We start from the raw sequence: 56,992 nt of genomic DNA on the forward strand, positions 1-56,992 counted from the left end.
GCGGGCCGCCCTGATGATCCGCGACCGGTCCCTGCGCGACCTCGTCTGACCGCAGCGACCCCGGCCGCTCCCGGCCCCCGCTCGCCTCCCTGCTCACCCGGTCCCCCTCGCAGGAGCCCACAGTGACCACCGCACCCAGCTCACCCCGTCCTCAGTCCGCCGCCTGGCGCCATGCCGCCCGCCGCCTGCTGGCGAAGATGCTCGCCGAGTTCGCGTACGAGGAGGTGATCACTCCCGAGCTCGACCAGCCGGACCAGCCGGACCAGCCGGACCAGTTCGAGCGGTCGGAGACCGGGCCGAGGGCGTACCGGCTGCCCCTCGCCCGTGGTGTCACCTACCGGTTCCGCGCGCGCCGGGGCGGTTACGGAAGCTGGTACGTGGACGCGGACAGCATCACGCCCACGGGTGACCCGTTCCACTTCCTGCTGCACGGCCACGAGACCGTGCTCGGCCTGAACGGCGACACCACGGGACACCTCATCCGCGAACTGCTCGCCACCCTCCGCGCGGACGTGCGGCTGGACGCGGACGCGCTGTCGGCGGCCGAACTGGCCGACCTGGACTACGCCGACCTCGAAGGCCACCAGAGCGGCCACCCCTGGCTGGTCGCCAACAAGGGGCGGATCGGCTTCTCCGCCGCCGACGCTGCCCGCTGGGCCCCGGAAGCCCGCAAGCGGCACCGCCTGCCGTGGATCGCCGTCCACCGCGACCTCGCCCGCTACCGCGGCACCGCCAACCTCAGCACCCCCGATCTCCTCTACGCCGAGGAACTCACCCCCGGCACCCTCGACACCTTCCACGACACCGTCGCCGACCACGACCGGGACCCCGCCGACTACCTGCTACTGCCCGTCCACCCCTGGCAGTGGGACCAGGTGATCGCCCCGCTCTTCGCCGCCGAGATCGCCGACACAACCATCATCGCGCTCACCACTGACAACGACCTGCGGCTGCCCCAGCAGTCCATCCGCACCTTCCTCAACACCAGCCGCCCGCACCGCCGCACCGTCAAACTCCCGCTGTCGGTCCTCAACACCCTGGTGTGGCGCGGACTCCCCACCGAACGCACCCTCGCCGCCCCCGCGGTCACCACCTGGGTACACGGACTGCGCGACGCCGACCCCTTCCTGCGCGACGAGACCCGGGTGATCCTGCTGGGCGAGGTCGCCTCGGTCACCGTCGAGCACCCGCAGTACGACCAACTGCCCACGGTGCCGTACCAGTACCGGGAACTGCTCGGCTGCATCTGGCGCGAACCGCTGGGCGGCTACCTCGACCCCGGCGAGCACGCCCGCACGCTCGCCGCGCTGCTGCACACCGACCCCGGCGGGCGTTCCTTCACCGCGGAGCTGGTGGAGCGGTCGGGCCTGGCCCCGCGGGTCTGGCTGCGCCACCTCTTCGCCGCCCTGCTGCCGCCGCTGCTGCACTTCCTCTACCGGTACGGCACCGTCTTCTCGCCGCACGGCGAGAACGCGATCGTGGTCTTCGACGAGCACGACATCCCGGTCCGGCTCGCCGTCAAGGACTTCGTCGACGACATCAATGTCTCCGCCGAGGCACTCCCCGAACACGCCACCATGCCCCCCGAGGTCCGGGCGGTACTCCTCACCGAGCGGCCCGAGTTCCTCACCCAGTTCATCCATTCGGGGCTCTTCATCGGTGTGCTGCGCTACCTCGCGCCCTTGTGCGACGCGCAACTGGACGTCCCGGAAGCCGAGTTCTGGGCGCTGGTGCGCGAGGAGATCATCCGGCACCAGGAGCGCTTCCCCGAGCTCAAGGAACGATTCACCACCTTCGACCTGCTCACGCCCCGTATCGAGCGGCTCTGCCTCAACCGCAACCGGCTGCACCTGGACGGCTACCGGGACCGGCCCGACCGCCCGCACGCCGCCGTCCACGGCACCGTGCCGAACCCCCTGTACGGCCCCTGAGCCCACCCCTGAGCCCACCCTGGGGCGTCCTTCCGGCGCTGCCGGGAGCCGATACGATCGGTGCACGGGACGTGCCGCGCGGTGACGCGGGATCGGTGGGGCGTCGACGCGGGAGGGGAGTGCGGATGCGCGAGGAAACGGGTGCCGCCGCTAACTGCCCGCACTGCGGAGCCGACCGGCGGCCCGGGCAACTGCTCTGCCACGGCTGCTACGTGCCCTTCTCGCTGCCGGCTCCGCTGGCCGCCGCCGCTCGTGCGGAACCGTCGGGCTCCGCCAGTCATGAGTCGGTCTCGGCCCACGCCGCACGTCCGCCGGCGCCGCGGGCCGCGGGGGAGCCCGCCGATTCCCGACCGCGGACCAGCGGCCACCCCGACCACACCCGCGTCATCAACGTCATTCCCGGCGCCCTGCACGGCCCCGCCGAGACCCGCAGGGACGCGCCCCCCAGGGCGCTGCGGCTGCGCTTCCCCAACGGCGAGATCGTGCCGGTCGAACCAGGGGTGCGGATCCGCCTCGGCCGCGACGCGCAGATGTGCCCCGCGGTGAAGTCACTCGCCGGCTACGACAACCTCTCGCGGCTGCACGCCGTCGTCGGCGTCGAGACCGACGGCTCGGCGTGGATCACCGACGAGGGCTCCACCAACGGCACCTTTGTGCACGGTTACCGGCTGGCCCCCGAGGAGCGCGCGACCCTGCGCCCCGGCGACACCGTACGGCTGGCCTCCGACGTGACAGTCAACGTACTGCTCTGACACCCGTGTAGGCGGCCACGCAGCGCGCCAGCGGGTGCTCCGCACCCAGGGCCGCGATCGTGTCGGCCGAGAGGTCGTCCAGGCGGCGGAGCACGGCCGAGGTGCCGTTCAGCCCCTCCAGAGCGCGGGCCCGGCCGAAAAGCGCCGCGAAGTACGCCGGTTCGTTTTCCGCGCCCTGGTGCGCGATGTGCTGCAGCGCCTGCCAGTACCGCTGGTCAGCGTCGCTGAACCTGCCCGCCGCGAGCAGGCCCTCGCCCTCCTCCAGCAGCGACCACAGCACCTGGCGCGCGTTCCGGTCCAGCACGGTCGGGGTGCGCCGTACCCCTGCCGGGCGCGCGGGGGCGGGCCGCATCAGCGCCCCCAGCCGCTCCGCCACCTCGCCCGCGTCCGCGGGCCGCTCCCGCGGGTCCTTCGCCAGCATCTGGTGCAGCAGACGCGCCAGCGGCGCGGGCACCTCGGGACGCCGCCGCTCGATCGGCTCAGGCGGCTCGTGCACATGCCGGTAGGCATAGCCGACATAGCTGTCGGCGGAGAACGGCGGACCCTCGGCGAGCAGCGCATAAAGGACGCAGCCCAGGGAGTACAGGTCGGACCGCTCGGTCACCTCCGCGCCCCGCGCCTGCTCGGGCGAGAAGTACGGCGGGGAACCCATCACGGCGTGCGGCTCGGTGTAGCGCGTGGCGTCGGCGTCGCGGTGGGCCACCAGGCCGAAGTCGCAGATCTTGACGACGCCCTCCGGCAGCAGCATCAGATTCTCCGGCTTGATGTCCCGGTGCACCAGACCGCGCTCATGGGCGTGCCGCAGCCCCGCGCTGATCTGCGCACCGTAGGAGAGGACCTCGGCCACCGGCAGGCCGCCGCGGTCGAGCAGCACCTGGCGGAAGTCCGAGCCCCGCAGCAGCTCCATGACAATGAACGGTCTGCCCTCGTGGTCGCCCGCGTCATGGACGGTGGCCACATTGGGGTGGCTCAGGGCGGCGGCGGCCACCGCCTCCCGGCGGAACCTGCCCAGCCGCTCGCTGCGCTCGACCTGCGCCCATTCCGCGCGCAGCGTCAGCACCTTCACCGCGACACGGCGGGACAGCGCCTGGTCGAGCGCCGCGTAGACATGCCCGTACCCTCCGCCGCCCAGCGACTCCTCCAGGCGGTAGCGGCCGCTGAGGACCGTACCGACCCCGATCTCCCCGGACACGCGGACCTCGCTCACTCCTGTTCCCGCGGCAGCTCCCGCGGCACCGCCATCATCGTCGGTCCCGCCGCGCTCCCGCTCGCCTGCGGTCCGACCGTACCGTCCGTCGGGTCCTCCTCGAAGACGAATTGGCGGCCGCTGGGAAGCAGTTCCAGCCGATCGTGCAGCACCACGGAGTCGCCCTGGCGCAGGTGCCACAGATTGCCGTGGTGCAGCGGGATGAGGGTGTCGCCGTCGGGGCGGCTGCGGCGGATCCTGGTGCCGTTCGCGCTGCGCTCGTCCAGGACGCTCAGTCCGTTGCCGTCGTAACTCAGCACCACATGGGTGCGGCTCACGGAGGTGACCGCCGTGTCGTCGATCCACGCGCCGAGCGTCACCCCGCCGTCGGCCGGAGCGCGGCCGACCGCCAGCGGTTCCCCGGCCGTCACCATGAAGCGGCCGCGGACCGTGCCGTCCATGACCACCTTGACCTGCGCGCGGCGCGGCCGCGGCCCGGTGTCGGTGAGCGGCACCCCGTGCGTGGGGCACAGCACCTCGGCCCTGCGGCGCCGGGGGAGCGCCGTACTGGGCCGGTCACCGGCGCCGAACTGCGGGCAGTCCGCCTCCGGGCAGCGCCAGTCGCGGCTGAGCACCGCCCCGTGCGCCGAGCGGTCCCAGCGCCGGATCACCCCGGCCTCCAGCAGCAGCCCCTCCTCCTCCTTGCGGGACACCTGCCACTCCGGCGGCACCGGCATGATCCGCGGCCGTACGCCGACGGCGCCGTCGGGCTGCAGGAAGGGGCGCAGGAAACGGTCGCGGCTGCCGGGGATCCAGGGATGCGCGCGGTGGAAGTCCAGGAAGTTGTCAGAACTGACCACCCTCAGTTGAAGCGCGTCCGCCAGCTCCAGGAGCCGGTCGTCCGCCCGGGGCAGCACCTCCAGCAGCCCGTCGCGGTACCAGCGCTCCAGGGTGTGCCGCTCCGGTGCCGTCAGCCGACCGTCGCTCAGCAGGGAGCGGTCGGTGATCGCGTACACCTGTACGGCGGGATCGCGGGCGAAATCGGCCAGCGCGTCCAGCAGACCCGCCAGCCGGGCGAGATCCGCCGCCCGTTCCCCGCCGAGCGCCGGTTCACGCACGACATTCGCGACATCGACCACGTACTCCGCGGCAGAGGCGTCCAGTGTCAAGTGGCTCTCCAACGGCATGTGACCAGAAGCTAGCACCGTCCGACCGGACCGGTCCGCCCCATGACCGGCGGTGTCCGGTCCTGTGCGGCCCGGACGGCGTTGTCAGTGCGGGCATCTAGGCTTGCCTCCCTATGACTGCCACGCCCCCACCCGCGCTCACCGACCTGCTGCACGCCGCCGTCACCGCCGTCGGCGGTGTGGAGCGGCCCGGTCAGGTCACCATGGCCCAAGCCGTCGAGGCCGCCGTGGACGACCAGTCCCATCTGCTCGTCCAGGCGGGCACCGGCACCGGCAAATCGCTCGGCTATCTGGTGCCGGCGCTCGCCCACGGTGAGCGGGTGGTGGTGGCCACCGCCACCCTCGCGCTGCAGCGCCAGCTCGTCGAGCGCGACCTGCCGCGTACGGTGGAGGCGCTCAAGGGGCTGCTGCGCCGCGAGCCGCAGTACGCGATGCTCAAGGGGCGTTCCAACTACCTGTGCCTGCACCGGCTGCACGAAGGCGTCCCGCAGGACGAGGAGGACGGCCTCTTCGACCCGTTCGAGGCCGCGGCGCCCACCAGCAAGCTCGGCCAGGACCTGCTGCGGCTGCGCGACTGGGCGGACGAGACCGAGACCGGTGACCGCGACGGCCTCACCCCCGGCGTGTCGGACCGGGCGTGGAGCCAGGTCTCCGTCACCTCGCGCGAGTGCCTGGGCGCCACCAAGTGCGCGTACGGCGCCGAGTGCTTCGCCGAGGCCGCGCGCGAACGCGCCAAGCTCGCCGACGTGGTGGTCACCAACCACGCGCTGCTCGCCATCGACGCGATCGAGGGCGCGCCGGTCCTACCCAGCCACGAAGTGCTGATCATCGACGAGGCACATGAACTCGTCTCGCGCGTCACCGGAGTCGCCACCGGCGAACTCACCCCCGGCAGTGTCAACCGCGCGGTCAAGCGCGCCTCCCGGCTGGTCAACGAGAAGGCGGCGGACGCGCTGCTCAGCGCGGCCGAGGGCTTCGAGCGCATCATGGAACTCGCCCTCCCGGGCCGTCTGGAGGAGATCCCCGAGGACCTGGGCTATGTCCTCGCGGCGCTCCGTGACGCCTGCCGCCAGGTGATCACCGCGATCGGCGACACCCGCGACAAGTCGGTCCAGGACGAGGACGCCGTACGCAAGCAGGCACTCGCGGCGGTGGAGAGCGTCCACGAGGTCAGTGAACGCCTCGTCCAGGGCTCGGAGTACGACGTGGTGTGGTGCGAGCGCCACGACCGCTTCGGAGCCTCTCTGCGGGTCGCTCCGCTGAGCGTGTCGGGGCTGCTGCGCGAGAAGCTCTTCACCGAGCGCTCGGTGGTGCTCACCTCGGCCACCCTCCAGCTCGGCGGCGACTTCAACGGGGTGGCCGCCTCGCTCGGCCTGGCCCCGGAGGGCACCGAGGGCGAGGACATCCCGCCGTGGAAGGGCGTCGACGTCGGCTCGCCCTTCGACTACCGCAAGCAGGGCATCCTGTACGTCGCCAGGCACCTCGCGCAGCCGGGCAGGGACAGCAACCGCGAGGACATGCTCGACGAACTGGCCGAGCTGATCGAGGCGGCGGGCGGCCGTACGCTGGGGCTGTTCTCGTCCATGCGCGGTGCCCAGGCGGCGGCCGAGGCGATGCGCGGGCGCCTGGAGAACCCGGTGCTGCTGCAGGGCGAGGAGACGCTCGGCGAGCTGATCCGCACCTTCTCGGAGGACGCCGCCACCTGCCTGTTCGGCACCCTCTCGCTGTGGCAGGGGGTGGATGTGCCGGGTGCGAACTGCCAGTTGGTGGTGATGGACCGCATTCCGTTCCCCCGCCCCGACGATCCGCTGATGAGCGCCCGGCAGAAGTCGGTCGAGGAGCACGGCGGCAACGGCTTCATGGCGGTCGCCGCCACTCACGCGGCGCTGCTGATGGCCCAGGGCGCCGGCCGGCTGATCCGGGCGATGGACGACCGCGGGGTGGTGGCCGTGCTCGACCCGCGGCTGGCCAACGCCCGTTACGGCGGCTTCCTGCGCTCCTCGATGCCCGACCTCTGGTACACCACCGACCGCAACCAGGTGCGGCGTTCGCTGGCCGCCATCGACGCCGCGGCGAAGGCGGCGCAGGGGTAGCGGGCAGCGCGCTCGGCGCGCGGACACAGCGGGACCCCGGGACCGGCGCAGAGGTCCCGGGGCCCGGTCGTGGGGCGTCGGTCGGTCAGATCCGGCGCAGCACGGCGACGACCTTGCCCAGGATGGTGGCCTCGTCACCGGGGATCGGCTGGTACGCCGCGTTGTGCGGGAGCAGCCACACATGGCCGTTGTCCCGCTTGAAGCGCTTGACGGTGGCTTCCCCGTCGAGCATGGCGGCGACGATGTCGCCGTTCTCCGCGACGGGCTGGCGGCGCACCGTGACCCAGTCGCCGTCGCAGATCGCGGCCTCGATCATCGAGTCACCGACCACCTTGAGCACGAACAGCTCGCCGTCGCCCACCAGTTGGCGGGGGAGCGGGAAGACGTCCTCGACCGACTCCTCGGCGAGGATCGGGCCGCCGGCCGCGATCCGGCCGACGAGCGGCACATAGGAGGCCGACGGCTTGCCCGCGGTGTCGGTGGGCTGCGACTGGCCACCGTCGGAACCGCGGACCTCGTACGCCCGCGGCCGGTGCGGGTCGCGGCGCAGGAATCCCTTGCGCTCAAGTGCCATCAACTGGTGGGCGACCGAGGACGTGCTGGAGAGTCCGACGGCCTGGCCGATCTCGCGCATGGACGGCGGGTAACCCCGGCGCTGGACGGAGTCCCTGATCACCTCGATGACCCGGCGCTGCCGCTCGGTAAGACCCGAACTGTCCGCGCGGATACCGGGGGGCCGCCCGGGGAGGGAGCGCGCGGGCTTGGGGGAGTTGTCTTCGCTCAGGGCGTCCAACGGGCCGATCCGATCCTGGGAGCGGTCATGGGTTGTCAATGCGGCGCTGTCGGCGGTGGTGGTCACGGCGGCCCCTTTCGAGATGTTTTCCACCGCATGGACTGCGGTTGGCCCGTTTCATGGCCACGGGCAGTTAGTACAACGGTAGTGGGTTTCGAAAGGTTGCGCCAAACACACGTTCGAGTGAATCTGTATAAATCTGCTGACGTGATCAAGGTATCGGGTGTATGGATCGAATGGAAGTTCGATCATCTCGCGCCCTGTGACGGCTCCGGTGCGCTCTGCCGCCAAGTGTGCCACCCACGCCCCGGCGCGGGGCGGTGATGGCGCTTCCCCTAGGCTCTGGGTCCGGCGGGGAGCGCGACACGCGGAATGGTGACGTTTCGCGACCGCCACCAGATCTAGTGGTTGTATATGCCCCAGCCACCACCAGTAGTGGTCTCACGGGGGCCCGGCGGCTCCAAAGTCCGTGGGATCGCCTATGATTGGGACTGCTTCGAGGGGCCCGCACGGCCCCGGGGAAGCTACTTTGTCGTGCGCTCACCTCGGGGTGAGGGAGGGAGTGGGAACCGTGCACTGCCCCTTCTGCAAGCACCCCGACAGCCGCGTCGTCGACAGCCGCACCACCGATGACGGCACCTCGATCCGCCGTCGTCGGCAGTGCCCGGACTGCGGCCGCCGCTTCACGACGGTGGAGACCGCGTCACTGATGGTCATCAAGCGCAGCGGGGTCACCGAGCCCTTCAGCCGGAGCAAGGTGATCGCCGGCGTGCGCAAGGCGTGCCAGGGTCGCCCCGTCACCGAGGACGCGCTCGCCCAGCTCGGGCAGCGCGTGGAGGAGGCGGTCAGGGCCACCGGCAGCGCCGAGCTGTCGACCCACGACGTGGGACTGGCCATACTCGGTCCGCTCCAGGACCTCGATCTGGTCGCGTATCTGCGGTTCGCCTCGGTCTACCGGGCGTTCGACTCGCTCGAGGACTTCGAGACGGCCATCACGGAACTGCGCGAGCAGTTGCCACCCAACACTCCCGGCGGGCTCGACGAGGACCTCGGTGTCCCCGCGCCCGCAGCCGCCGCCGACTGATCGGCGCGCACCACACAGACTTGCCGGAGCGCCAGGGCGCCGAGGCGGCAGACAACACCGTGCTGCGGGAAGATCCGCGCACATTAGGGCGTTTTCGCCCGTATAGGGAGGCGGAATGACAGAGACGACGAGCGGCCCGGCACGTGGTTCCCGTACCAAGGGTTCCAAGGCGAGCAAGGGTCTGCGCATCGAGCGCATCCACACCACCCCCGGCGTGCATCCGTACGACGAAGTGGTCTGGGAGCACCGTGACGTCGTCATGACCAACTGGCGCGACGGCTCGATCAACTTCGAGCAGCGCGGCGTGGAGTTCCCCGACTCATGGTCGGTGAACGCGGTCAACATCGTCACCAGCAAGTACTTCCGCGGAGCTGTCGGCAGCCCCCAGCGGGAGAAGAGCCTCAAGCAGCTCATCGACCGGGTCGTGCTCACCTACCGCAGGGCGGGCGAGGAGCACGGCTACTTCGCCTCCCCCGCGGACGCCGAGATCTTCGAGCACGAGCTCACCTACGCACTGCTGCACCAGGTGTTCAGCTTCAACTCGCCGGTGTGGTTCAACGTGGGCACCGCGCAGCCGCAGCAGGTCTCCGCCTGCTTCATCCTGTCCGTGGACGACTCCATGGAGTCGATTCTCGACTGGTACAAGGAAGAGGGGATGATCTTCAAGGGCGGCTCCGGCGCCGGCCTGAACCTCTCCCGGATCCGCTCCTCCAAGGAACTGCTGTCCTCCGGCGGCAACGCCTCGGGACCGGTGTCCTTCATGCGCGGCGCGGACGCCTCCGCGGGCACCATCAAGTCGGGCGGCGCCACCCGCCGCGCCGCCAAGATGGTCGTCCTGGACGTCGACCACCCCGACGTCGAGGCCTTCATCGAGACCAAGGTGAAGGAGGAGGAGAAGATCCGCGCCCTGCGTGACGCGGGCTTCGACATGGACCTGGGCGGCGACGACATCACGTCCGTCCAGTACCAGAACGCCAACAACTCCGTTCGTGTGAACGACGAGTTCATGAAGGCGTACGAGTCCGGCTCCCAGTTCGGGCTGCGCGCCCGGATGACCGGTGAGGTCATCGAGGAGGTCGACGCCAGGTCGCTCTTCCGCAAGCTCGCCGAGGCCGCCTGGGCCTGCGCCGACCCGGGTATCCAGTACGACGACACGATCAACCTCTGGCACACCTCGCCGGAGACGGGCCGTATCACCGCCTCGAACCCGTGCAGCGAGTACATGCACCTGGACAACTCCAGCTGCAACCTCGCCTCCCTGAACCTGATGAAGTTCCTCAACGACGACGGCGAGGGCAACCAGTCGTTCGCCGCCGAGCGCTTCGCCAAGGTCGTCGAGCTGGTCATCACCGCGATGGACATCTCCATCTGCTTCGCGGACTTCCCGACCCAGAAGATCGGCGAGACCACCCGCGCCTTCCGCCAGCTCGGCATCGGCTACGCCAACCTGGGCGCGCTCCTCATGGCGACCGGCCACGCGTACGACTCCGACGGCGGACGCGGGCTCGCGGGCGCCATCACCTCCTTGATGACGGGCACCTCCTACCGGCGCTCGGCCGAACTGGCCGCGGTCGTCGGCGCGTACGACGGCTACGCCCGCAACGCCGACGCCCACAAGCGCGTCATGAAGCAGCACGCCGACGCCAATGGCGCCGCCACCCGCGTCGACGACCTGGACACCCCGGTCTGGGCCGCGGCCACCGAGGCTTGGCAGGACGTCGTCCGGCTCGGCGAGAAGAACGGTTTCCGTAACGCGCAGGCCTCCGTGCTCGCGCCGACCGGCACCATCGGCCTGATGATGGACTGCGACACCACGGGCGTCGAACCCGACCTGGCACTGGTCAAGTTCAAGAAGCTCGTCGGTGGCGGCTCCATGCAGATCGTGAACAACACGGTCCCCGCGGCGCTGAAGCGGCTCGGCTACCAGGGCGAGCAGATCGAGGCGATCGTCGCCCACATCGCCGAGCACGGGAACGTCATCGACGCCCCCGGCCTCAAGCCGGAGCACTACTCGGTCTTCGACTGCGCCATGGGCGAGCGCGCGATCTCCGCCATGGGCCACGTGCGCATGATGGCCGCCGCGCAGCCGTTCCTGTCCGGTGCCATCTCCAAGACGGTCAACCTGCCGGAGTCGGCGACGGTCGAAGAGGTGGAGGAGGTCTACTTCGAGGGCTGGAAGCTCGGCCTGAAGGCGCTGGCCATCTACCGCGACAACTGCAAGGTCGGCCAGCCGCTCTCCGCCAAGAAGAAGGAGAGCGCGAAGGCCGAGGAGGCCGTCGAGGCGCCCGCGGCGGTCGAGAAGGTCGTCGAGTACCGCCCGGTCCGCAAGCGCCTGCCCAAGGGCCGTCCCGGCATCACCACGTCCTTCACGGTCGGTGGCGCCGAGGGCTACATGACCGCCAACTCCTACCCGGACGACGGTCTCGGCGAGGTCTTCCTCAAGATGTCCAAGCAGGGCTCCACCCTCGCGGGCATGATGGACGCCTTCTCGATCGCGGTCTCGGTCGGCATGCAGTACGGCGTCCCGCTGGAGACCTACGTCTCGAAGTTCACCAACATGCGCTTCGAGCCCGCCGGTCTCACCGACGACCCGGACGTGCGGATGGCCCAGTCGATCGTCGACTACATCTTCCGCCGCCTGGCGCTGGACTTCCTGCCCTTCGAGACGCGCTCCGCCCTGGGGATCCACTCCGCCCCCGAGCGTCAGCGTCACCTGGACACGGGTTCCTACGAGTCCGCCGACGAGGAGGTCGACGTCGAGGGCCTGGCCCAGTCGGCGCCGCGCGAGGTGGAGGCCCGCAAGCCGCTCACCGTGGCCAAGCCCCCGGCCGCCGTTCCCGCTCCCAAGGAGGCGCACAACTCCACGGAGCTGCTGGAGATCCAGCTCGGCCTGAACGCCGACGCCCCGCTGTGCTTCTCCTGCGGCACCAAGATGCGCCGCGCCGGAAGCTGCTACCTCTGCGAGGGCTGCGGCTCGACCAGCGGTTGCAGCTGATCACTGAAGCGTCACCCAGGTGGGGAGCCGGCCGCTGGCCGGCTCCCCACCGGCGTGTCCGGGACTCTCGCCTGTCGCGTATCGGCCGTGGCCCGTCGCCCCTCGGCGGTCGGCCGGGAATAGCCCCGGGCGCCCGGCGCTTGACGCGAGGGAAAGATCGTTTCGCGCACCTGGTGAGGTGCGCGCCGGAGCCAGAAGGCAGCACAAGGGGGCACGGGTCATGGCAGGTCTCGGCATACGGTACGTGGGCGGTCCTACGGCGTTGATCGAGCTGGGCGGCGTGCGGCTGCTCACCGATCCGACCTTCGACGAGCCCGGCGAATACCCGATCGGCTCCCGGGTGCTGGCCAAGACCGCGGGTCCCGCGGTGCCGGCGGACGCGGTGGGACCGGTGGACGCCGTACTGCTGTCGCACGACCAGCACCCCGACAACCTGGACACGGCGGGGCGCGCCCTCCTGGAAACCGCCCCCTTGGTGCTGTCCACACGTGCCGCGCGGGGGCGGATCCGCGGGGCCGTACGGGCCCTGCCGAACTGGGAGCACACCGAGCTGCCCCGGCCCGACGGCGGGACGCTGCGGATCACCGGCGTGCCCGCGCAGCACGGTCCGGACGGCAGCGAGCCGATCGTCGGTGAGGTGACCGGATTCGTGCTCTCGGGTGACGGGCTTCCCACGGTGTACGTGAGCGGCGACAACGCCTCGCTCGACGTCGTCCGGGCCATCGCCGACCGGTTCGGGCCCTTCGACGTGGCCGTGCTCTTCGCGGGCGCCGCACGGACCCCATTGGTGCCGGACGCGCCGCTCACCCTCACCAGCGAGCAGACGGCGCAGGCAGCGGAGATCCTCGGCGCGGAACAGGTCGTACCCCTGCATTTCGAACACTGGGGACATTTCACCGAGGACGGCGACAGTCTGGAGGCGGCATTTGCCGCGGCCGGTCTCGGCGAGCGGCTGCACCGGCTGAAGCCGGGCGGGTCCGTCGAATTGTGACTTTCGCGTGGGGACGATCTTAGGCGTCAACGCCACTACGATGGCGCGGTGTTGGTGAAGTGGATGCGCTGCGGGGTCGTCGATCAGGCCGGGTTCGACCGAGGTCAGCGCAGGTGGGCGGCGCTGCGCGAACAGCCCGGCTTCCGCGGTCAGGGGGGCGGCTGGAGCCGCGCCCAACCCGGGGTGGCCCATCTGTTCGCCTTCTGGGACGGGCGGCGCTCCTACGACGCCTTCATGGCGGGGGCGCACGACGGGATGGCGGCCGCTCAGCAGGGCAGCTACGAGATGCTCTCGGTGTCGCTCTTCGAACACCGTCTGGACGTGAAGGTCGGCTTCCTGCCGACCTTCACCGACGTGGACGTGCTGCGGATCGCCCTGTGCAAAGTTCGGCCGGATCGTGTCGAGCACTTCACATCGATGCAGCAGCGGGTGTGGAATCCCGCCATGGCCGGTTCACCGGGCATGCTGCGCGGAGTCTTCGGACAGGGCCCGGGAAACGACTTCCTGGTGCTGTCGCTGTGGAATTCGGCGACCGAGCGCGGAAAGTACCGCGAGGGTGCGGTCGCGCGGCTGTCGGAACGTGCCGAACTCGACGCCGATGTGCTGTCCGTGGCGGGTGACGTGGTGGATGTGGTGCAGGCGTGGACGGTCTGAGAGAGCAGGACATAGGTGCCGCGGGGACCGAGAGTCCCCGCGCTGTCAGGTGCGGTGCCGCCGGAGCGGACGGCGCCGCGGCGCTCCTCGCGGGAGCGGCGGAAGTGTCGGCCGCGCACAAGGTGCGGCTTTTCGGTGCCGCCTACCGGATGCTCGGCTCGGCCTGTGACGCCGACGAACTCGTCGCGGCCGCGCTCGGGCGGACGGCGCAGACCGCGTACGGCCCCGCATCCGTCGCCGACCGGGACGCGGCGCTGGTGTCGGATGTCGTCGGCGCGGCCATCGCCGCCCTGGAGGCGTCACGCCAGCGCCGGGACGCGCACGCCGGGTCCTGGCTGCCGGAGCCGGTACTGACCGAGACCGGGGTGCTCGGGCCGCTGGAGACCGCCGAGGCCCGCGAATCCGTCTCCCTGGCGCGGCTTGTCGTACTGGAGCGGCTGACACCCGTGGAGCGGGCCGCCTTCGTCCTGCGGGAGATGTTCGGTTACGGGACCGCCGAGAGCGCCGCCGTACTCGGCGTGCCCGAGGTACGGGGCCGGGCGATGCAGCGGCGGGCGCGCCGCCGGGTGCGCGAGTCCGCGGGTCCGCGCGGCGAGGAGATGAGCGTCCAGGAGCGGCGGACGCTGGCCGAGGAGCTGCTGCGGGCCACCACGGACGCCGACGAGGCGGCGCTCGCCGAACTGCTCCACGAGGACGTGGTGTCCTGGTCCGACGGGGGCGGCCAGGAGGGCATGACCCGCCGCCCCGTCCTCGGCGCCGCGAAGGTGGGGCGCTTCCTGGCCGGTCTGCTGGCCAAGGCCCCGGAGGGGACGCACGGCACTGTCGCCGAGATCAACGGCGACGCGGCGGTGGTCGCCCTGGCGGCAGGGGACGTCGTCGGCGTACTGGCGCCGGAATTCGGTCCCCAGGGACTGCTCGGCCTCCGCACGGTGGCCGACCCGCAGCGTCTGGTCTACCTCAATCGGCAGTGGGCCGAGCGGCCCCGGGACTGACGGGCGCCTGCGGCCGCCCGCTGGGCGGGGCATCGCCATGCCCGGCGGCTCCCACGCCCGGAACCGCTCCTGCGCCGGGCCCCTCGTCCGCGTGCAGCAGCGTGGCCACCGCGTCCGTGATCTGGCCCGCGAGATCGGCGTCCACCGGGCCGTGATAGCTGATCAGCCGATACCACATGGTCCCGAAGGCGAAGTCGACCACCAGGTCGAGTGAGACGTCGGCGTCGCTCAGCTCACCGCGCTCCACGCCGCGGGCCAGCAGGGTCCGCAGCGCGTGCCTGCGGGGCCCGATCACCGTGGACTGCAGGCGGTGCGACAGGTCCGGGTCGTGCTGCGCCTCGGCCATCAGCCCGATCAGGGCCTTGCCCGTCACCTGCTGCGTCAGCGCGAAGGTGGCGGTCAGCAGCGACCGTACGTCGCGCAATGTGTGACCGGTGTCGGGGTCCAGATGCTCAGCCTTGCGCAGACCGAGATCGCGCAGGGCGTCGATGAGCACGTCCTGCTTGGCGGGCCACCACCGGTACACCGTCTGTCGGCCGACTCCCGCGGTCTCGGCGATGCCCTTGATCGTCAGGGCCTGGTAGCCGCCGCTCTGGCAGAGCCGGAGCGCCGCGTCGAGTACGGCGCGCCGGGCGGTCTCACTGCGCGGTCTGCCCCGTGCGGGTGTCTCGTCCATGAACCCACTTTACAAGACATCGTGCCTCGGATATCTTTTACGAGTCAGCATGTCTCGTAAATGGAGTGGGCAATGAACGCACGCGTCGTCGTCATCGGTGGCACTTCGGGCATCGGCCTCGCGACTGCCGAGCGGCAGAAGCGCGAGGGCCGCGAGGTGATCGTCACCGGACGGGACAAGAGCAAGCTGGAGGCCGCGCTGGAGCGGCTGGGCGAGGGCGCCACGGGCGCCTGCGTGGACGCGATGGACGAGGCGGCGACGCAGGCGTTCTTCGCGGACCTCGGCGAGGTCGACCACGTCGTGGTGGCCGTGACCGGGAACACCGCGGCGGGTCCGTTCCGCACCCTGCCGATACAGGACCTGCGCGCGGCCGCCGAGGGCAAGCTGGTCGCGCAGACCGTCGCCGCGCAGGCCGCCCTGCGGGTGCTGCGCCCCGGCGGGTCGCTCACCTTCGTCACCGCCGGATCGTCCGGCGCCGCGATCCCCGGCACCGCGGGTCTCGCCGCGGTCAACGCGGCGGTGGAGGCCATGGTCCCGGTCCTCGCCGTCGAGCTGGCGCCGATACGGGTCAACGCGGTCTCGCCCGGCATCATCGACACCCCCTGGTGGGACTGGATGGACGCCGATGCCCGCCGCCAGACCTTCGAGGCGTACGCGGGCAACGCCCCCGCGGGCCGGGTCGGGCAGCCCGAGGACATCGCCGGCGCGATCGCCTATCTGATCGACGGCACCTTCACCACCGGTGTGGTCCTCTCGGTCGACGGCGGGTCCCGGCTGCGTCCCGCGGCGCTGTGACGCAGCCCGCGGGGGGACCGGCGCGACGCCGGAGCGGGCGCACCATAGGCTGATCGTCATGGGACGCCCTCGCCGCATCGTGCTCATCCGGCACGGCGAGTCCCAGGGCAATGTGGACGACAGCATCTACCAACGGGTGCCGGACCACGCCCTGGAACTCACCGACGCCGGGCTCCGGCAGGCGAGGGAAGCGGGGGTGCGGCTGCGTGATCTGTTCGGCGACGAGCGGGTCCAGGCATTCGTCTCCCCGTACCGGCGCACGTGGGAGACCTACCGGGCCCTCGGTCTCGACCCCCGTCTGACGCGGGCCAAGGAGGAGCCGCGACTGCGGGAGCAGGACTGGGGGAACTGGCAGGACCTCGAGGACATCCACCGGCAGCGCAAGGCGCGCGACGCCTACGGCCACTTCTTCTACCGCTTCGCGATGGGGGAGAGCGGCGCGGACGTCTACGACCGGGTGGGCGCCTTCCTGGAGACCCTCTACCGGGCCTTCGACAACGAGGACTTCCCGCCCAACGTCCTCCTCGTCACCCACGGGCTCACCATGCGGCTGTTCTGCATGCGGTGGTTCCACTGGACGGTGGAGGAGTTCGAAGCGCTGTCCAATCCGGACAACGCGGAGACCCGGACCCTGCTGCTCGGCCCCTCGGGCCGGTACACCCTGGACCGCCCCTTCGAACGCTGGCGCACCCCGGGCCCGCCCGGCGGCGGGGCGTGGTGAGTTTGCGCACACGGAGATTGACCCGGATCAGGTGCGATGTCAGAGTTTCGACGCCATGACCGCTGACATCCATGAATCCGACCGCGCCACGCGCGCCGCGGCAAGCCTGCGAGGGCTCGCCGTAGGGGACGCTCTCGGCTCCCAGTTCTTCGTCCCCGCCAACTACGCCTCCCTGCAGAACGGCCAACTGCCGCCCGGCCCGTGGCAGTGGACCGACGACACGGAGATGGCCTGCTCCGTCCTCGCCGTGCTGCGCGGGCACGGGCGTGTCGACCAGGACGCCCTGGCTCTCTCCTTCGCCGAGCACCACGACTTCGACCGCGGCTACGGCCCGGCCGTCAACAGGATGCTGCGGCTGATCCGCCAGGAGGGGGCCGACTGGCGGGAGCTCGCGGCGGGCCTGTTCAACGGGCAGGGCTCCTGGGGCAACGGCGCGGCGATGCGGGTGGCGCCGCTGGGTGCCTGGTACGCGGGCGACCCCGAGCAGGCCACCCACCAGGCGGAGATCTCGGCGTACACCACCCACCAGCACCGGGAGGCGGTCGTCGGCGCGATGGCGGTCGCCGCCGCTGCCGCACTGGCCGCCGACCCCGACGGACCGGACGACCCGTCGGAGCTGCTCGCCGCCGTGCTCGATCTCGTGCCGCGCAGCGCCGTGCACGCTGGGATCCGGCGGGCCCGGGACATGCTCGACTACGCGGACGTCGCCACCGTGGCCGCTGTCCTCGGCTGCGGGCGGCGGACCAGCGCCCACGACACGGTGCCGTTCGCGCTGTGGTCCGCCGCGCGTCATCTCGGCGACTACGAAAGGGCGTTCTGGACCACCGCGAGGGCCGGCGGCGATGTCGACACCACCTGCGCCATCGTGGGCGGCATCATCGCCTCCCGGCCCGGCGGCGAGCCGCCGGCCACTTGGTCGGACCGGACCGAAGCGCTGCCCGAATGGGCCGTATCGGCCTGATCGACCCCCTCCGTCCGGCGTGGGCCGGGAGAGTAGGCTGGTGCGCGCCATGGCGTACGAACCACCCACCCACCGCGTCGAACGCTCCCTCCGTGCAACCCTCGGAGCGCGGACCGTGGCGGGCGTCGACGAGGTCGGCCGCGGCGCCTGGGCCGGACCCGTCACCGTGTGCGCGGCGATCACCGGTCTGCGCCGTCCCCCGGAGGGGCTGACCGACTCCAAGCTGATCACCCCCAAGCGCCGTGAGCGCCTCGCCGCCGTACTCGCCGGCTGGGTCACCGCGTCCGCCCTCGGGCACGCCTCCCCGGAGGAGATCGACGACCTCGGGATGACCGAGGCCCTGCGGCTGGCGGCCGAACGCGCGCTGGGAGGACTGCCGGAGCGGCCCGACGCGGTCATCCTCGACGGCAAGCACAACTACCTCGGCGGTTCGTGGCAGGTCCGCACCGTGATCAAGGGAGACCAGTCGTGTGTCGCGGTGGCCGCCGCCTCCGTCATCGCCAAAGTGCAGCGCGATACGGCGATGGCCGAACTGGGCACGGGTTACGCCCCGTTCGCTTTCGCCGACAACGCCGGATATCCGTCTCCGGTGCATCGGGCGGCCCTGGAGGAACTCGGGCCCACCGAGCTGCACCGCATGTCGTGGTCCTATCTGGACTCGCTGCCGCGCTGGCAGCACCTCAAGAAGGTCCGCCGCCAGGTCGAGCCGACCGAGTCAGGGGAACAACTCGGTTTCGATTTCTGATCCAGTCCCCACCCGCCGCTGCGCATTCGTGGCGCATTTGATAGACATCAACTCATGCCTCTCATCCCCGAGGAGCCTCAGATTCACGAGAGCGTCCCGGGTCCCCGCACAGCTCCGGCCACCGGCCGCAGCGCGTCGACCCCCCGTCCTGTCCCCGGCCCGCCGCGGCCTGCCGCGCCGCGCCCCGCGCCGCCGAGGGAATCCGCCGCCGGTGTCGGTCCTGGCCGTCAAGGCCCTGCCCGACCCGCCGCACCCACGGGATCCGCCGCACCCTCCGGCCCGGTGACCCCGGCCGCCGCGGCGACCCCGCCCACCGTCCCGCAGCAGCGAGCGGGCGCCGCGTCCGCCGGTGCCGCCCAGATCCAGCTCATCCCCGCTCCGGCGGACGGCGCGCTGGACGCCGCGGAAGAGACCGTCGACCTGCTGCTGGACACCGGTCGTGCCCCCGGCGAGATCCTGGTGCTCACCACGGGCGACCCGCACCCGTGGGCCGTCCATGAGCTCAGCTTCGGCGAGGCGTCCTACTGGGCGCAGCACGACGCGGCCGACGACGTCTTCTACGCCGCCATCTCCGCCGAACGCGCCGCAGGTCGGCCAGTCGTGGTCGTCGCGCTCAACGGCGGCGACGACGAGACGCTGCCGCGTGCGCTGGCGGGTGCGCTGTCGCGCGCGGGCGTGCTGCTGATCGTCTGCGGCGACCCGACCCGGATCAACGCCCTGCTGGGCGCCAGCGCCTGACCGTCACCGCGCGGCCGCGCGGCGCAGCGCCTGGGTACTCCCTCCGGGGATCTCGGGTTGCGCGTCGCTCGGCCGCCGGGACCAGGACGTCGCGTTGGGCGTCCGTCCGGCGCGGTTCTCGCCGATCACGTTCCAGCCGTCGTCGGTGAGCGTCACGTACGAGCCGGAGCGCAGGCCGTGCAGGGTGCACGCGTCACGCAGCCCCCACATCCAGGCCCCGTCCTCCTCCGTCCACCCCGGCGCACCGCCACGGCAGACGAGCAGCACGGCGGTGCGTACCGGTTCGCGCAGCCGCAGGTCGTGCGGGAAGACGCGCCGCAGATGGGAGAGCAGCGCATTGCGCCGTTCCCAGCCGTCCACGACGCCACTGCGGCCGGTGAACGATGCGCTCGCCCGGATCCGCCCGTCCGGGTCGTACACGGCGATCACCGCCGTGGACGGAGAGGGCAGATGACGGGCGTGCAGGTCCTTCACCACATCACGCGGATTGGCCAGGAGCGGGACACCGAGGTCCGCCCACTCGGCCGGCTCCACGGTGCGTGACGACACTGAAGGGCTGGCGGGGGACGCGTCCGGTACGAAGCCGATGGTCACGGTCCTCCCTTCGCGGATGCACCCGTAGACCGGGCGCGGGCGCACGCCGGTCAGGTGGCTCGAAGAGCCGGTCAGGGATCCGGCTCCAATTCTTCCTCCCGTATTGCGATGCGGCAACGGGCAATTGGAGTCACCGACCGGTATGGACCTGTCCGCCGCATTGATCCTGCCCAGCCACCGCCCCGGCGAAGCGCATTCAGCCCTGAACGGCCAGGACCAGCGGGAACACCGCTGAAGCACCCGCCCGCCGCAGCAGTCGCGCCGCCACGGCAAGAGTCCAACCGGTGTCCGCGAAGTCGTCCACAAGAAGTACGGGTCCGGGCGTCGCGCGCAACGCGGTGGCCAGTTCCGGCGGGACGGTGAACGCGTCGTGCAGCGCTCGCACCCGCTGTGCGCTGTTGCTGCGGGGCACACCGCCGGGGTCCGCGTGCTCCGCGTACGCCACCGTGCCGAGCAGCGGCATCCGCCCCACCTCGGCGATCCGGGCGCTCATGGACTCCACCAGCACCCCGTGGCCGCGCGACGCGACCGCGACCACACCGACCGGTCTCTGCGGCGCGTCCGGGGCGCCGCTGGCCCAACCGCCCGGTCCCTTCGCCCAGTCGGCGAGCACCCGCACCAGCGCGTCCACCGCCTCCGGCGGGACGGGCTGGTCGGCCGCCCCCTCCGCGAACAGCGGCCGGAGCCGGTTGCCCCAGCCGATGTCCGACAACCGGCCCAGCGCCCGGCCGGTCGTGGCCTGCTCCGTGGCCGGGATGCGCCCCTTGAGCGCCACACCGATGGCCTCAAGTCCCGTCGGCCACATCTTGCGCGGCTCCAACTCGACCCCGGGCCGACCGAGCGCCGCGCGCGCGGAGTCCAGGGCGGCGGCCGACACCTCCACCGGGAACCGCGCGCCCGCGCAGTTGTCGCACCTCCCGCACGGCGCCGCCTGCTCGTCGTCCAACTGCAGCCGCAGGAACTCCATCCGGCACGCGGTCGTGTCCGCGTAGTCCCGCATCGCCTGCTGCTCCGTCTCGCGCTGGCGCGCCACCCACGCGTACCGCTCGGTGTCGTAGGTCCACGGCTCCCCGGTGGCGGTCCAGCCGCCGCGCACCCGGTGGACCGCCCCGTCGACGTCGAGCACCTTGAGCATGATCTCCAGCCGCGAGCGGCGCAGGTCGACCCGCGTCTCCAGCGCGGGGATCGACACCGGCCGCCCGGCGTCGGCGAGCACCTCCAGGGTGCGGCGCACCTGCTCCTCCGGCGGGAAGGCGAGCGAGGTGAAGTAACGCCAGATAGCCTCGTCCTCACGTCCCGGCAGCAGCAGCACCTCCGCGTGGTCGACACCGCGGCCGGCTCGGCCGACCTGCTGGTAGTAGGCGATGGGGGAGGACGGCGACCCGACGTGCACCACGAACCCGAGGTCGGGCTTGTCGAAGCCCATGCCGAGGGCCGATGTCGCGACGAGGGCCTTGACGCGGTTGGCCAGCAGGTCCGCTTCCGCGGCCTGCCGGTCGGCGTTCTCCGTCTTTCCCGAGTAGGACGCCACGGGGTAGCCGCGCTGCCGTAGGAAGGCGGTGATCTCGTCGGCAGCGGCGACGGTGAGGGTGTAGATGATGCCTGAGCCCGGCAGCGTGTCGAGGTGGTCGGCGAGCCAGGCGAGCCGGTGCGCGGCGTCCGGCAGCCGCAGCACGCCCAGCGACAGGCTCTCCCGGTCCAGCGGCCCGCGCAGGACCAGCGCCCCCTTCTCGTCGGCGCCCGTGGCTCCCGTACCGAGCTGCTCCGCGACGTCTGCGGTCACCCGGGCGTTCGCCGTGGCGGTGGTCGCCAGTACGGGAACGCCGGGCGGCAGGTCCGCCAGCATCGTGCGCAGCCGGCGGTAGTCGGGACGGAAGTCATGGCCCCAGTCCGAGATGCAGTGCGCCTCGTCGACCACGAGCAGACCGGTGGTGGCGGCGAGTTTGGGCAGTACCTGATCCCGGAAATCGGGGTTGTTGAGCCGCTCGGGACTGACCAGCAGCACATCCACCTCACCGGAGGCCACCTCGGCCTCGATGCCGCCCCACTCCTCGGTGTTCGACGAGTTGATGGTGCGGGCCCTGATCCCCGCGCGCGCCGCGGCCTCCACCTGATTGCGCATCAGCGCGAGCAGCGGCGAGACGATCACCGTCGGCCCGCTGCCGCGTGCCCGCAGCAGCGCCGTGGCCACGAAGTAGACCGCCGACTTCCCCCAGCCGGTGCGCTGGACCACCAGCGTTCTGCGCCCGTGCGCCACGAGTGCCTCGACGGCGAGCCACTGGTCCTCGCGCAGCCGCGCGGTGCCCGGCTCGGCGCCGACGAGGCGGGTCAGTACGGTGTCGGCCGCGGATCGCAGCTCGGTGGTCGATTCGGTCATGCCCCCATGCAACCTGACGGCACCGACATCGCGCCAACCCCCTCCGCGAGCTGTGGATAACTCTGCGCGAAAGTTATCCACAGGTTTTAGGGGGGTCTGGCGTGAATCGGGGTGTCTGGGGCATCGTCGAGTCATGACACAGAGCAACGAAGTTCGACACGGAGAGTCACTGGACGCGGGATCCGATCTCAGGATCACCCTGCGCGGACCCGCGGAACTCGCGGACGCGCTGCCGTACTTGATGGGGTTCCATCCCACGAACTCGGTGGTGATGGTCGCGCTGCACGGCGAGCACGGCCGGTTCGGCGGACGGCTGCGCCTCGGCCTGCCCGATGATCCCCGCGAGTGGCCCGAGGTCGCCGACCAGCTCGCGGAGTGCCTGGTGAAGAACAGCATGCGACGCACCGGCCGACCGGACGCCATCGTGCTCTTCCTCTGCCAGGACCCGCGCGAGGGAGAGCGGCCGCCGGCGGTGCGGGAGCGGCTCCAGCCACTCGCGCAGCGGCTGCGGATCGCCTGCGGGGCTCTGGAGGTGCCCGTCGTCGAGGCGCTGTGCGTCTCCGCGGGCCGCTGGTGGTCCTATTGCCGTCCCGACGCCACCGCCTCCCCGGAAGAAGGCATGCCGGTGGCCCCTCCCGGGCACTCCGTCATGGCCGCGGCCACCGCCTACGCCGGGCTTCCGGCCCCCGGATCGCTGCACGACATCGAGGCCCGGCTCAAGCCGGTGCAGCCGAGGAACCGGGACCACGAGATCGCCCTCGACGCCGCGTGCGCGGCGCTGGTGCCGGGCATGCTGGAGACCGGCGACAGCGCCTCCGTCCAGCAGCGCACCCTCGCGGTGGCGCGCACACTCCTGGAGAAGTTCAAGGCGGCGCCGCGGACGGACGATCCGGCGCGCGCCGACCGGCGCGACGACAAGCTCCTCGGCGACGACGACGCGGCGGCGGTCATCCTGGGGCTGCAGGACCCGGTCGCGCGCGACCGGGCCGCCGAGTGGATGGAGCCCGCGCACGCCGACGCGGCGCTGCGGCTGTGGCGCGCGCTCGCCCGGCGCTGCGCCGGACCGTACGGGGACCACGCGGCCGCGCCGCTCGCCCTCGCGGGCTGGGTCGCCTGGTCGTCCGGTGACGAGGTCGAGGCCCGCGTCGCGCTGGGCATGGCCCTCGACCTCGACCCGCACTACACCTTCGCGCGACTGCTCCACCAGTCGGTCAACGAGGGCCTCGACCCGGAACTCCTGCGGGTCTGCCTGCGCCAGGAGCGCCGCAAGCGGGTCATCGCCGCCACTACAGCTCGCCGCGGGCCAGCCGGACCAGCCGGTCGAGGACCCGGCCGCCGCTCACCCGGAGACCGTCGTGTTCGTACTCGTCGGTGACCCAGGTCCGCAGCCCCCGCACCGCGCCGGCGGTGGCCAGAGAGTGCGCGGTGTCGACGTACATGTCGTCGTGGTAGATCGCCGCGGCCACCGGCACCTCGTTCACGGCGAGCTGGGCCGCGTCGTAGAGATCAGGCCACTGCTCGCGGCGCGCCAGCAGATCCGCCGTCTCGCGCAGTGGTGCAAGCGCCGGATCGGTCTCGAACATCCAGGGGTGGATCGTCTCGCCGGTGAAGAGCACGGGACCGTCGCCGGCGAGCGCCGTGGCGGCGTCGAACTCGGGGAAGTCCGCCCGGACGGCGTCGGCGGCCCAGCCGGTGCCGTGCGGCGAGACCGACCGCTGCCCGTAGATCGCCTCGTGCAGCACGGCGTAGAGGGGATTGCCCGCGAAGGACAGGTGGTGCTGAGCCTCGGTGAGGAAGGAGTCGGAGAGCACCGGACCATGGGGAGAGGCCACGAAGGCGTCCTCCAGCAGATAGTGCAGCGTGTGCGAGCCCGTCGCCGAGCCGAGCATCAGGCCCAGCGCCTGGAACGCCTCGGGGGTGAGCCTGCCGCCGTGGGGCAGTGTCACCACCTCGTCGCGCAGCAGCCGTGTGACGGCGCGGGCGGTCGCGACGTCCCCGGGGTAGCGGGCGTAGTGGGCGGCGTTCTTCCGTGCGACCCGCGGATAGGCGGCGCGGTAGACATCCGCGGCCGACGAGCGCAGCCCCGGCAGCCCGCCGGTGATGAAGACCTCCTTCAACCCCTGCGGGGCGAACGACAGATAGGTGACGGCGCAGAAGCCTCCGAAGCTCTGGCCCAGCACGCTCCAGCGCTCGTCCGGGCCGAGCAGCTGGCTCCGGACGAGCTCGCAGTCCCGGACGATCGAGTCGGCCCGGAAGCAGGACAGATACCGGGCCTGCGCCGCCGCGTCGCCGCGCGTGGGAAGGGTCTGCCGTGTGGCGGGAGTGGAACGCCCGGTCCCGCGCTGGTCGAGCAGCAGCACCCGGTAGTCGTCCAGCGCCCGGGTCAGCCAGCCGTCCCTGCCCAGCGGACGCGGGGAGCGACCCCCGGGGCCGCCCTGGAGATACAGCAGCCACGGCAGGGTGTCGTGCTCCCGGCCCGCCGCCACGACCTCCCGTGCGTAGATCTCGATCCGCTCTCCGTCGGGGGCCGCGTGATCGAGGGGTACGGAGAAGGTGTGGTCGGTGATGACGGTGCCGGGCTGGCGGTGGACGGCCATGGTGTCTCTCTCCGGAGGTGCGGGGTGCGTGGTGCGGGGGACTGGACGGACGAAGGGCGAGGTGGGGCAGGGTGGTGGCACGGGAGCCGGGGCTCCCGACCTGGAACGGTAGACGGCCCGGTGGTGGTCGCGGAGAGGGTGGGTACCGGGAAATCGGCTTGATCCGATAGCGACCGGGCTGCCGATCCGGCTGATTATCGTCAGGCAGACGACTATGATCACGCCATGTCGCCCTACGACCCGTCGGCCTTCCCGCCCTTCGCCGTCACTGTCGACCTGGTCGTGCTCACAGTGCGACATCACGCGCTGTGTGCGCTCAGCGTGCGGCGTGGCGAACCGCCGTTCCAGGGCCGTTGGGCGCTGCCCGGTGGATTCGTCCGCGCGGACGAGGATCTCTCCCAGGCGGCGGCCCGTGAGCTGGCGGAAGAGACCGGACTGCGTGCGCAGAACGGCGCCCACCTGGAACAACTGGCCACCTACGGTGACCCGCAGCGCGACCCGCGGATGCGGGTGGTGAGCGTCGCCCATCTGGTGCTGGCGCCGGACCTGCCGGCGCCGCGGGCCGGTGGCGACGCACGGAGCGCGCGCTGGGCCCCGGTCGGGACGCTGCTCGCCGAGGGCGGACAGGAGCACGCGGGGGAGGCGGCGCCGCTGGCGTTCGACCATGCCCAGATCCTGGCCGACGGTGTGGAGCGCGCCCGGTCCAAGATCGAGTACTCGTCCCTGGCGACCGCCTTCTGCCCGCCCGAGTTCACGGTCGGGGAGCTGCGCCGGGTCTACGAGGCGGTGTGGGGGGTGGCGCTCGACCCGCGCAACTTCCACCGCAAGGTGACCGGCACCGTCGGCTTCCTCGTCCCGACCGGGGGTACGACGACCCGTCAGGGCGGCAGGCCCGCACAGCTGTTCAGGGCCGGGGGCGCCACCCTGCTCAATCCGCCGATGCTGCGGCCCGAGGTCTGACTTTCACCCATATTGTCCGTTTTTAGCGTTATGGTGCTGGAGTGATCCAGGCCATCGGATTGACCAGCATGCCGCGCCGCGACAGGTCGCGCGCGGTCGTGGACCTCACGTTCGACATCCGGCCGGGCGAGGTCACCGGCCTGCTCGGACCGGCCGGGTCGGGCAAGTCCACCGCTCTGCGGCTGCTGCTGGGGCTGCAGCGCGGCCGCGGTGCCACGCTCGTGGACGGCCGCCCGCTGCGTGATCTCGTCCATCCCGCGCGGGAGTTCGGCGCCCTGCTCGGAGACGTCCCCGGGCATCCGGGGCGCACCGCGCGCGGCCATCTCCGGATGCTCTGCGCCGCGTTCGGGCTTCCCGCCGGCCGGGCCGACGAGGTGCTGGAGCAGGTCGGACTGGCGGCGGTGGCCAGGGAGCGGATCGGCACGTACTCGCTGGGAATGGACCGGCGGCTGGGCGTCGCCGCCGCGCTGCTCGCCGACCCCCGGGCGCTGGTGCTCGACGACCCGGCCCGCGACCTCCCGCCCCGCGAGGCCGCCTGGGTCCACGCGCTGGTGCGCCGCCACGCGGCCGGGGGAGGGGCCGTCCTGCTCACCGGCCGGGACACCAAGGCGCTGGCCCGTACCGCCGACCACCTGATCGTGCTGGACAAGGGGAGAGTGGTCGCGGACCAGCCCTCCGGGCACTACGCCCGCACCCGGATGCGTCCCTATGTGGCGGTCCGCTCGCCCTACGCCCAGCGGCTGGCGGCGCTGCTGGCGGACACCGGCGCCGAGGTGGTCGCGTCGAGCGGCAGCCGGATCGCCGTCTTCGGATCGAGCTCGGCCGTCGTCGGGGAGGCCGCCTACCGGCACGGGATCCTGCTGCACCACCTGGCGGACGAGACGACGGAGCCCGCCGCGATCGTCGAGCAGACCAGAAGCGCCGAACCCGGCGCGGGCCCGGTTCCGGCGGATACACCAGTCCCCGCCCCGGCGAACGCCCCGGCTCTCTCGGGGCCGCGTCCGCTGCCGCCGGTGCGCCGGACCGCGTGCAGGCCGGGGCCGGTGCGGCCGGTCGGATACGAGCTGCGCCGCGCCTTCGGGGTGCGCACCCCGTGGCCGGTCGCCGGGGCGGCCGTGCTGGGATCCGTGCTGAGCACCTTCCTCCTGGCGCGGACCGGCGGCATGCCGACGTCACCGCTTCGCCAGATGACCGGCTGGGCCGCGCAGCTGCCGCTGCCCGTGGCCGCGGTCGGCGCCGGGGCGCTGGGCGCGCTGGGCTACGGGCAGGAGTTCCGTTATCCGGCCCTCTCCCCTGGATACGGTCCCGAGCCGCGGGTGCTGCGCCTGCTCGGCGCCAAGCTGGCGGTCAGCGCGGTGTGCGCCCTGCTGCTGGCGGCGGTGGTCGCCGCCGCCGACACCGCGGCGCTGCGGCTGGCGCTCGGCCACGGCGGGGCGCGGGACCCGCTCGCGTCCCCGGGGGCGCTCGTGGAATGGGCGGTCCTCGCCGTCGGCTGCGCCTGGGCGGGACTGCTGGCGGCGGGCGTCTTCCGTACCACCGGCCTCGGCGTGGCCGCGGTGCTCGCCGTGCCGCTGCTGGTCGCACCGGGTGTGCGGGGACTGGTCGGTGGGCCGATGACGCGGCAACTCGCGGATGCCGGAGGAGGGTTGTGGTCGGTGATGAGCGGGGTCTCGCAAGGGGGCGGCGAACCGCTGGCGAAGGTGTTGCGTTACGCCGCCCAACCGGTGGTCTCCGCGTTCGCCTTGTCGCTCGGGGTTCTGGTCTGCGCTTATCTGGCAACGGCGTTGGGAAGGCGCCGCCGCGTACGTCCGCCAACTGCCTTTCGGGCCAGCAGAACTGCCCCGTTGGCCAGCAAGAAGGGATGATTCATCCCCATAAAACGTCAATTATGAGGTGATGAGCGCTCACCCTTTCGTGTGCTTTTCAGCAAAGCCCTCAAGGCCCGCATCGGCATCGCCGACAAAGGATGCGTGAGTACCCTTGCGCACACCATGATGACCGCGGCTCGATCCGCCGACTCCGGCATCGCCGGTCCGGGCGAGCTGGATCGCTATTCGTATGCCGAAGCCCCCGGTACCGACCGTCCCGGACTGACGTCCTGGGAGGGCATGGAGCCGGACATGAGCCGGATGGGCCGCCGCGCAGGCGGCAGCCGGGGCCGGGGGCTGCACGGCCAACTCGTCCAACAGCTCGGCCAGATGATCGTCTCCGGCGATCTCGGCGCCGACCGCCCCCTGGTGCCCGAGGAGATCGGCCAGCGCTTCGAGGTCTCCCGCACCGTGGTGCGCGAGTCGCTCCGCGTGCTGGAGGCCAAGGGCCTGGTCAGCGCCCGCCCCAACGTGGGCACCCGGGTCCGCCCGGTCAGCGACTGGAACCTGCTCGACCCCGACATCATCGAGTGGCGCGCCTTCGGCCCGCAGCGCGACGACCAGCGCCGCGAGCTGCTTGAGCTGCGCTGGACCATCGAACCGCTGGCCGCCCGGCTCGCCGCCGGCCACGGCCGCGAGGACGTCCAGCAGCGCCTCGCCGACATGGCGGAGATCATGGCGCACGCCGCGGCCCAGGGTGACGCGCTCACCTTCTCCCGCGCGGACGTCGAGTTCCACACCCTGCTGCTCCAGGTCGCGGGCAACCGGATGCTGGAGCACCTGTCGGGGATCGTCTCCTCGGCGCTGCACGTCTCCGGTGGCCCCGTCATCGGCTGCGAGCGTCCCGGGGACACCTCGGTGGGCCTGCACCAGCGGATCGTCGAGGCGCTGGCCGAGAGCGACGGCGGTACGGCCGAGGCGGCGATGCGCCAGCTTCTGACCGTGCTCCCCGAGCACCCCGCGTCCACGCCCGCCGACCACGTCGTCCCTGCTCCGCGCGAGCACTGACCGCGCCGCCCGCCCGCCGCAGGCCCCGTAGGACCGGGGCCGGCGGCGGTCCCATGCGAGCGGCCGGCGCGGGCCCCTGCGAGCAGATTGTTCGGTTCACGACGATACGCACGATTTGGGGTGTGACTCGGGCCACGTAAGCTGGGCGTAACGCTGGGCGAAGCAGCGCGATGACTTAAGAGGTGGCAGCCGCAGAAGGAATATTCAGCGCCGACTCCGACGCTGAGTCGCTGTCCGGTTCCACCGAGTCGTTCCCATCGTTCCGAGAGGTTGTTCGTGTCGGCCAGCACATCCCGTACGCTCCCGTCCGAGATCGCCGAGTCCGAGTCTCTGATGGCACTCATCGAGCAGGGTAAGGCCCAGGGGCAGATCGCCGGCGACGATGTCCGTCGGGCGTTCGAAGCGGACCAGATTCCGGCAACCCAGTGGAAGAACGTTCTGCGCAGCCTCAACCAGGTCCTCGACGAGGAGGGTGTGACGCTGATGGTGACTGCCGCTGAGGCGCCCAAGCGCACCCGTAAGAGCGTCGCAGCCAAGAGCCCGGCGAAACGTACTGCCACCAAGACGGTCGCCTCCAAGGCGGCCCCTGCCAAGAAGACCGTAGCGCCCAAGGCCGCTGCCCCCGAGGCGGTGACCGAGGCCGAGACCACGGTGGAGCCATCGGTGGAGGCGGAAACCCCAGCCAAGAAGGCGCCCGCGAAGAAGACCGCCGCCAAGAAGACGGTGGCCAAGAAGGCGCCGGCGAAGAAGACCGCGGCCAAGAAGACCTCCGCCCCGGGCGAGGACGACGCGGTCGAGCCGGAGGAGTCGGCCGAGGACGTCGTACCCGGCAAGGGCGGCGAGGACGAGGGCGAGAAGGCCGAGTCCGAGAGCTTCGTGCTCTCCGACGACGACGAGGACGACGCGCCCGCGCAGCAGGTCGCCGTCGCCGGTGCCACCGCCGACCCGGTCAAGGACTACCTCAAGCAGATCGGCAAGGTCCCGCTGCTCAACGCCGAGCAGGAGGTGGAGCTGGCCAAGCGCATCGAGGCCGGCCTCTTCGCCGAGGACAAGCTGGCGGCGGCCGACAAGCTCGCCCCCAAGCTCAAGCGCGAGCTGGAGATCATCGCCGAGGACGGCCGCTGGGCCAAGAACCACCTGCTGGAGGCCAACCTCCGCCTCGTGGTCTCGCTGGCCAAGCGCTACACCGGCCGCGGCATGCTCTTCCTGGACCTGATCCAGGAAGGCAACCTGGGCCTGATCCGCGCGGTCGAGAAGTTCGACTACACCAAGGGCTTCAAGTTCTCCACCTACGCCACCTGGTGGATCCGGCAGGCGATCACCCGCGCCATGGCCGACCAGGCCCGCACCATCCGTATCCCGGTGCACATGGTCGAGGTCATCAACAAGCTGGCCCGTGTCCAGCGCCAGATGCTCCAGGACCTGGGCCGCGAGCCCACCCCGGAGGAGCTGGCCAAGGAACTCGACATGACCCCCGAGAAGGTCATCGAGGTACAGAAGTACGGCCGCGAGCCCATCTCGCTGCACACCCCGCTGGGTGAGGACGGCGACAGCGAGTTCGGCGACCTGATTGAGGACTCCGAGGCGGTCGTCCCGGCCGACGCGGTCAGCTTCACGCTTCTGCAGGAGCAGCTCCACTCCGTGCTCGACACCCTCTCCGAGCGTGAGGCGGGCGTGGTGTCGATGCGCTTCGGCCTCACCGACGGCCAGCCGAAGACGCTGGACGAGATCGGCAAGGTCTACGGGGTCACCCGTGAGCGGATCCGGCAGATCGAGTCGAAGACCATGTCCAAGCTGCGCCACCCCTCGCGCTCGCAGGTCCTGCGCGACTACCTCGACTGACAGTCGTACCGGCCGACGGCCGGATCGGCTCACCTGACGCCCGGACGGCAGCGACCGTCCGGGCGTCTCGTGCGTGGAATCCCCGCGCCCGCTCCACAGGTTCTCTGCGGATGCGGCCTCGGATGCGGTGGATCACTCTGGGTGTCCAGAGAGTTTCACTGTGTCAGGAGGCTGTATGCGTTTCTCCGTCAGTGCCGTGATACGTGGTCGTGGCCGCACGCTGATCGCCGGTGTGGCGGCCCTGCTGCCAGGTCTGGTGGTTCCGCTGGCCGCGCCCGCCACTCCGGCCGCCGCGAACGGAGTCGTGATCGGCGGCTCTCCCACCACCACCGCTCAGCAGCCATGGGTGGTCGCGCTGGCAAGCCGCTCGCGCTTCGGCCCGAGCCGCTCGGGGCAGTTCTGCGGCGCCGTGGCCGTCGCACCACGGACGGTGGTCACCGCCGCGCACTGCATGGGCCGTGAGGCGCTGGGGGTGAGTGACTGGAGTCAGCTGCCCGACCTGCGGGTGATCGCCGGGCGTACCGATCTGAGCGGCACCAGTGGCGAGGAGATCCCGCTGAGCGCGGCGTGGGTCAACCCGGCCTTCGACCCCGCGACCAACTCCGGCGACGTGGCCGTGCTCACCCTCAGCCGGGCGCTGCCGGGCACGTCGTTCCTCACGATGGCCGACTCCTCGGACACCGCCGCGTACAAGGCGGGGACCGTGGCCAGCGTCTACGGGTGGGGTGACACCACGGGGCAGGGCACGTACTCCAACACGTTGCGGTCCGCCCAGGTCACCGTCTTCGCGGACACGGTGTGCGAGCGGGCGTACCCGGGCAGTTCCGACGGGACCTATGTGCCCGCGACCATGATGTGCGCGGGTGCCTCGGGTGGCGGCAGGGACGCCTGCCAGGGCGACAGCGGCGGCCCGCTTGTCGTCGCGGGCCGGCTGGTGGGCCTGGTCTCCTGGGGCAGCGGCTGCGCGCTGGCGGCCTATCCGGGCGTCTATACGCGTGTCTCAGCGGTGGCAGCGCTGGTCACCGCCCATATGTGACGATTTCGCAAAGACTGCGGGCGGACACCCCCTGGAGGGGTCTGTCCGCCCGCGGCTCGAACTCGTCGCTGGTGCGATGTGTCAGCGCTCGTCGTCTCCCGCCGGCGCCGGGGAGTCGGTGAGTCGTCCGGTCTCGTCCTGTATTTCCGCAGCGATCTTCTTGAGCTCCGGCTCGAACTTACGACCATGGTGTCCGCAGAAGAGCAGCTCACCACCGCTGATGAGGACAACGCGCAGGTATGCCTGAGCGCCGCAACGGTCGCAGCGGTCTGCCGCTGTCAGCGGACTCGCGGGGGTCAGAACAGTAGTCACGTCGCCTCTTCTCTAGCTCGACGAGCTGTCGTACCAGGGTCAACATCCAACCAGGCCGAAAACGTTCCCGCTCTCGGCTTTTCCTTCAAAACCGGCCGTGAAGTGACTGGATGTTACCGATTGGCGGCGAATAGGAGTCATTTGCGTCAGATGTCGCGTTTGGTGCTGTTGTCCGGTTCTGCTCCCGGCTGGCTTGCCGGTTGTTGCAGAGGACGTGCCCGGAGCCTAAATGGTTCATGCCTCTTTGGGAACGTGACATGTGTATCACTCGCGCGGGTTATCGAACGTACGCTCGATCGGGGGCTAGTCTGGTGCCCGGATACCGGGTCGCGGCGCTGCCTCCCCGCCCGGTCTCGGTACCCTCTCACCGACACGGCTGAATAACTTCAGAACATCTTGATCGAGGAGCTGCCCGCGTGACCGCCGAAACATCCGTGCCGTCCACTGCGCTGCTGGCGGGCGCAGATCGCGACGGCTCCAACTACACCGCGCGGCACCTGCTCGTCCTCGAAGGGCTCGAAGCGGTCCGCAAGCGGCCCGGCATGTACATCGGCTCCACGGACAGCCGCGGCCTGATGCACTGCGTCTGGGAGATCATCGACAACTCGGTCGACGAGGCCCTGGGCGGCCACTGCGACCGTATCGAGGTCATCCTGCGCGAGGACTCCTCCGTGGAGGTCCGGGACAACGGCCGCGGCATCCCCGTCGACGTCGAGCCCAAGACCGGGCTGTCCGGCGTCGAGGTCGTCATGACCAAGCTGCACGCGGGCGGGAAGTTCGGCGGCGGCTCCTATGCGGCCTCCGGCGGTCTGCACGGCGTCGGCGCCTCCGTGGTGAACGCGCTCTCCGCCCGGCTCGACGTCGAGGTCGACCGCGGCGGCCACACCCACGCGATCAGCTTCCGGCGCGGTGTGCCCGGGATCTTCACCGAATCCGGCGCCGACGCCCCCTTCGACCCGGCGAGCGGGCTCAGCAAGGCCAAGAAGGTCCCGAAGAACCGGACCGGCACCCGGGTGCGCTACTGGGCCGACCGGCAGATCTTCCTCAAGGACGCCAAGCTCTCCCTCGACAACCTCCACCAGCGCGCCCGGCAGACCGCCTTCCTGGTGCCCGGCCTGACCATCGTGGTGCGCGACGAGCGCGGCATCGAGGAGGACAAGCCGGTCGAGGAGGTCTTCCACTTCGACGGCGGCATCAGCGAGTTCTGCGAGTTCCTCGCCCCCGACAAGCCGATCTGCGACATCCAGCGGCTCACCGGCAGCGGCACCTTCAAGGAGACCGTCCCCGTCCTGGACGACCGCGGCCACATGACGCCCACCGAGGTCACCCGCGAGCTGGGCGTCGACATCGCGCTGCGCTGGGGCACGGGCTACGAGACGACCGCGAAGTCCTTCGTCAACATCATCGCCACTCCCAAGGGCGGCACCCATGTGACGGGTTTCGAGCGCTCCGTCACCAAGACGGTGAACGAGGTGCTGCGTTCCGCGAAGCTGCTGCGCGTCGCCGAGGACGACATCGTCAAGGACGACGCCATGGAGGGCCTCACGGCGGTGGTGACCGTCCGGCTCGCCGAGCCGCAGTTCGAGGGCCAGACCAAGGAGGTGCTCGGCACCTCGGCTGCCAACAGGATCGTGGCGGCCGTGGTGGCCAAGGAGCTGAAGGAGTTCCTGACCTCCACCAAGCGCGACACCAAGGCGCAGGCGCGCGCGGTGCTGGAGAAGGCCGTAGCGGCCGCCAGGACGCGTATCGCGGCACGGCAGCACAAAGAGGCGCAGCGCAGGAAGACCGCCCTGGAGACGTCCTCCCTGCCCGCCAAGCTCGCCGACTGCCGCAGTGACGACGTCGACCGCAGCGAACTCTTCATCGTCGAGGGCGACTCGGCGCTCGGTACCGCCAAACTGGCCCGCAACTCCGAGTTCCAGGCGCTGCTGCCGATCCGCGGCAAGATCCTCAACGTCCAGAAGTCGTCCGTCTCCGACATGCTCAAGAACGCGGAGTGCGGCGCGATCATCCAGGTCATAGGAGCCGGGTCCGGCAGGACCTTCGACATCGACCAGGCGCGCTACGGCAAGGTCATCTTCCTCGCGGACGCCGATGTCGACGGCGCCCACATCCGCATCCTGCTGCTGACCCTTTTCCAGCGCTATATGCGGCCGATGGTCGAGGAGGGCCGCGTCTTCTCCGCCGTTCCGCCCCTGCACCGCATCGAACTCGTCCAGCCCAAGAAGGGCCAGGACAAGTACCTCTACACCTACTCCGACAACGAACTGCGCCAGACCCTCCTGGACCTCCAGCGCCGCAACGTCCGCTACAAGGACAGCATCCAGCGCTACAAGGGCCTCGGAGAGATGGACGCCAACCAGCTCGCCGAAACCACCATGGACCCGCGCCACCGCACCCTGCGCCGCATCAACATCAGCGACCTGGAAGCCGCGGAGCAGGTCTTCGACCTCCTGATGGGCAACGAGGTCGCGCCCCGCAAGGAGTTCATCACCAACTCCGCCGCCACCCTGGACCGGGCGCGGATCGACGTCTGACCTGCGGGGGAGGCGGACCCTCTGAAGTACCTGTAGGCGTAAGTGAGATGCTGGGGTTCGGGGGCGGGGCCACACCGGGCCGCGCTCCCGCCACGGACGAGGGGAGGTCTTCGTGACGGCGGGGACGACGGATGCGGTGGAGGCCCGGCGAGTGCAGGGGCTGGTCGAGGCGCAGGAGAAGGCCATCGCGCTGTTCGCGGAGGTGGAGGCGCGGGGTCTGGTGGCGCCCGGCCGTGGTGAGCGGGAGGTCAGTGACCTGATCCGGGACCTGGCCAACGAGATGTTCGGCACCACCAAGCACTGGCACAAGCGGATCATCCGCTCCGGCCCGAACACCCTGGCGCCGTACCGCGACAATCCCCCGGACCGCGTCATCGGTGCCGACGACGTGGCGTTCGCGGACTTCGGCCCGATCTTCGAGGAGTACGAGGCGGACTTCGGCCGCACCTACGTCTTCGGCGAGGACCCCGACAAGCACCGTCTGCTCGCGGACCTGCCGCGGATCTTCGACGCAGGGCGGGCCTTCTTCGCCGCCGCCCCCGGCATCACCGGACGCGAGCTGCACGCGGAGGTAGCGCGGCTGGCCGCGGAGGCGGGCTGGGAACTCGGCATCTGGCACGCCGGCCACCTCGTCGGCGAGTTCCCCCACGAGACGAACGACGGCGCCAAGGCCGAGTCGTACATCACCCCCGAGAACGCCACCCCACTGCGCCGCACCGACCGCACCGGGCGGACGTGCCACTGGATCCTGGAACTCCACTTCGTCGATCGCGACCGGGGCTTCGGCGGGTTCTACGAGCAACTGCTCGACCTCGCCTGAGCCCTCCGCCCCGTGCGGGCGGGCGGACGGCTCAGCACGCGTAGCCCATCAACGCCTGTCCGCAGCCCTTCACACGGTCGCGAGGGACACCTCGGTCGCCTTGATGAGCGCCACCACCGGCGAACCGGCCGCCAGACCGAGGTCGGTGACCGCGTCCTTGGTGACCGCCGCGGTCAGTTCGCCGTCGTCCACCCGCACCTTGACGCTGGCCATGGCTCCGCCGGTGGCGACGTCGCTGACCGTGCCAGACAGCTGGTTGCGGATGGACAGCCCCTCCACGCGGGCGGTGGCGAGCGCGACCTCGGTGGACTTCACCATGGCGCGCACGGCGGAGCCCTCAGCGAGCCCCAGGTCCTTGACGGCGTCCACCGTGATCGCCGCGGTGAGGTGCTGGCCGCTGCCGAGGCGTACCTTCACCGTCGCCATCGCCTCACCAGCGGTGACGGCGGTGATGGTGCCGGGAATCTGGTTGCGGATGCTCAAGCTCATGACGGGCCGCCTCACGGAAGGGGGATAGGGCCGGATTTGCACACTTTGTGTCGCCTCTGAGTCCTTAAGCTATCCGGTGCGACGCCGCCCGTTCCGGACTCGGTCGCATCCGCCACCTGAGACTTCGCCAGAGCCTGGCAAATCAGCGAAGCCCGTCAACCCGGCGCACTTGGCTGCCGGCCCGGTGACCCACCGGCCGGAGTACGACCAGTCCGCAAAGGGTCGCGGCTACTCCCAGCCCATCCCGTGGACGCCGACGGAGCAGCGTGTGGTCAGCAGGTGCGCCGTGTGCGAGGAGTCGAGGAGCAGCGGGCGCAGGTCGAGCCGCTTCTCGGTGGTCCGCTCGCGGTAGTAGGCGTAGGCGTGGCGAGGGAGCGCCTCGCGGTGGAAGTAGACATGCAGGAGGTACTGGCGGGGGCTGACGCGGAAGACCCGCTCGTGGTACTGCGACGGGATTCTGCGGTCGCCGATGTCGAAGGTGTAGTCGACGACCGCCGTCTCGCCCCGTGCCAGGGGGCGCCCGAAGCCGATCTCGGCGACGACCGACTGGAGTTCGGGCTCGAAGCGCCGGCTGAGGATGGTGCCGCAGCGCGCCGCCATCTCCACGGAGGGAGTCTGCGGATCGTCGATGGCGTGATAGACCGTCAGCCGGTCGGCGCCGTCCTTCACCGAGCACACCACCTGGCTCACCGACAGGCTGGCGACGCAACCGTGCCGGTCGAGGCGGACGGACTCGTACACCGTCAGCGGCACGGTGTCCTCGTTGAAGTGCGTGAACTCGGCGCCCAGCAGCCGCTCGACCGCTGAACCGGCGTCGTACACCCGCCGCATGGCGGTCTCGGGATCGGCCGGGGGCGACAGCATCCGGCCACGCGGGCGCCGCGGGCCCAGCAAGTCGCGCAGCGCGCCCGCGGGCAGCGACGCGATGGCCTCGATCTCGCTGACCGCTCGCAGGGACTGCGCGCGCTCCGGCTGGCTGCGGCCGCGCTGCCAGTGGCTGAGAGTGACAGGGCTGATCTCGACGCCGCGTGCGGCCAGGTGGGCGTGCAGGCGCTGCAGCGTCAGCCCGCGCCGGTCCAGTGCCTCACGCAGGGCCGTCGCGAACGCCGAGGACGGGCCCGGTGCGGCCACCTTCGCGCCCTCTGCGCCTTGGGAGCCCGGCGCCGGGCCGCGGCCCTGCTGGTCGACCATGCGGCCTCCCTGAGCTGCGTGCATGGTCCCAGCCACCCTACCGGGCCATCAGCGGTACGGCGGTGTGTCCGTAACAGTTGTGCGGAGTTCTGTTAAATACTGCCCGGCCGAACACCCTTGTCAGAGTGAGGAGAAGGTCAAAGAATTCTGCCGCTGTCCTCCCGCGATCGGCTCAGCACTCACGCGACTGCCAGTGAAGAGGCGTCCATGCCCACCATGCTCCCGTTGAGAGAATCCACCGCGCGCGAGGCCACTGTGCGCTTTCGGGTGCCGGTCGCGCGGGAGGCGGTCGAAGGGGCGCGGCGGCGAGTCAGGGAGGTGCTCGCCGAATGGGGGATATCGGAGCGGGAGGATCTGTCGTACGACATCCAGTTGGTGCTCTCCGAATTGCTTTCCAACGCGATCGTCCACGGCAGCGGGCCGCTGAGCGTCGCGGTGCAGCGCGACAACGACCTTTTCATCGTGGAGGTCTTCGACGCGCACCGGGATATGCCGGTGGAGTCGGTGCCCGGCCCCGACGACGAAAGCAAGCGGGGTCTGGCCGTGGTGAAAGCGGTGGCCTACAGCCACGGCTGTGAACGCTATCCGCGCGGCAAGAGGTGCTGGGCCGTGCTGCGCGGGCGGTGACTCCTTCCGCGTGCAGTGCCGCTTTTCTCGCCTCGTCGATCGTGGAACTCTCCTTGGCCGTCAGCGTGTTCGACCTCTTCTCCGTCGGTATCGGGCCGTCGAGTTCGCATACGGTGGGCCCGATGCGTGCGGCGAAGCCCTTCGTGTGGTTGCTACGGGACAAGGGTTTTCTCGCCCACGTCATCCCGGGCGGCCGCACACCCGTCGGCTGGCGTCGGTAGGTCGACGGGCCGCGCGCACCCGGCGGTGGCACCTCCACCTGGGGGTGGAGAGGGGATTTCCACCTGGGACTCCACCCGGGGCTTGATCCGCTGACCTGGGCGTTTCCGTAGATTCGACGGTGTTGGGAATCGTCGCATCGCGTCTCGGAGGCGTCCGTCATGTCCGGTCTGGTCAATGCCCTGGTGATCGTCGCGGTCATTGGAGTGGTGATCGCCCGCCAGCTCCGTCCCCGCCAGGTCGCGGCTGGAGGGCGGTGGTGGCTCATCCCGGCGGTCCTCGTCGTGCTGGGCGTGCGGGACGGCGGCCTGATCGACCCCGCCCACCAGGAACTGGCGGTGGGGCTGCTCGCCGCGGAGCTGGTCGTGGGAGCGGCGATGGGTGTGGTCTGGGCGACCACCACCCGGATGTGGACCGAGGCCGACGGCACGGTGTGGTCCCAGGGCACCCGGGCCACGATCGTGGTGTGGGTGCTGGGCATAGCGATACGCATGGCCCTCTACGGCGTCGCGGCGGCAGTGGGCGTGCACCAGCACACCGGATCCATACTGCTCGCGGTGGGTGCCACCCTGCTGGTACGCGCCGGGGTGCTCATGTGGCGGGCCACGCACACGGAGCCGACGTACCGTACGGTCTCATGAGCAGCTGGACGACCTGGCCGTCCCGGGAGGCACTCTCCCGGGTGGGGCGGCCGCTGGCCCGGAAGGGTATCGGCCGTGCGCTGCGGCTGGTGTTCGTGGTCGGCGCGGTGTGGAGCGTCGCCACGAAGGCCGACCTGGACGCCTGGCAGACCGCCGGTGCGGTGGTCGGGGTGCTGGTGGCGTTCGCCGCCGTGTGGGCCTTCTTCCGGCTCACCCTGCGGCACCTGCTGTGGCCCGGGGTCGGCGTCGCGGTGCTGCTGATCGGCGGTGGCACCCTCGCCCACGCGCTGGGCGCCTCGCTCGCGGCGAGCTTCCTGTGGTGCGGCACCGCGGTGCTGGTCATCGAGCGGCTGCCACTGGCCGCGGGGGTTCCGCTGGCGGGGATCGCGCTGACCCAGTTCGGGTTGCTGGGCAGCGGCGACAACGCGCTGGTCGCCACCCTGACCTCGTTCGGGCTGGCGCTCGCGGGCTACACGGTACGGCTGGACGCCGAGGCGCGGGGCACCACTCATCGGCTGCTGGAGCAGGAGCGTGCGGCGCGGAAGGCGGAGGCGGAGACGGCGGCGCTGACCGAGCGGGCCAGGATCGCCCGGGAGATCCACGACGTGCTCGCGCACAGCCTGTCGGCGCAGACCGTCCACCTGGAGGCGACACGGTTGCTGATCGAGCGCGGCGCGGAGCCCGAGGTGGTCCTGGAGCGGGTGATCGCGGCCCGCAGGATGGCGCGCGAGGGGCTGGCGGAGACCCGGCAGGCGCTCTCCGCGCTGCGGGGTGACATGGCCCCGGTGGAGGACTTCCTGCGGGAGCTGGTGGCCTCCGAGGGCGCCCGGCTGGAGGTGGCGGGGGAGTCGCGCGGTCTGCCCGCGGAGGCCGGGCTGGCGGTGCGGCGGGTGGCGCAGGAGGCGATGACCAATGTGCGCAAGCACGCGCCGGGGGCGCGGGTGGCACTGCGGCTGGAGTACCGCCCGGACGAGGTGGAGCTGGAGTTCCGGGACTTCGGCGGCCGGGCGCCTGTGGATAACTCTCTGGGGGCGTCCGGGTCGGGCTACGGTCTTCGGGGGATGCGGGAGCGGGCCGAGCTGCTGGGCGGCGCGCTGGACGCCGGACCGGCCGAGGAGGGCTTCGTGGTGCGCTTGCGGGTGCCCGCGTGACGCGGGTGGTGGTCGCGGACGACCAGACGGTGGTGCGCGAAGGGATCGTGATGCTGCTGGGGCTGCTGCCCGACATCGAGGTGGTGGGGGCGGCGGCCGACGGGGAGGAGGCGGTGCGGCTGGTGGACGAGCACCGGCCGGAGGTGGTGCTGATGGACCTGCGGATGCCGCGGGTCGACGGGGTGGAGGCCACGCGCAGGATCCGCGCGCGGTTCCCGGGGACGCAGGTGGTGGTGCTGACCACCTTCGGGGACGACGACTCGCTGTTCCCGGCGCTGCGGGCCGGGGCGCGGGGATATCTGACCAAGGACGCGGGAGGGGAGGAGATCGCACGGGCCATCGCCGATGTGACCGCGGGCGGGGCGGGGCTGTCGCCGGCGGTGCAGAGCCGGGTGCTGGAGGCGCTGTCGCGGTCGGAACCGCAGCCGGCGGCCGGGGCCGAGGCGGACGCCGATGCCGAGGCGGCCAGGGGGAGCGGCGGAGTGCGGCGCGGCCGGACGCTGCCGGACGGGCTGACAGCGCGGGAGGCGGAGGTGCTGGCGCTGGTGGCCGACGGACTGTCCAACAGCGAGATCGCGGCGCGGCTCCAGGTGAGCATGGCCACGGTGAAGACGCACATCAACAACCTCTTCGCCAAGACCGGGGTGCGGGACCGAGCACAGGCGGTCGGATATGCATATAGGCACGGCATCACCTGATGGAGTGAACGGTTTGGTTTGTTGGACCTGGATCTTCCTATTCTGTCCATGCTTGGGCGCACGGCCGATCGGCCTGTGGAATGAGGAGAGTTCGGGTGGACGAGCACGACGGGGGCGACCCCGGGGTGCTGCGGGTGGACGACCCGTGGCAGGACGCGGCAGGTGCGGGTCTCTGGGTCCCGGATCAGGCGGCTCCCGTCATGGCGCGGACGGCCGCGGACGTGGAGCCGGACGACCGGTCGGCGGTGTACCTGGAGGTGCAGCGCAGTGCGGCGTTCCAGGAAGTGCGGGAGAGCTACCGGAGGTTCGTCCTCCCGGTCGTGGCCGGGTTCCTCGGCTGGTACCTGCTCTATGTGGTGGCGGCCATCTCGGCCCCGGCGCTGATGGCCCGTCGGGTGACCGGTGAGCTGAATGTGGCGATGGTCGCGGGACTGGCGCAGTTCGCGTCGACCTTCCTGCTGACCTGGGCCTACGCACGGCACGCGCGGCTGCGGCGGGACCGGGCGGCGCTGGACCTGCGGTGGACGCTGGCCACCAGGACCGGACAGGAGCGGGTGCGGTGACCGGGCGGCCATTCGGCGCGGTGGTGCTGGCGCAGGGAGCCGGCGAGCACCAGGGGCTGGCGATCGTGCTGTTCACGCTCTTCGTCTCGGTGACGCTGGCGATCACCGCGTGGGCGGGGCGGCGGCGCAGTTCGTCGGTGGAGTTCTTCGCCGGGGGACGGCTGTTCTCGCCGCTGGAGAACGGGTTCGCGATCGCGGGCGACTACATGTCCGCGGCGTCCTTCCTCGGCATCTCCGGGCTGATCGCGCTCTTCGGCTACGACGGCCTGCTGTACTCCGTGGGCTTCCTGGTCGCGTGGCTGGTGGTGCTCATGCTGGTCGCCGAACTGGTGCGCAACTGCGGTCGGTACACGCTGGCCGACGTGCTGTCCGCCCGGATGAGGCAGCGGCCGGTGCGGATCGCGGCCGGGACCTCGTCGGTGGTGGTCTCGATCCTCTACCTGGTGGCGCAGATGGTCGGCGCGGGCAGCCTGGTCGGGCTGCTGCTCGGCGGGCAGAGCGCCGCCGCCCGCACCTGGACGGTGGTGGGCGTCGGGGCACTGATGGTGTTCTACGTGTCCTTCGGCGGGATGCGGGCCACCACCTGGATCCAGATCGTCAAGACGGTGCTGCTGATCGGCGGCGCGATCACGCTGACCGTGATGGTCCTGGTGCGCTTCCACGGCAATCCCGACGATCTGCTGCGGTCGGCGGCGGCGGGCAGCGGGCACGGTGACGCGTTCCTCTCGCCCGGGCTGAAGTACGGCGGCAGTTGGACCTCACGGCTGGACTTCATCAGCCTCGGTCTGGCGCTGGTGCTCGGCACCGCCGGGCTGCCGCACATCCTGTCGCGCTTCTACACGGTGCCGACGGCGCGTTCCGCCCGCCGCTCGGTGATCTGGGCGATCGCGCTGATCGGGTCCTTCTACCTGATGACGATCGTGCTCGGGTTCGGCGCGGCGGCCGTCGTTGGCAGCGACACCGTCCGGGCGTCGAACGCGGCGGGCAACACCGCGGTGCCGCTGCTGGCCGAGATCCTGGGCGGCGGGGCGGGTACGACGGGCGGCACCGTGCTCTTCGCCGTCGTCGGGGCGGTGGCCTTCGCGACGATCCTGGCCGTGGTCGCGGGCATCACCCTGGCGTCCTCCGCCTCCGTCGCCCATGACCTCTACGCCACGCTGCGCCGCCCCGCCCCGCAGGGACGGCACGGCAGGCGGGCAGAGGCAGGGGCGGACGCCCAACCGAGCGAGACGGAAGGGGAGATGGAGCAGGACGAGGTACGGGTGGCACGGCTGGCCGCGGTGGGCATCGGCGCGGTGGCGATCGGGCTGAGCCTGTTCGCGCAGGGCCAGAACATCGCCTTCCTCGTCGGGCTGGCCTTCGCCGTCGCCGCGTCGGCCAATCTGCCCGCGCTGCTGTACTCGCTGTTCTGGCACCGGTTCACCACCCGGGGCGCGGTCTGGGCGATCTACGGCGGCCTCGTACCGGCGCTGCTGCTCGTGCTGCTGTCGCCGGTCATCTCCGGCAGCCCCGAAGCGCTCTTCCCCGGCGTGGACTTCCACTTCTTCCCGCTGGAGAACCCCGGGCTGGTCTCGATCCCGCTCGGGTTCCTGGCGGGCTGGCTCGGCACCGTGCTGTCGCCGGAGAAGGCGGACGAGGGCAGGTTCGCGCAGACGGAGGTGCGGGCGCTCACCGGCGCCGGAGCGGTGTGAGGCACCGGCGCCGCGCGCACCCGGCCGATACGCCCGTCACGCCGTCCGCGCCCAGGCGTAGAGATGCTCGGGGCGGCCGGTGTCGCCGTACTTGAGGGTCAGGCTGAGGCGGCCCGCCTGCTCCAGGTACTTCAGATAGCGCTGGGCGGTGGAGCGGCTGAGCCCGGCGCGTTCGGCGACCTCCTGCGCGGACAGCGGGCGGCCCGACTCGTGCAGGACGCGGCGGATGAGGTCGGCGGTCGGCGCGGAGTGGCCCTTGGGCAGTTCGGCGGAGGCCGCACCCGCGGTGCGCAGGGCGCCGAAGATCCGGTCGACCTGCTCCTGCCCGGCCTCGCCGGCGCCGCCGACCCCGTCCAGGGTGCGGCGCAGCGTGGCGTAGCCGTCGAGCTTGGCCCGCAGCCCCGCGAAGCTGAACGGCTTGACCAGGTACTGCAGCGCGCCCAGCCGCATCGCCGCCTGCACGGTGGAGACATCGCGCGCCGCCGTCACCATGATCACGTCGGCGTGGTGCCCGTGCTGCCGCATCCTGCGCACCAGAGTGAGCCCGGTCTCGTCCGGCAGATAGTGGTCGAGCAGCACCAGGTCGACCGGGGTGCGCTCCAGCACCGCCAGCGCGTGGGCGGCGGTGTGGGCACGCCCGGCCACCCGGAAGCCCGGCACCTTGCCCACATACGCCGAGTTGATCTCGGCGACGCGGAAATCGTCGTCGACCACCAGCACGTCGATCATCGCGACACCCCTGTCCTTCCCGCCCCGGACCCGGCGGGAACACCCGCCGCCGTCCCCGTATCGACACCCGTGACCACGCCTGAACGCGCCCCGGCCCGCGCCCCCGCCCCCGCTCCTGCCAGTTCGCGGGCCGCCAGTGCCTCGGGCAGCACCACGGTGAACACCGCGCCGCCACCCGCCCGCGCCGTGACGCGGGCGAGCCCGCCGTACCGTTCCGCGAGCCGCCGTACCAGCGCGAGACCGAGACCGCGTCCCCGGTGCGGCGGCGGCTCCTTGGTGGACCAGCCCTCGGTGAAGATCTGGTCGCGCATCTCCGGCGGCACCCCGGGACCGGTGTCGCTGACCCGCAGCAGCACGGTGGTGCCGCGCTCCGCGGCGCGTTCGCCCGCGCCGTCCGCCGTACGCCAGCCCGCCGCGCCGCCGTCCTCCGCGCGCAGCTCGACCTCGACGAACGGCTCGGCCGTACCCCGCGCCGCCGCCGCGTCCAGCGCGTTGTCGAGGAGGTTGCCGAGGACGGTCACCAGGTCGCGCGGGTCGACCACCCGGTCGGGCAGCAGGGTGTTCGGCGAGATCCGCAGGCTGACCCCGCGCTCCGCGGCGATGGCGGCCTTGCCGACCAGCAGGGCCGACAGCAGCGGGTCGCGCACCCGGTCCGCGATCTCCTCCGCCGACGCCCGGTGGGTGTCGGCGACCTCCGCCACGAAGCCCACCGCCTCGTCGTGCAGCCCCAGTTCCAGCATCCCGAGCAGGGTGTGCAGCCGGTTGGCGTGCTCGTGGTCCTGGGCGCGCAGGGCGTCGAGCAGACCGTGGGTGGAGTCGAGTTCGCGGCCGAGCAGTTCCAGCTCGGTACGGTCGCGCAGGGTGACCACGGCGCCGCCGTCGCCGGTCGGCATCCGGTTGGCGACCAGCACCCGGCCGCCGCTGACGGTCAGCAGGTCCGCGCCCTCGACCCGCCCGGCCAGCACGTCCGTGGTCCTGCCCGGTGGCAGCACCTCGTCCAGCGGCAGCCCAATGGCGTCGCCGCCGAGGCCGAGCAGCCGCTGCGCCTCGTCGTTGACCAGCCGGATCAGCCCCTGCCGGTCGAGTGCCACCACACCCTCGCGGATGCCGTGCAGCATCGCCTCGCGCTCGTCCAGCAGCGCGGAGATGTCGCCGAAGGCCAGCCCGTGGGTGCGCCGCTGCAGCCGCCGCGAGACGCCGAACGCCGCCACCACGCCCACCGCGAGCGCGGCGCCCGCGTACAGCAGCAGACCGGGGACCGCGCTGAACAACCAGCCACGGACGTCGGTGTAGGCGATGCCGACCGAGACGGCGCCCACGATCCGGCCGTCACGGTCGCGCAGCGGCACCTTGCCGCGGGCGCTGCGGCCCAGCGTGCCGCTGTCGATCTGCCGGATCTCCTCGCCGCCCAGCGGCGCGCTGGGGTCGGTGGAGACATGCTCGCCGATCCTGGCGGGCTCGGTGTGCGAGTAACGGGTGCCGTGCAGGTCCATCACCACGACGTACTCGGCGCCGGTGGCCAGCCGGACCTGCTCGGCGGCGGCCTGCACGGGCCCGTCCGGCGTGGGCCGGGAGGTCAGCAGGTCGTCGGCGATCCGCGGGTCCGCCGCCACGGTCTGCGCGATCGACAGCGCCCTGCGCATCGCCTGGTCGTCGAGCTGCTTGCTCAGCGGCGCCAGGAAGAGCGCGGTGGCCAGCACCGTGACTCCGGCAGTGATCGCGACCTGCATCAGCAGGACCTGCGCGGACACGCGGCGCGGCCACTTGATCCGCATGGAGGGCTCCCTCGGTACGCGCCCGGTCCGGCGCCGGCGTCGTTGTCGTCCCCCGGTTGTCAACGCAACGTAATCGCCGCCGGGCCGGATGCCCAGGGTCCGTTTCGCTTTCGTTGTGCGGCGGCGGGCAAAACGAGCAGAAGCCCGGCTTGTGCGCAGAAGGCGCCTTGCGCCCACAAGACTGCCGCGGGACCGCCGACCGCTCCTAACGTCCCCCGCCATGAGCAGCGAAACGAGCCCCGCCATCGAGCTGCGGGGGGCGAGCAAGGCGTTCAGGACACCGTCCGGCGCACTGCACACCGCCGTGAGGGATCTTGACCTGACCGTGGAGCGCGGCGAGTTCGTCGCGGTCGTCGGACCGACGGGCTGCGGCAAGTCCACGACGCTGACGCTGGTCAGCGGCCTGGAGGAGCCGACCGAGGGCGAGGTGCTGGTGGCCGGGGAGCCGGTCAGGGGCATCGGCGCCGACGTCGGCTTCGTCTTCCAGCAGGACGCCGTCTTCCCGTGGCGGACCGTGCTGTCCAACGTCATGGCGGGCCCGCGCTTCCGCGGCGTCCCCATGGCGGACGCCAGGGAGCGGGCCCGCGAGTGGCTGGCCCGGGTGGGCCTGTCCGCCTTCGAGGACCGCTACCCGCACCAGCTCTCCGGCGGCCAGCGCAAGCGCGTCGCGCTCGCCGCGACCTTCGTCAACGACCCCGACATCCTGCTGATGGACGAGCCCTTCTCGGCGCTCGACGTGCAGACCAGGGCGCTGATGTCCGACCAGCTCCTGGAGCTGTGGGCCGGTACCGGCTCCTCCGTCGTCTTCGTGACGCACGACCTGGAGGAGTCCATCGCGCTGGCCGACAAGGTCGTGGTCATGACCGCGGGACCGGCCACCGTCAAGGAGGTCTTCACCATCGACCTGCCGCGCCCGCGCAAGGTCGAGGAGGTACGGCTGGAGCCGCGCTTCGTGGAGATCTACCGGGAGATCTGGTCCTCCCTCGGCGAAGAGGTCCGCATCACCCGCGAGAGGGGAACCGGCAATGCCGCCTGAGACCACCACACCCGGCACCACCACACCCGGCACCACCGCACCCGGCGCGAGCAAGCCCGGCACCACCGAGCCCGGCACCACCCGGCCCGGCACCACCGCCTCCGCGCGCCCCGCCGACGCCCCGCTTCCCGTCCCCGGCGGCCGTACCAAGGAGCGCGCCCGCGCCGCCCGCCAGCGCAAGGTGCTGGTGTACGCCAGCCGCCTGCTGGTGCTGGTCGCGGTGCTCGGCCTGTGGGAGTGGTTCGCCCGCACCGGCGTCATCGACCCGTTCAACTTCTCCATGCCGACCAAGATCTGGGACCAGATCAGGGAGTGGGCACAGCACGGCACCGCGCAGGGCTCCCTGTGGGAGCAGATCTGGTACACGCTCTACGAGGCCCTGTTCGGCTGGATCATCGGCGTTCTCGCCGGTGTGCTGCTGGGCATCGTGCTCGGCCGGGTGCGCTTCCTCGCCGATGTCTTCGGCCCCTACGTCAAGGTGCTCAACGCGCTGCCGCGGATCGTGCTGGCGCCGATCTTCCTGATCTGGTTCGGCCTCGGCCCCGCGTCCAAGGTCGCCTCGGCCGTGGTGCTGGTCTTCTTCCCGGTCTTCTTCAACGCCTTCCAGGGCGCCCGTGAGGTGGACCGCAACCTGGTCGCCAACGCCCGCATCCTCGGCGCGAGCAACCGCCAGGTGACCGCCCAGGTCGTCATCCCGTCGGCCACCTCGTGGATCTTCACCAGCCTGCACGTCAGCTTCGGCTTCGCGCTGATCGGCGCGATCGTCGGCGAGTACATCGGCGCCACCAAGGGCCTCGGGCTGCTGGTCTCCGCCTCCCAGGGCACCTTCAACGCGGCCGGTGTCTACGCGGCCATGGTGATCCTCGCGGTGGTCGCCCTGCTCGCCGAGGGGCTGCTCACCTTCCTGGAGAAGCGGATCTTCCGCTGGAAGCCCGCCGACTCGGCCGAGACCCGCTGAGTCCCGGCCTCATCTCCCGCCCCACCCCTCCCTCCTCTTCCGAAGGACACCCACATGCGCAGCATTGCCAGAATCCCGGCGGTCGTGGTCGCCGGGGCGCTCGCCCTCACCACCCTCACCGCCTGCGGCGGCGGCGCGTCCGCCTCCGGCAAGGACGACGGCAAGGTCAAGATCATGGTGGGCGGCCTCGACAAGGTCATCTACATGCCCGCGATGCTCACCCAGCGGCTGGGCTACTTCAAGGCCGAGGGCCTGGACGTGACGCTGCTGACCGAGCCCGCCGGTGTGCAGGCCACGACCTCGCTGGTCTCCGGTGACGTCCAGGGCGTCGTCGGCTTCTACGACCACACGCTCGACCTGCAGACCAAGGGCAAGCAGATCGAGTCGGTCGTGCAGCTCGCACAGGCGCCCGGCGAGGTCGAGGTGGTCTCCAACGACGCCGCGGGCGACATCGCCTCCGCCAAGGACTTCAAGGGCAAGAAGCTCGGGGTGACCGGCCTCGGCTCCTCCACCGACTTCCTGACCAAGTACCTGGCGGTCAACAACGGCCTGAAGACCAGCGACTTCACCCCGGTGGCCGTCGGCGCGGGCCAGACCTTCATCTCGGCGCTCAAGCAGGGCGCGATCCACGGCGGCATGACCACCGACCCGACGGTCGCGCAGATCATCGACAAGGGCATCGGCAAGGTGCTCTACGACATGCGCACCCCCGAGGGCTCCAAGGCCGCGCTCGGCGGCCTCTACCCGTCCTCCAGCCTCTACCTGAACACCGACTGGGTGAACGGCCACAAGGAGACGGTGCAGAAGCTCGCCAACGCCTTCGTCAAGACGCTCAAGTGGATGTCCACGCACAGCCCGCAGGAGATCGCGGCCAAGATGCCCGCGGACTACGCACAGGGCGGCGCCGACCTCTACGCCCAGTCGATCAAGAGCACGCTGCCGATGTTCACCACCGACGGCGTGATGCCCGCCGACGGGCCGCAGACCGTACTGAACGTGCTCAAGGCGTTCAACCCGAACCTGCAGCACGCCACGGTCGACCTGAACAAGACCTACACCACGGAGTTCGTGAAGAAGGCGTCCTGACGCCCGGCTCCTGACGGGCCCCCACTCAGTGGCGGCCCTCGTCCGCCCCCCGGGCCCACGCGACCTCCGTGAAGCGCGTGATCTCCATCCGGGCGGGTGTGCCGAGGGCCGCTCCGCAGCTCTCCGGGCGCGGCGGCAGCGAGGCGGCCTGCGCCACGGCCACCTCCCACTCGCGGCCGTCGAGGTGCCCCACCCGTACCGTCCAGGACGGCGCCGCGCCCTCGGTCCGGGTCACCGCGACCGCGCCCGCCCGGTCCTCACCGGTCAGCGCGCGGACCACCAGCTCCGCGGCCTGCCCCGGCCGCTCCCAGGTCGACCGCCCGCGGCAGCCGTCCAGCACCATCCGCCCGTCCCGCGCCGCCTCCAGCACGCCCTTGGCGAGATGGGAGTCGACCCGGCCGTACGTGTAGCCGTAGGGGAGTACGAGCATGGTCGGCGCGAAACGGTGGCCGCCCAGATGCGTCGTCTCCCACACCTCGCTGCCGCCCGAGGCGGCCAACTCCTGGGCCAGCGGCCGCCCGAGCACGGCGCAGCAGCGGTCCCGGGTGCCGTTGGTGCACACCAGCGCCAGCGGCGGCCCGTCGTACGCGCTCCCGAACCCGCCGTGCGCGCCCGCGCCCAGCGCCGCGAAGTCCAGCGCCGTCAGCTCCGCCGGGTCGCCGGTCTCGGCGGTACGGATCCAGTCGGCGCCGGGCGCGGTGTGCGCCGCGTACACCCGGTGCCGTGTCGGCCGGTGCAGGTCGGCGTGCCTTCCCGGCCGCCGGATCAGCCCGACCCGCACCCCGGTGCCTTCGGCGAGCCGCTCCAACTCCCGCCCCACCGCGTGCTCCAGCCGGCTGCCCGTCAGCGCCTTGGCGCCCCAGGGCCCCGGCTGCTCGACGAACAGCCAGGTCCGGGCGACCGCGGCCGTGGCGGCCACGGTCTCCCCACACTCCACCGACGCCGTGGTACAGGTCATCACCCGCCCGAGCCTAACGGGCCCGGCGGCGTCGTCCCGCGCCCAGGCCGCCCTAGGGCCTGTCCGGCGGATCACGAACGGCCCCTTCGGTGTCTGGCACGCTCCCCCAGACTCCGTCCGGGGGTGCCCCCGCCGCCGCGTTGCCGAAATGCCCAAATAGCTCCGCCATGAGGACACTTGGGGGCACCTCCCAGCGTTAGCTGGGGGAGCCTTGCGGTCGCACGCTCCCCCAGACTCCGTCCGGGGGTGCCCCCAGACACCGCCTGGGCCGCCCATGATCCGCCGGAAAGGCCCTACACCGGGCCCGCGACCACCGCCACCTGCTTCGCCAGCGGGACACCCGAGCCGTCACGGCGCGGGTCCTTCGGCGGAAGCTCGGCGGGGGTGCCGGTCGCGGTGGCCGCGCGGGCGGGCGCGGGGCCCGCCCAGGCGAGCAGCAGGCCGGTCTCGCCGCGCAGGAACCGCTGGCAGCGGACACCGCCGGTGGCACGGCCCTTGCGGGGGTACTGCTCGAACGGGGTGAGCTTGGCGGTGCCCTCGGCCGCGTCGTCCAGCGTGCCCTCGGAGCGGGCGACGGTGAAGACCACCGCGTCGACCGCCGGGTCGACCGCGGTGAAGGAGATCACCTTCGCGCCGTCGGCCAGCTTGATGCCCGCCATGCCGCCCGCCGGGCGGCCCTGCGGGCGGACCTGGGAGGCGGGGTAGCGCAGCAGCTGGGCGTCGTCGGTGATGAAGACCAGGTCCTCCTCGCCGGTGCGCAGCTCGACCGCGCCGACCACCCGGTCGCCGTCCTTGAGGCCGATGACCTCCAGGTCGTCCTTGTTCGCCGGGTAGTCGGGCACGACGCGCTTGACCACGCCCTGCTCGGTGCCGAGCGCGAGACCCGGCGAGGACTCGTCGAGCGTGGTGAGGCAGAGCACCTGCTCGCCGTCCTCCAGCGACAGGAACTCCGACAGCGCGGCGCCGCCGGCCAGCGACGGGGTGCCCGCGGTGTCCGGCAGCATCGGCAGGTCGATGACGGTCAGCCGCAGCAGCCGGCCCGCCGACGTCACCGCGCCCACGTCCGCCCGCGCGGTGGTCGGCACCGCGGAGACGATCACGTCGTGCCGGGCACGCTTGCCGCCGCCGTCGGTGAAGTCCGCGCCGTTGACGGTACGGGCCAGCAGGCCGGTCGAGGAGAGCAGCACCCGGCACGGGTCGTCGGCCACTTCCAGCGGCACCGCGGAGACCGGCGCGCCCGCCGACTCCAGCAGGACCGTGCGCCGCTCGGTGCCGTACTGCTTGGCGACCGCGGCCAGTTCGGCCGAGACCATCTTGCGCAGCTCGGCGTCGGACTCCAGGATCCGGGTCAGCTCGGCGATCTCCGCGTCGAGCCGGTCGCGCTCGGACTCCAGCTCGATCCGGTCGAAGCGGGTCAGCCGCCGCAGCGGGGTGTCCAGGATGTACTGCGTCTGGATCTCGGACAGCCCGAAGCGCTCCATCAGGCCGGTCTTGGCCGCCGCCGCGTTGTCACTGGCCCGGATGATGGCGATGACCTCGTCGATGTCGACGAGCGCCACCAGCAGGCCGTCCACCAGGTGCAGCCGGTCGCGGCGCTTGGTGCGGCGGTACTCGCTGCGCCGCCTGACGACCTCGAAGCGGTGGTCGACATAGACCTCCAGCAGCTCCTTGAGGCCGAGGGTGAGCGGCTGACCGTCCACCAGGGCCACGTTGTTGATGCCGAAGGAGTCCTCCATCGGCGTCAGCTTGTAGAGCTGCTCCAGCACGGCCTCGGGGTTGAAGCCGTTCTTGATCTCGATGACCAGCCGCAGGCCGTGCTCGCGGTCGGTGAGGTCCTTGACGTCGGCGATGCCCTGCAGCTTCTTGGAGCCGACCGCGTCCTTGATCTTCGCGATCACCTTCTCCGGGCCGACGGTGAAGGGCAGTTCGGTGACCACCAGGCCCTTGCGGCGCGGCGTCACGTCCTCGACGGACACGGTGGCGCGGATCTTGAAGGTGCCGCGGCCCGTCTCGTACGCGTCGCGGATGCCGGACAGGCCGATGATCCGGCCGCCGGTCGGCAGGTCGGGGCCCGGCACATGGCGCATCAGGGCGTCGAGGTCCGCGTTGGGGTAGCGGATCAGGTGCCGGGCCGCGGCGATGACCTCGCCCAGGTTGTGCGGCGGCATGTTGGTGGCCATGCCGACCGCGATCCCGGACGAGCCGTTGACCAGCAGGTTGGGGTAGGCGGAGGGCAGAACGGCGGGTTCCTGCTCCTGGCCGTCGTAGTTGGGGGCGAAGTCGACGGTGTCCTCGTCGATCGACTCCACCATGAGCTGCGCCGGGCCGGACATCCGGGCCTCGGTGTAGCGCATCGCGGCCGGCAGGTCGTCCAGCGAACCGAAGTTGCCGTGTCCGTCGACCAGCGGTAGCCGCTGTGAGAACGGCTGCGCCATCCGCACCATGGCGTCGTAGATCGAGGAGTCGCCGTGCGGGTGCAGCTTGCCCATCACCTCGCCGACGACGCGGGCACACTTCACGAAGCCCCGGTCGGGGCGCAGGCCCATCTCGTTCATCTGGTAGACGATGCGGCGGTGCACCGGCTTCATGCCGTCGCGGGCGTCGGGCAGGGCGCGCGAGTAGATGACCGAGTAGGCGTACTCGAGGAAGGAGCCCTGCATCTCGTCCACGACATCGATATCGAGGATGCGCTCCTCGAAATCGTCGGGCGGCGGGGTCTTCGTGGTGCGGCGGGCCATCTCGGCGCTGCTCCTTCGTCTGGACCTGGCGGGCTTGCGGGTGGTGCGGACCGCCGCGGACGGCTGCGGCGGGACCTGCGACGTGCCGGTGGACGGTACGGGACCGCCGCGGACCATTGTGGACCGCGCCACCGACAACGCGGACCACGACCCGGCACGAGCGCGCCGTCGCCCGGAACTTCGCGGTCGGTCGGCTCGCTTGCCTAGAGTGGCAGCACTCTACGCAGTACCGCGCACGCGACCGGAAGGACAGCTTGCACATGGGTCACACGGCCACACCGGAGTCACACTCCAGCGGCCTGACAGCCACCGAGCACCGCCTGGCGAACGGCCTGCGGGTGGTGCTCTCCGAGGACCACCTCACCCCGGTCGCGTCCGTATGCCTCTGGTACGACGTCGGTTCCCGTCACGAGGTGAAGGGCCGCACCGGTCTCGCCCACCTCTTCGAGCACCTGATGTTCCAGGGCTCGGCCAGTGTGCAGGGCAACGGCCACTTCGAACTGGTCCAGGCCGCCGGGGGCTCGCTGAACGGCACCACCAGCTTCGAGCGCACCAACTACTTCGAGACGATGCCCGCCCACCAGGTCGAACTGGCCCTGTGGCTGGAGGCCGACCGGATGGGCAGCCTGCTGACCGCGCTCGACCTGGAGAGCCTGGACAACCAGCGCGACGTGGTCAAGAACGAGCGCCGCCAGCGGTACGACAACGTGCCCTACGGCACGGCCTTCGAGCGCCTCACCGGCCTCGCCTACCCCGAGGGCCACCCCTACCACCACACCCCCATCGGCTCGATGGCGGATCTGGACGCGGCCTCCCTGGAAGACGCCCGCGCCTTCTTCCGCACCTACTACGCGCCGGGCAACGCGGTGCTGGCCGTGGTCGGCGACATCGACCCGGAGCGGACGCTGGCCTGGATCGACAAGTACTTCGGCACCATCCCCGCGCACGACGGCAAGCCGGAGCCGCGCGACGGCTCGCTGCCGGACGTGATGGGCGGCCAGGTCCGCGAGGTCGTCGAGGAGGACGTGCCCTCCCGGGCGCTGATGGCGGCGTACCGGCTGCCGTCGGACGGCACCCGTGAGGGCGACGCCGCCGACCTGGCGCTGACGGTGCTCGGCGGCGGCGAGTCGTCGCGGCTGCACAACCGGCTGGTACGGCGCGACCGCAGCGCCGTCGCCGCCGGATTCGGCCTGCTGCGGCTGGCCGGCGCGCCCTCGCTGGGCTGGCTGGACGTGAAGGCGTCCAGCGGTGTGGAGCTGGCCGACATCGAGTCCGCGGTGGACGAGGAGCTGGCCCGTTTCGCCGCCGAGGGGCCGACGCCCGAGGAGATGGAGCGCGCCCAGGCGCAGTTGGAGCGCGAGTGGCTGGACCGGCTGGCCACGGTGGGCGGCCGGGCCGACGAGCTGTGCCGCTTCGCGGTGCTGCACGGCGACCCCCAACTGGCGCTGACCGCCGTGGACCGGGTGCTGACCGTCACCGCGGCGGAGGTCCAGGCCGTGGCCGCCGCGCGGCTGCGCCCCGACAACCGCGCCGTGCTCGTCTACGAGCCCACGGGCGGCGATCAGGCGGAGGAAGAAGAACCGGAGGCGGGAGCCGCCGCCGAAGGACCAGAACAGTCAGCGGAGATCGCCCAGGCCGTACAGACCGGGCAGGAGGGCGAGCTGTGAGCGACGACACCGCGGCCGTCATGACGTTCCACCCCCAGCCGCAGGCCGGTGAGCCCAAGCCGTGGGCCTTCCCGGCGCCGGAGCGCTCGACGCTCGGCAACGGGCTGACCCTGCTCACCAGCCACCGGCCGGGACAGCAGGTCGTCGCCGTCGAGGTGCTGCTCGACGCGCCGCTGGACGCCGAGCCCAAGGGCCTGGACGGCGTCGGCACCATCATGGCCAGGGCGCTGTCGGAGGGCACCGACAAGCACACCGCCGAGGAGTTCGCCGCCGAACTCGAGCGCTGCGGCGCCACCCTGGACGCGCACGCCGACCACCCGGGGGTGCGGGTCTCCCTCGAAGTGCCCGCCTCCCGGCTGGACAAGGCGCTCGGCCTGCTCGCCGACGCGCTGCGCGCACCGGCCTTCCCGGAGGACGAGGTCAAGCGGCTGGTGGCCAACCGGCTCGACGAGATCCCGCACGAGCTGGCCAACCCCGGCCGCCGGGCCGCCATGGCGCTGTCCAAGGAGCTGTTCGCGCCCGAACTGCGCTGCTCCCGCCCGCGCCAGGGCACCGAGGACACCGTCCGGATGATCGACGCGGCGGCCGTACGCGCCTTCTACGCCGCCCATGTGCGGCCGTCGACGGCGACCGCCGTGGTGGTCGGCGACCTCACCGGTATCGAGCTGCCCGCACTGCTCCAGGACACCCTGGGCGCGTGGACCGGCTCCACGGCGCAGCCGCGCCCCCGTCCTGCCATCACCGCCGACGACACCGCGCGGGTGGTGATCGTGGACCGGCCGGGCGCGGTGCAGACGCAGGTCCTCATCGGACGGGCCGGCGCCGACCGGCACGACCCGGTGTGGGCGGCCCAGGTACTCGGCACCTACTGCCTCGGCGGCACCCTGACATCCCGTCTGGACCGGGTGCTGCGCGAGGAGAAGGGCTACACCTACGGCGTACGGGCCTTCGGGCAGGTGCTGCTCAGCTCCGCCCCCAGCTCGCCGCAGGGCGCCACAGGGGCCGCGCTGATGGGCATCAGCGGCTCGGTCGCCACCGAGGTGACGGGACCGGCGCTGGCCGACGCCTGGCAGGTCATCCGCACCCTGGCCGACGGCGGGTTGACCGACGAGGAGCGGGACGTCGCCGTGCAGAACCTGGTGGGCGTGGCACCGCTGCGCTACGAGACCGCGGCGGCCGTCGCCGACACCTTCGCCGACCAGGTCGAGCAGCAACTCGCCGACGACTTCCAGGCGAAGCTGTACGCGCGGCTGGTGGAGACCGGCACCGTCGAGGCGACCGCCGCGGTGGTCAACGCCTTCCCGCTCGACCGGCTCGTGGTGGTCCTGGTCGGGGACGCGGCCGCCATCGAGGGACCGGTGCGCGAGGTCGGCATCGGCCCGGTGAAGGTGGTCACCAGCGGCTGATCGCGCACCTGTTGTGACGGAACCCCGGTCGCCGCTGGTGGCACCGGGGTTCCGCCCGTTTTCCGGCACTATGGGCGGGTGTTCGGGGAGTCCGCGGGGGTGTGGCGAAGCCAACAAATCGGCTGATCTGTTTGGTGTATCGGCGAGTACGCGGCTAGCGTCTTCGCTCGTTGCCCGCCAGCAGCGGTCGCCACCAGCGGCCCCGGGCACACATCGCCGAGTCCCCGTCAGGGGAGCCGGGGACCCACGTCCCTGGGGTGAATCGGGATCTTCCGCCCTGTGCGGCGGTCCCGTAGGAGACCTTCCTGCTCCGAACCCGTCAGCTAACCCGGTAGGCGAGAAGGAAGGAAAGGAGCGACGCCTCTCCATGGCGTTCACCGTTCTGCCCGCCTCCCGCGGGAAGCACCGCCGTGCCCACCGCGCCCCGGGCTCCGGCCGCACCCGCGCCACCATGGCCGGCGTCGTCGTCCTCACCGCCACCGGCGCCTTCGGCTCCAGCGCGATGGCCGCCCCCGGGCAGGCCGAGCCCGAGGCAGCCCAGAGCACCTCGCTGGCCCAGGCGCTCGACGTGACCGACTCCCTGGTCCACTCGCTCGCCGTCCAGGCCGACGCGCAGCACAAGGCGGCCGACACCGCGAAGGCCGAGGCCGAGCAGGTCCGGCAGCAGGCCGCCGCCAGGGCCAAGGCCGCGGCGGAGGCGAAGGCAAAGGCCGAAGCCCGCGCCAGGACGCTGCGCGAGCTGCAGAAGCAGCGCGCCGCCCGGGCCGCCGCCCGTGCCGCGCTCGCCTACACCAGGCCGGTCGGCTCGGCGCCGATCGGCACCGAGTACAAGGCGGCCGGGTCCAACTGGGCCAGCGGCTACCACACCGGTGTGGACTTCCTGGTCGACTCCGGCACCTCGGTGCACGCCGTCGCCGCGGGCACCGTGGTCTCCTCGGGCTGGGACGGCAGCTACGGCAACGACGTGATCATCCGGCACGCCGACGGCAAGTACACCGTCTACGGCCACCTCACCGAGGCCCTGGTCTCGGCCGGGCAGACGGTCACCGCCGGCCAGCGGATCGGCATCTCCGGTGCCACCGGCAACGTGACGGGGCCGCACCTGCACTTCGAGGTGCGCACCACCCCTGACTACGGCTCGGACATCGACCCCGTCGCGTACCTGCGCGCACACGGCGTCAACGTCTGACCCCCTCGCGCCACCACGGCGCCCCCTGACCGAAGGCCCCGGCTTCCCCCCAGCCGGGGCCTTCGTGCGTCCGTTTCTCCCCGGACAATCCTGAATTCTGGTGGCTGCTTTCCCATTCTCCGGTGTGCTGGAATGGAGTCGCGCACAATAGGGGAAAAGAATGGGGTCCTGCGATGCGGAATCGGCTGTGAACGGCACGGACGGCTCGGGCCGGCGTATCTCCGCCCAGGTGGTGTGTACGGCCATCAGGGACGACATCGTCGGCGGTTACTTCCCGCCCGGCGGCCGCCTCACCGAGGAACTGCTCGCCCAGCGGTACGGCGTCTCGCGGGTGCCGGTGCGCGAGGCGCTGCGCACACTGGAGTCCGAGGGGTTCGTCCGCACCCGCAGACACGCCGGGGCCTCGGTCGCCGAGCCGACCGAGCAGGAGGCCGCCGATCTGCTGGAACTGCGGGGCCTGCTGGAGCCGCTGGGTGCCGCGCGTGCGGCTCAGCGTCGCAGCGACGCGCATCTGAAGGTGCTGCGCGGGCTCGTACGCCTTGGTCAGGAGCGGGCGGTGCAGGGGCAGTTGTCGGACCTGCCGTCGCTGAGCGGCTGGTTCCACGAGACGCTCGCGCAGGCGTCCGGCAGCCCGACCCTGGCCGCGCTGCTCACCCAGCTCCGCCACAAGATCGCCTGGGTGTACGGGAACGGCGCCGCGGTCCGTGCGGCGGAGTCCTGGGAGGAGCACGCCGCGATCGTGGACGCGGTGGCCCGGGGCGACGCCGAGCGGGCCAGGCGGCTGGCCGCCGTCCATGTGGAGCGGGGGTCCGCGGTGAGGATCCTGAAACACCCCGTCAACGCGGGGCGCCGCCGCAATTAACAAACACACCGTATACAAGGTCGTAGAATTGCGGCGCCCGTAAATGCGATAAAGCGGGACCGGAGCAATCCTG

At 71.6% G+C, this 56,992-nt stretch carries 49 protein-coding genes, 1 pseudogene and 1 riboswitch (1 of these 51 running past the window's edge); of the genes and pseudogenes, 36 read left to right on the forward strand and 14 right to left on the reverse strand.

Annotated elements, in window-relative coordinates; all coding sequences use genetic code 11:
• From AB0M29_RS22045 to AB0M29_RS22055, 3 genes are all read left to right on the forward strand, one after another.
• Nucleotides 1-49, forward strand: partial view of a GNAT family N-acetyltransferase gene (locus tag AB0M29_RS22045; protein WP_365384965.1) — the 3' portion only. 629 nt of this gene lie to the left of the window's left edge; only the last 49 of its 678 coding nucleotides appear in the window; its start codon lies off the left edge, out of view; its stop codon occupies nt 47-49.
• A gap of 73 nt (nt 50-122) precedes the next feature.
• Nucleotides 123-1,931, forward strand: coding sequence for an IucA/IucC family siderophore biosynthesis protein (locus AB0M29_RS22050; protein ID WP_365384967.1), 1,809 nt, complete (start codon nt 123-125; stop codon nt 1,929-1,931).
• 125 nt (nt 1,932-2,056) lie between these two features.
• A complete protein-coding gene (locus AB0M29_RS22055) occupies nt 2,057-2,683 on the forward strand; it encodes an FHA domain-containing protein (protein ID WP_365384969.1) in 627 nt (208 codons plus the stop codon).
• Here the strand turns inward: AB0M29_RS22055 and AB0M29_RS22060 are convergent.
• Together AB0M29_RS22060 and AB0M29_RS22065 are read right to left on the reverse strand one after the other, a co-directional pair.
• Nucleotides 2,667-3,890 (reverse strand): serine/threonine-protein kinase, encoded by a 1,224-nt coding sequence (locus AB0M29_RS22060; RefSeq protein ID WP_365384971.1) that lies wholly within the window; start codon nt 3,888-3,890, stop codon nt 2,667-2,669. The two genes, AB0M29_RS22055 and AB0M29_RS22060, sit on opposite strands and share 17 nt — an antisense overlap.
• Nucleotides 3,887-5,056: an FHA domain-containing protein gene (locus tag AB0M29_RS22065; protein ID WP_365384973.1), complete on the reverse strand. Its 1,170-nt coding sequence runs from the start codon at nt 5,054-5,056 to the stop codon at nt 3,887-3,889. Before AB0M29_RS22065 ends, AB0M29_RS22060 begins: the two co-directional genes overlap by 4 nt.
• A gap of 113 nt (nt 5,057-5,169) precedes the next feature.
• On the opposite strand from AB0M29_RS22065, the gene AB0M29_RS22070 reads away from it, so the two are divergent.
• Nucleotides 5,170-7,149, forward strand: a complete 1,980-nt coding sequence (locus AB0M29_RS22070) for an ATP-dependent DNA helicase (protein WP_365384975.1) — start codon at nt 5,170-5,172, stop codon at nt 7,147-7,149.
• 85 nt (nt 7,150-7,234) lie between these two features.
• Here the strand turns inward: AB0M29_RS22070 and lexA are convergent, their stop codons facing one another.
• On the reverse strand, nt 7,235-8,008 hold the full coding sequence (gene lexA / locus AB0M29_RS22075) for a transcriptional repressor LexA (protein WP_365384977.1): 774 nt from the start codon (nt 8,006-8,008) through the stop codon (nt 7,235-7,237).
• A 505-nt stretch (nt 8,009-8,513) separates the two neighbouring features.
• On the opposite strand from lexA, the gene nrdR reads away from it, so the two are divergent.
• From nrdR to AB0M29_RS22100, 5 genes are all read left to right on the forward strand, one after another.
• Complete coding sequence (gene nrdR / locus AB0M29_RS22080; protein WP_365384980.1) at nt 8,514-9,026, forward strand: transcriptional regulator NrdR; 513 nt, start codon at nt 8,514-8,516, stop codon at nt 9,024-9,026.
• A gap of 115 nt (nt 9,027-9,141) precedes the next feature.
• Nucleotides 9,142-12,021, forward strand: coding sequence for a vitamin B12-dependent ribonucleotide reductase (locus AB0M29_RS22085; protein ID WP_365384984.1), 2,880 nt, complete (start codon nt 9,142-9,144; stop codon nt 12,019-12,021).
• A 220-nt stretch (nt 12,022-12,241) separates the two neighbouring features.
• The gene (locus AB0M29_RS22090; protein WP_365384986.1) at nt 12,242-13,012 is read left to right on the forward strand and encodes an MBL fold metallo-hydrolase; all 771 of its coding nucleotides are present in this window, start codon (nt 12,242-12,244) and stop codon (nt 13,010-13,012) included.
• A gap of 48 nt (nt 13,013-13,060) precedes the next feature.
• The gene (locus tag AB0M29_RS22095) at nt 13,061-13,666 is read left to right on the forward strand and encodes a YdbC family protein (RefSeq protein ID WP_365384988.1); all 606 of its coding nucleotides are present in this window, start codon (nt 13,061-13,063) and stop codon (nt 13,664-13,666) included.
• A gap of 104 nt (nt 13,667-13,770) precedes the next feature.
• Complete coding sequence (locus AB0M29_RS22100) at nt 13,771-14,658, forward strand: sigma factor-like helix-turn-helix DNA-binding protein (RefSeq protein ID WP_365384990.1); 888 nt, start codon at nt 13,771-13,773, stop codon at nt 14,656-14,658.
• On the opposite strand, the gene AB0M29_RS22105 is transcribed toward AB0M29_RS22100, so the two are convergent.
• Nucleotides 14,624-15,334 (reverse strand): TetR/AcrR family transcriptional regulator, encoded by a 711-nt coding sequence (locus AB0M29_RS22105; RefSeq protein WP_365384992.1) that lies wholly within the window; start codon nt 15,332-15,334, stop codon nt 14,624-14,626. The two genes, AB0M29_RS22100 and AB0M29_RS22105, sit on opposite strands and share 35 nt — an antisense overlap.
• 72 nt (nt 15,335-15,406) lie before the next feature.
• On the opposite strand from AB0M29_RS22105, the gene AB0M29_RS22110 reads away from it, so the two are divergent.
• From AB0M29_RS22110 to AB0M29_RS22130, 5 genes are read left to right on the forward strand one after another with little or no spacing between them, the layout of a single operon-like run.
• The gene (locus AB0M29_RS22110) at nt 15,407-16,129 is read left to right on the forward strand and encodes an SDR family oxidoreductase (RefSeq protein WP_365384994.1); all 723 of its coding nucleotides are present in this window, start codon (nt 15,407-15,409) and stop codon (nt 16,127-16,129) included.
• A gap of 58 nt (nt 16,130-16,187) precedes the next feature.
• On the forward strand, nt 16,188-16,850 hold the full coding sequence (locus AB0M29_RS22115; RefSeq protein WP_365384996.1) for a histidine phosphatase family protein: 663 nt from the start codon (nt 16,188-16,190) through the stop codon (nt 16,848-16,850).
• A gap of 55 nt (nt 16,851-16,905) precedes the next feature.
• Complete coding sequence (locus AB0M29_RS22120) at nt 16,906-17,811, forward strand: ADP-ribosylglycohydrolase family protein (RefSeq protein WP_365384998.1); 906 nt, start codon at nt 16,906-16,908, stop codon at nt 17,809-17,811.
• 49 nt (nt 17,812-17,860) lie between these two features.
• On the forward strand, nt 17,861-18,556 hold the full coding sequence (locus tag AB0M29_RS22125; RefSeq protein ID WP_365385000.1) for a ribonuclease HII: 696 nt from the start codon (nt 17,861-17,863) through the stop codon (nt 18,554-18,556).
• A 54-nt stretch (nt 18,557-18,610) separates the two neighbouring features.
• A complete protein-coding gene (locus AB0M29_RS22130) occupies nt 18,611-19,294 on the forward strand; it encodes a hypothetical protein (protein WP_365385002.1) in 684 nt (227 codons plus the stop codon).
• A 3-nt stretch (nt 19,295-19,297) separates the two neighbouring features.
• On the opposite strand, the gene AB0M29_RS22135 is transcribed toward AB0M29_RS22130, so the two are convergent.
• Nucleotides 19,298-19,888 (reverse strand): hypothetical protein, encoded by a 591-nt coding sequence (locus tag AB0M29_RS22135; RefSeq protein WP_365385003.1) that lies wholly within the window; start codon nt 19,886-19,888, stop codon nt 19,298-19,300.
• A 196-nt stretch (nt 19,889-20,084) separates the two neighbouring features.
• On the reverse strand, nt 20,085-22,265 hold the full coding sequence (locus tag AB0M29_RS22140; protein WP_365385005.1) for a DEAD/DEAH box helicase: 2,181 nt from the start codon (nt 22,263-22,265) through the stop codon (nt 20,085-20,087).
• Between the two features lie 133 nt (nt 22,266-22,398).
• Here AB0M29_RS22140 and AB0M29_RS22145 point away from each other — a divergent pair, with 133 nt between their 5' ends.
• Nucleotides 22,399-23,640, forward strand: a complete 1,242-nt coding sequence (locus AB0M29_RS22145) for a DUF4192 domain-containing protein (protein WP_365385007.1) — start codon at nt 22,399-22,401, stop codon at nt 23,638-23,640.
• Here the strand turns inward: AB0M29_RS22145 and AB0M29_RS22150 are convergent.
• Nucleotides 23,552-24,862 carry an alpha/beta fold hydrolase gene (locus AB0M29_RS22150; protein WP_365385009.1) on the reverse strand — a complete coding sequence of 437 codons (1,311 nt, stop codon included), beginning with the start codon at nt 24,860-24,862 and terminating at the stop codon, nt 23,552-23,554. The two genes, AB0M29_RS22145 and AB0M29_RS22150, sit on opposite strands and share 89 nt — an antisense overlap.
• Nucleotides 24,863-25,087: 225 nt before the next feature.
• Between AB0M29_RS22150 and AB0M29_RS22155 the strand changes: the two genes are divergently transcribed.
• From AB0M29_RS22155 to AB0M29_RS22175, 5 genes are all read left to right on the forward strand, one after another.
• The gene (locus AB0M29_RS22155) at nt 25,088-25,822 is read left to right on the forward strand and encodes an NUDIX hydrolase (protein ID WP_365385011.1); all 735 of its coding nucleotides are present in this window, start codon (nt 25,088-25,090) and stop codon (nt 25,820-25,822) included.
• Between the two features lie 41 nt (nt 25,823-25,863).
• The gene (locus AB0M29_RS22160) at nt 25,864-27,687 is read left to right on the forward strand and encodes an ATP-binding cassette domain-containing protein (RefSeq protein WP_365385013.1); all 1,824 of its coding nucleotides are present in this window, start codon (nt 25,864-25,866) and stop codon (nt 27,685-27,687) included.
• A gap of 105 nt (nt 27,688-27,792) precedes the next feature.
• The gene (locus tag AB0M29_RS22165; RefSeq protein WP_365385014.1) at nt 27,793-28,698 is read left to right on the forward strand and encodes a FadR/GntR family transcriptional regulator; all 906 of its coding nucleotides are present in this window, start codon (nt 27,793-27,795) and stop codon (nt 28,696-28,698) included.
• Between the two features lie 276 nt (nt 28,699-28,974).
• The gene (locus AB0M29_RS22170; RefSeq protein WP_365385016.1) at nt 28,975-30,540 is read left to right on the forward strand and encodes an RNA polymerase sigma factor; all 1,566 of its coding nucleotides are present in this window, start codon (nt 28,975-28,977) and stop codon (nt 30,538-30,540) included.
• 175 nt (nt 30,541-30,715) lie between these two features.
• Nucleotides 30,716-31,576: a serine protease gene (locus AB0M29_RS22175; RefSeq protein ID WP_365385018.1), complete on the forward strand. Its 861-nt coding sequence runs from the start codon at nt 30,716-30,718 to the stop codon at nt 31,574-31,576.
• Nucleotides 31,577-31,657: 81 nt separating this feature from the next.
• On the opposite strand, the gene AB0M29_RS22180 is transcribed toward AB0M29_RS22175, so the two are convergent.
• Nucleotides 31,658-31,888 carry a hypothetical protein gene (locus AB0M29_RS22180; protein ID WP_365385020.1) on the reverse strand — a complete coding sequence of 77 codons (231 nt, stop codon included), beginning with the start codon at nt 31,886-31,888 and terminating at the stop codon, nt 31,658-31,660.
• 416 nt (nt 31,889-32,304) lie between these two features.
• On the opposite strand from AB0M29_RS22180, the gene AB0M29_RS22185 reads away from it, so the two are divergent.
• Together AB0M29_RS22185 and AB0M29_RS22190 are read left to right on the forward strand one after the other, a co-directional pair.
• Nucleotides 32,305-34,425, forward strand: a complete 2,121-nt coding sequence (locus AB0M29_RS22185) for a DNA topoisomerase IV subunit B (RefSeq protein WP_365385021.1) — start codon at nt 32,305-32,307, stop codon at nt 34,423-34,425.
• Between the two features lie 112 nt (nt 34,426-34,537).
• On the forward strand, nt 34,538-35,245 hold the full coding sequence (locus AB0M29_RS22190; protein ID WP_365385023.1) for a M24 family metallopeptidase: 708 nt from the start codon (nt 34,538-34,540) through the stop codon (nt 35,243-35,245).
• Between the two features lie 69 nt (nt 35,246-35,314).
• On the opposite strand, the gene AB0M29_RS22195 is transcribed toward AB0M29_RS22190, so the two are convergent.
• Entirely contained in the window at nt 35,315-35,734 is a 420-nt protein-coding gene (locus AB0M29_RS22195) for a TOBE domain-containing protein (protein ID WP_365385025.1), read from the reverse strand.
• Between the two features lie 228 nt (nt 35,735-35,962).
• Nucleotides 35,963-36,925, reverse strand: coding sequence for a hypothetical protein (locus AB0M29_RS22200; RefSeq protein WP_365385027.1), 963 nt, complete (start codon nt 36,923-36,925; stop codon nt 35,963-35,965).
• 207 nt (nt 36,926-37,132) lie between these two features.
• Between AB0M29_RS22200 and AB0M29_RS22205 the strand changes: the two genes are divergently transcribed.
• From AB0M29_RS22205 to AB0M29_RS22235, 7 genes and pseudogenes are all read left to right on the forward strand, one after another.
• Nucleotides 37,133-37,552, forward strand: a complete 420-nt coding sequence (locus tag AB0M29_RS22205; protein ID WP_365385029.1) for an ATP-binding protein — start codon at nt 37,133-37,135, stop codon at nt 37,550-37,552.
• A 53-nt stretch (nt 37,553-37,605) separates the two neighbouring features.
• Nucleotides 37,606-37,731, forward strand: a pseudogene (locus AB0M29_RS22210) (serine dehydratase beta chain); the annotation flags it as partial.
• 201 nt (nt 37,732-37,932) lie between these two features.
• On the forward strand, nt 37,933-38,412 hold the full coding sequence (locus AB0M29_RS22215; protein ID WP_365385031.1) for a DUF1453 domain-containing protein: 480 nt from the start codon (nt 37,933-37,935) through the stop codon (nt 38,410-38,412).
• Complete coding sequence (locus tag AB0M29_RS22220; RefSeq protein ID WP_365385033.1) at nt 38,409-39,563, forward strand: histidine kinase; 1,155 nt, start codon at nt 38,409-38,411, stop codon at nt 39,561-39,563. The genes AB0M29_RS22215 and AB0M29_RS22220 overlap by 4 nt, the downstream gene beginning before the upstream one ends.
• Complete coding sequence (locus tag AB0M29_RS22225) at nt 39,560-40,261, forward strand: response regulator transcription factor (protein ID WP_365385034.1); 702 nt, start codon at nt 39,560-39,562, stop codon at nt 40,259-40,261. The genes AB0M29_RS22220 and AB0M29_RS22225 overlap by 4 nt, the downstream gene beginning before the upstream one ends.
• Nucleotides 40,262-40,356: 95 nt before the next feature.
• Nucleotides 40,357-40,824 (forward strand): DUF485 domain-containing protein, encoded by a 468-nt coding sequence (locus AB0M29_RS22230; protein ID WP_365385036.1) that lies wholly within the window; start codon nt 40,357-40,359, stop codon nt 40,822-40,824.
• Nucleotides 40,821-42,515, forward strand: a complete 1,695-nt coding sequence (locus AB0M29_RS22235; RefSeq protein ID WP_365385038.1) for a cation acetate symporter — start codon at nt 40,821-40,823, stop codon at nt 42,513-42,515. Before AB0M29_RS22230 ends, AB0M29_RS22235 begins: the two co-directional genes overlap by 4 nt.
• Nucleotides 42,516-42,551: 36 nt before the next feature.
• Here AB0M29_RS22235 and AB0M29_RS22240 read toward each other — a convergent pair whose 3' ends face one another.
• Together AB0M29_RS22240 and AB0M29_RS22245 are read right to left on the reverse strand one after the other, a co-directional pair.
• Nucleotides 42,552-43,244, reverse strand: coding sequence for a response regulator (locus tag AB0M29_RS22240; protein WP_365385040.1), 693 nt, complete (start codon nt 43,242-43,244; stop codon nt 42,552-42,554).
• The gene (locus tag AB0M29_RS22245; RefSeq protein WP_365385042.1) at nt 43,241-45,019 is read right to left on the reverse strand and encodes a sensor histidine kinase; all 1,779 of its coding nucleotides are present in this window, start codon (nt 45,017-45,019) and stop codon (nt 43,241-43,243) included. The genes AB0M29_RS22240 and AB0M29_RS22245 overlap by 4 nt, the downstream gene beginning before the upstream one ends.
• 220 nt (nt 45,020-45,239) lie before the next feature.
• Between AB0M29_RS22245 and AB0M29_RS22250 the strand changes: the two genes are divergently transcribed.
• The 3 genes from AB0M29_RS22250 to AB0M29_RS22260 are packed head-to-tail and all read left to right on the forward strand — an operon-like array spanning nt 45,240 to nt 48,099.
• A complete protein-coding gene (locus AB0M29_RS22250) occupies nt 45,240-46,055 on the forward strand; it encodes an ABC transporter ATP-binding protein (protein WP_365385044.1) in 816 nt (271 codons plus the stop codon).
• Nucleotides 46,045-47,013: an ABC transporter permease gene (locus AB0M29_RS22255; protein WP_365385046.1), complete on the forward strand. Its 969-nt coding sequence runs from the start codon at nt 46,045-46,047 to the stop codon at nt 47,011-47,013. The genes AB0M29_RS22250 and AB0M29_RS22255 overlap by 11 nt, the downstream gene beginning before the upstream one ends.
• Before the next feature lie 54 nt (nt 47,014-47,067).
• The gene (locus AB0M29_RS22260) at nt 47,068-48,099 is read left to right on the forward strand and encodes an ABC transporter substrate-binding protein (protein WP_365385048.1); all 1,032 of its coding nucleotides are present in this window, start codon (nt 47,068-47,070) and stop codon (nt 48,097-48,099) included.
• A gap of 25 nt (nt 48,100-48,124) precedes the next feature.
• Here AB0M29_RS22260 and AB0M29_RS22265 read toward each other — a convergent pair whose 3' ends face one another.
• Nucleotides 48,125-49,060: a sucrase ferredoxin gene (locus AB0M29_RS22265; protein WP_365385050.1), complete on the reverse strand. Its 936-nt coding sequence runs from the start codon at nt 49,058-49,060 to the stop codon at nt 48,125-48,127.
• Nucleotides 49,061-49,350: 290 nt separating this feature from the next.
• Complete coding sequence (locus AB0M29_RS22270; RefSeq protein ID WP_365385052.1) at nt 49,351-51,795, reverse strand: DNA topoisomerase IV subunit A; 2,445 nt, start codon at nt 51,793-51,795, stop codon at nt 49,351-49,353.
• Nucleotides 51,796-52,055: 260 nt separating this feature from the next.
• Here AB0M29_RS22270 and AB0M29_RS22275 point away from each other — a divergent pair, with 260 nt between their 5' ends.
• The 4 genes from AB0M29_RS22275 (at nt 52,056) to AB0M29_RS22290 (ending at nt 56,919) form a co-directional block, all read left to right on the forward strand.
• Nucleotides 52,056-53,462 carry a pitrilysin family protein gene (locus AB0M29_RS22275; RefSeq protein WP_365385054.1) on the forward strand — a complete coding sequence of 469 codons (1,407 nt, stop codon included), beginning with the start codon at nt 52,056-52,058 and terminating at the stop codon, nt 53,460-53,462.
• Between the two features lie 20 nt (nt 53,463-53,482).
• Nucleotides 53,483-54,868 carry a pitrilysin family protein gene (locus AB0M29_RS22280; protein WP_365385113.1) on the forward strand — a complete coding sequence of 462 codons (1,386 nt, stop codon included), beginning with the start codon at nt 53,483-53,485 and terminating at the stop codon, nt 54,866-54,868.
• A 204-nt stretch (nt 54,869-55,072) separates the two neighbouring features.
• A riboswitch (cyclic di-AMP (ydaO/yuaA leader) is annotated at nt 55,073-55,221 on the forward strand.
• A gap of 14 nt (nt 55,222-55,235) precedes the next feature.
• On the forward strand, nt 55,236-56,057 hold the full coding sequence (locus AB0M29_RS22285; RefSeq protein WP_365385056.1) for a M23 family metallopeptidase: 822 nt from the start codon (nt 55,236-55,238) through the stop codon (nt 56,055-56,057).
• A 160-nt stretch (nt 56,058-56,217) separates the two neighbouring features.
• Nucleotides 56,218-56,919 (forward strand): GntR family transcriptional regulator, encoded by a 702-nt coding sequence (locus AB0M29_RS22290; RefSeq protein WP_365385057.1) that lies wholly within the window; start codon nt 56,218-56,220, stop codon nt 56,917-56,919.
• Nucleotides 56,920-56,992: the final 73 nt, after the last annotated feature.

The sequence above is a fragment of the Streptomyces sp. NPDC051976 genome (assembly GCF_040680795.1).
Lineage (GTDB): Bacteria > Actinomycetota > Actinomycetes > Streptomycetales > Streptomycetaceae > Actinacidiphila.

Coding starts and splice junctions, on each gene's coding strand:
- AB0M29_RS22055 (WP_365384969.1), top strand. CDS start 2,057: ATGCGCGAGGAAACGGGTGCCGCCGCTAACTGCCCGCACTGCGGAGCC.
- AB0M29_RS22065 (WP_365384973.1), bottom strand. CDS start 5,056: ATGCCGTTGGAGAGCCACTTGACACTGGACGCCTCTGCCGCGGAGTAC.
- AB0M29_RS22070 (WP_365384975.1), top strand. CDS start 5,170: ATGACTGCCACGCCCCCACCCGCGCTCACCGACCTGCTGCACGCCGCC.
- AB0M29_RS22085 (WP_365384984.1), top strand. CDS start 9,142: ATGACAGAGACGACGAGCGGCCCGGCACGTGGTTCCCGTACCAAGGGT.
- AB0M29_RS22090 (WP_365384986.1), top strand. CDS start 12,242: ATGGCAGGTCTCGGCATACGGTACGTGGGCGGTCCTACGGCGTTGATC.
- AB0M29_RS22105 (WP_365384992.1), bottom strand. CDS start 15,334: ATGGACGAGACACCCGCACGGGGCAGACCGCGCAGTGAGACCGCCCGG.
- AB0M29_RS22110 (WP_365384994.1), top strand. CDS start 15,407: ATGAACGCACGCGTCGTCGTCATCGGTGGCACTTCGGGCATCGGCCTC.
- AB0M29_RS22115 (WP_365384996.1), top strand. CDS start 16,188: ATGGGACGCCCTCGCCGCATCGTGCTCATCCGGCACGGCGAGTCCCAG.
- AB0M29_RS22120 (WP_365384998.1), top strand. CDS start 16,906: ATGACCGCTGACATCCATGAATCCGACCGCGCCACGCGCGCCGCGGCA.
- AB0M29_RS22125 (WP_365385000.1), top strand. CDS start 17,861: ATGGCGTACGAACCACCCACCCACCGCGTCGAACGCTCCCTCCGTGCA.
- AB0M29_RS22130 (WP_365385002.1), top strand. CDS start 18,611: ATGCCTCTCATCCCCGAGGAGCCTCAGATTCACGAGAGCGTCCCGGGT.
- AB0M29_RS22140 (WP_365385005.1), bottom strand. CDS start 22,265: ATGACCGAATCGACCACCGAGCTGCGATCCGCGGCCGACACCGTACTG.
- AB0M29_RS22145 (WP_365385007.1), top strand. CDS start 22,399: ATGACACAGAGCAACGAAGTTCGACACGGAGAGTCACTGGACGCGGGA.
- AB0M29_RS22150 (WP_365385009.1), bottom strand. CDS start 24,862: ATGGCCGTCCACCGCCAGCCCGGCACCGTCATCACCGACCACACCTTC.
- AB0M29_RS22155 (WP_365385011.1), top strand. CDS start 25,088: ATGTCGCCCTACGACCCGTCGGCCTTCCCGCCCTTCGCCGTCACTGTC.
- AB0M29_RS22175 (WP_365385018.1), top strand. CDS start 30,716: ATGCGTTTCTCCGTCAGTGCCGTGATACGTGGTCGTGGCCGCACGCTG.
- AB0M29_RS22195 (WP_365385025.1), bottom strand. CDS start 35,734: ATGAGCTTGAGCATCCGCAACCAGATTCCCGGCACCATCACCGCCGTC.
- AB0M29_RS22200 (WP_365385027.1), bottom strand. CDS start 36,925: ATGGTCGACCAGCAGGGCCGCGGCCCGGCGCCGGGCTCCCAAGGCGCA.
- AB0M29_RS22205 (WP_365385029.1), top strand. CDS start 37,133: ATGCCCACCATGCTCCCGTTGAGAGAATCCACCGCGCGCGAGGCCACT.
- AB0M29_RS22215 (WP_365385031.1), top strand. CDS start 37,933: ATGTCCGGTCTGGTCAATGCCCTGGTGATCGTCGCGGTCATTGGAGTG.
- AB0M29_RS22220 (WP_365385033.1), top strand. CDS start 38,409: ATGAGCAGCTGGACGACCTGGCCGTCCCGGGAGGCACTCTCCCGGGTG.
- AB0M29_RS22240 (WP_365385040.1), bottom strand. CDS start 43,244: ATGATCGACGTGCTGGTGGTCGACGACGATTTCCGCGTCGCCGAGATC.
- AB0M29_RS22245 (WP_365385042.1), bottom strand. CDS start 45,019: ATGCGGATCAAGTGGCCGCGCCGCGTGTCCGCGCAGGTCCTGCTGATG.
- AB0M29_RS22250 (WP_365385044.1), top strand. CDS start 45,240: ATGAGCAGCGAAACGAGCCCCGCCATCGAGCTGCGGGGGGCGAGCAAG.
- AB0M29_RS22255 (WP_365385046.1), top strand. CDS start 46,045: ATGCCGCCTGAGACCACCACACCCGGCACCACCACACCCGGCACCACC.
- AB0M29_RS22260 (WP_365385048.1), top strand. CDS start 47,068: ATGCGCAGCATTGCCAGAATCCCGGCGGTCGTGGTCGCCGGGGCGCTC.
- AB0M29_RS22270 (WP_365385052.1), bottom strand. CDS start 51,795: ATGGCCCGCCGCACCACGAAGACCCCGCCGCCCGACGATTTCGAGGAG.
- AB0M29_RS22275 (WP_365385054.1), top strand. CDS start 52,056: ATGGGTCACACGGCCACACCGGAGTCACACTCCAGCGGCCTGACAGCC.
- AB0M29_RS22280 (WP_365385113.1), top strand. CDS start 53,483: ATGACGTTCCACCCCCAGCCGCAGGCCGGTGAGCCCAAGCCGTGGGCC.
- AB0M29_RS22285 (WP_365385056.1), top strand. CDS start 55,236: ATGGCGTTCACCGTTCTGCCCGCCTCCCGCGGGAAGCACCGCCGTGCC.
- AB0M29_RS22290 (WP_365385057.1), top strand. CDS start 56,218: ATGGGGTCCTGCGATGCGGAATCGGCTGTGAACGGCACGGACGGCTCG.